Here is a 53,952-nt window from a genome sequence, read left to right as displayed (position 1 = left end):
TCGGGCGGACTGGATGCGAGCCTCCGGCACCGAACCGCCCGATCACCGCTGCGGCAGCGGCTCCGTCTCATCGGCGAGGTCCAGTTCTTCGAGCGCGAACGTCTCGTCGAGCGCCGCCGCGAGATCCCCGAGCAGGTCGCCGGCGTCCTCGATTCCGACCGACAGCCGCAGGTGCCCGTGCGTGCGGAACTCCTCGGGGTAGGTCGCGACCCGGCCGCCGTCCGTGCCGACGTGCACGATGAGCGAGTCGTCGTGCCCGAGCGAGAAGGCCGAGGTGATGAGGCGCAGGTTCCCGACGAAGCGGTTCTGCGCGTCGGGGCCGCCCTTCACGGCGAACGCGATCGTGCCGCCGAAGCCGCGGCCGCCGAACTGGCGGCGGGCGAGTTCGTGCTGCGGATGCGACGCCAGGCCCGGGTACGCGACGTACTCGACGCGAGGGTCGGCCTCCAGGAAGTCGGCGAGCTCCGCCGCCGACGCGAACGTCTGGCGGAGGCGCAGCGGCAGGGTGACCGAACCGCGCTGGATCTGCGCCGCGTTGAACGGCGAGATGACCCCGCCCACGTCGACCATCGCATCGGCCTTGATCGGCTCGATGAGGTCGTGCCGGCCGACCACGGCGCCGCCCATCGCGTCGCCGTGGCCGTTGATGTACTTGGTGAGCGAATGGACGACGAGGTCCGCTCCGTCGTCGAGCGGGCGGTAGAACGGCGGCGGGGTGAACGTCGAGTCGACCATCACGATCGCCCCGTGCTCGTGGGCGATCGCGGCCACGGCGGCGACATCGGCGACCTTCGTGGTGGGGTTGGCGATCGCCTCGACGCAGACGAGCTTCGTCTCGGGGCGCATCGCCGCGCGCACGGCGTCGAGATCGGTGACGTCCACGAACGTCGCCTCGATGCCGTAGCGGCCGGGCAGGAGTTCGCTCCAGAGCCGCCAGGTCGCCTCGTACGTGACGTCGGAGACGAGCACGTGATCGCCGGCGCGGACGTGCGTGAAGAACACCGCGTGCAGCGCCGCGACGCCGCTCGCCAGTGCGACGGCGGCCTCGGCGCCCTCGAGCGCGGCGAGCTTCGTCTCGAGCGCGGACTGGTTCACGCCGGAGTTGCGCGTGTAGAGCCCGATGCTCGTCGCCGACCAGCTGATCGCGCTCGGGTCGTCGGGCAGTTCGTAGGAGTTCGCCATGACGATGGGCACCCGGAGCGCACGGTGCCCCGGATCGGGCAGGTTGCCCGCGTGCACAGCCATGCTGAGGTCCGAGAGCGTGAGCGGGCTCCGTCGGTCGGGTCGCGGTGCAGTCATGGCGCCTCCAGTACTGTGCATCATTGGCATTTGTGATTGTTAGTATTGCACGCCAATAGCTTCGACGACGCGAGACCCAGGGAGTCGCCATGACCGCAGCACGACTCGACGACATCGACCGGGCCATCCTGTCCGAGCTCGGCGACGATGCCCGCCTCCCGCTCGCCACCCTCGCGGTCCGCGTGCACCTCTCGCGCAACGCCGTCCGCCAGCGGATCGAGCGGATGGAGCGCGACGGCGTCATCGCGGGCTACACGGTCGTACGCGGACGGACGCAGGACGGGCCGCGCCCGGTCTCCGCGGTCGTCTTCGTGTACCGCGCCGACCGCATGCGGGGCGGCCAGGTGATCGCCGAACTCGCGGCGATTCCCGAGGTGGTGCGCTGCGACGTCCTCGCCGGGCAGTTCGACCTGCTCACGACGCTCGAGGCCGAATCGATGGACCGGGTCGGCGAGATCTGGGAACGCATCGCGGCGATCCCCGGCGTGGCCGACACCGTGACCTCCGTCGCCCTCACCACGGTGATCGAACGCGTCGCGCACTGACGGCGATTCACCGCGCGAGCAGGCGCTCCGCCTCGTCGGCGCTGATGCGGGCGAACCGCGCGACCGACTCGGCGACCGGCGCGCCGGTCGCCAGCGCGTGCTTGGCCGCCGAGGTCGCCGCCTCGTACCCGATCACGGGAACCAGGGCGGTGATGGCGCCGACCGAGCCGGCGACGCGCTGCTCGAGCAGCGGCGCGTTCGCCTCGATGCCCTCCACGCAGCGCTCCCGCAGCACGCGCGCGCCCTGCGTGAGCCATCCGATCGACTGCAGCAACGACTGGGCGATGATCGGCTCGAACGCGTTGAGCTGCAACTGCCCGCCCTCGGCGGCGACCGCGATCGTCACGTCCGAGCCGATGACGGCGAACGTGATCTGGTTGACCACCTCCGGGATCACCGGATTGACCTTGCCGGGCATGATCGACGAGCCCGCCTGCCGCGCCGGCAGCCGGATCTCGGCGAGGCCCGCCTGCGGCCCGCTCGAGAGGAGTCGCAGGTCGTTGCAGATCTTCGACAGCTTCACCGCCGAGCGACGGAGCATCGCCGACGCGTGCAGGAATCCACCGGCATCCCACGTGGCCTCGAACAGGTGCGCGGCCGGCGTGACCTGTAAGCCGGTGAGCTCGCGCAGCCGGGCGATGACCGCCGCACGGAACGCGGGCGGCGCCGTCACTCCGGTGCCGATCGCCGTCGCGCCCAGGCTGCACTCCAGCAGCAGCGGGATGGTCTCCTCGAGGCGCTGCACGTCCTCCCGAACGGCGACCCCGAACGCCGCGAACTCGTCGCCGAGGGTCATCGGCACGGCATCCTGCAACTGGGTGCGGCCGACCTTCCGGATGCCGGCGAAGGCCACCGAGCGCTCGGTGAAGGCGTCGGCCAGCCGGGCGAGCTCGGGGATGAGCTCCTGCAGCATCTCGACGACCGCCAGCCGGATCGCCGTCGGGTAGACGTCGTTGGTCGACTGGCTACGGTTCACGTCGTCGATCGGGTGGATGACGTCGTAGCGACCGCGCTCATGGCCCAGCCGCTCCAGAGCCGCGTTCGCGATCACCTCGTTGGCGTTCATGTTCGTGCTCGTCCCCGCGCCGCCCTGCACGACGTCGACGCAGAACTCGTCGTGCAGCTCGCCGCCGCGGATCCGCCCGCACGCCGACTCGATCGCCTCGACGTTCTCGGGTGGGAGCAGCCCGAGGTCGCCGTTGGCCCGCGCCGCCGCCTGCTTGACGACGGCGAGCGAACGGACGAGCGCGCCGTGCCGGCCGATCGGCGTGCCGCTGACGGGGAAGTTCTCCCGGGCGCGGAACGTATGCACGCCCCAGTACGCCTCGGCCGGCACCTCGACGGTACCGAGCGAGTCCGACTCGCGGCGCACGCTCTCCGGCCCGCTCATGTGCTGATGCAGACGACCTTGGGCTGGGTCATCTCCTCGAACGCGAACCGGACGCCCTCGCGGCCCATGCTGCCGTACTTCGCCCCGCCGAACGGCATGCCGTCGACGCGGTAGTCGGACGAGTCGTTGATCATCACGCCGCCGGCCTCGAGCGACTCGGCGACCCGCAGCGCGCGATCGAGGTCGCGCGTGAACACCGCGGCGTGGAGCCCGTAGTCGACGTCGTTCGCGAGGGCGACGGCCTCCTCCTCGGTGTCGAACGGCTGCACGGTCACGATCGGCGCGAACGCCTCGTCGGCCCAGACCTCACACGAGTGGGGGACGCCCTCGAGCACGGTCGGCCAGAACACCGACCCCTCCCGTCGATCGCCCGCGAGCGCGATCGCACCGGCGGCCTTCGCGTCGGCCACGAGCCGCTCGGCGCGCTCGGCCGCCTCGGTGGAGATCATCGGCCCCACGTCGGTCGCCTCCGACGACGGGTCGCCGGCCGTGAGTGCAGCGGATGCCGCGGCGAACCGCTCGCGGAACTCCTCGTAGACGTCGCGCTGCACCAGGATCCGCTGCACCCCGACGCAGTTCTGCCCGGCCGCCCAGAACGCACCCGAGATGCAGGCCTCGACCGCCGCGGACACGTCGGCATCGCCGAAGACGACCACCGGGGCGTTGCCGCCGAGCTCCATCGCGAGCCGTTTGAGACCCGCCCCGCGCGCGATCGCCTCGCCCGTCGCGAACCCGCCGGTGAAGGACACCATCCGGATCTCGCGGATCGCGATGAGCGCCTGGGCGAGGTGGCGATCGCCGTGCACCACGGTCACGATCTCGTCGGGCACCCCCGCGTGGACAAGCACGTCGACGAGGAACCGCGCGGTCAGGGGCGTGAACTGCGACGGCTTCAGGATGACCGAGTTGCCCGCGGCGACGGCCGGCCCGAGCTTGTGCGCCACGAGGTTGAGCGCATCGTTGTACGGGGTGATCGCGAGGACGATGCCGAGCGGCTCGCGGGTGAACCAGCCGCGCCGGCGCTCCGATCCCTCGAACGCGTCGAACGGGATGACCTCGCCGCCGTTCGAGCGCGCCGCCTCAGCGGAGAGCGAGAGGGTCGTGACCGCCCGGCGCACCTCCTTGCGCGCCTGGCGGACCGTCTTCCCCGCCTCGCGGACGATGAGGTCGGCCGCGGCGTCGGCGCGTTCGGCGAGCAGGGTGGCCGCGCGCTCGAGCGCGGCATGGCGCTGGAAGCGCGACATCCGGGTCGAGAGCGACAGGCCGACGCGCGCACGCGCGAGGATCCGGTCGACGTCGGCGGGCACGTGCTGGGGGACGCGTCCGATCTCGGATCCGTCGTACGGGTTCACGACGGGGGCGAAGCGCGGCGACATGCCGTGCGCGAGCGGGGCGATGAGGATCTCGGTCATCGGACGCCTCCCGTCAGCGATGCCCCGCGCGACTCCTCGATCGCGATGAGGTCGGAGAGCAGTGCGTACGCCGTCTCGACGCGGCCGGCGCCGGGGCCCGACACCGTGACCGTGCCGAGCAGGTCGGTGTCGAACGAGACCGCGTTGGTCGGGCCCGAGATGCCCGCGAGCGGGTGGTCCAGGTCGAGGGCGACCGGCTGCACGCTCGCGGTGATCGCGCCTTCGGCGCCGCGGCTCGCCGAGCCGATGAGCTTCCATCGCCGCCCCTCGGCCGCCGCACGCGCGATGTCGTCGGGCGAGAGCGTCGAGAGGCCTCGGCGTTCGACGTCGGAGGTCGTGATGTTCGCACCCAGCACCTCGTTGGCGAGGATGACGACCTTCAGCTGCACGTCCGACCCCTCGAGGTCGGCCGTCGGGTCGGCCTCCGCGTACCCGAGCGCCTGCGCCTCGGCGACGGCCGCGTAGAGCGACAGGCCCTCCTCCATCCGCCCGAGGACGAAGTTGCTCGTGCCGTTGAGGATGCCCTGCACGGCCGTGATCTGGAGGCCCGCGAACATCCGCTCGGCAAGTCGCAGGACCGGCGTGCCGCTCATCACCGCGCCCTCGTGCTCGAACCGCACCCCGTGCGTCTCGGCGAGCGCGCGGAGTTCGGCGCCGGCGAGGGCCACGGGCCCCTTGTTCGTGGTCGTGACGTTGCGGCCCGACTCGATCGCCCACCGCACGTGCGAGATCGCCGGCTCGCCGTCCGATGGGTTGGTGAACGTCGCCTCGACGACGGTGTCGGCCGTCGTGTTGCGGATCACGTACTCGTTGCGCGGCTCGGCGTGCCCGCCGGGCAGGCCGGCGAAGTCGGCACCGGCCGGCATCGCGAGCACGGATGCGAGGTCGATGCCGTCGGTCTGCATGAGCGAGCCCAGGCGCAGGTCGGTGATCGCGACCACGCGCAGCTCGAAGCCGAGTCGGGCGGCCAGCTCGTGTCCGCGCTCGTCGATGAGCTGGGCGAGTGCTCGGTTCACTCCCCCGAAGCCGATGAGAGCCAGGTCGTGTCGCTCCATGTGGGTTCCTCCTGCGTCGTTGGCGTGGGAGCCATCCTGCGAGCCCGGGGTGTCGGTCGCGGCTGTCGGATCGGCCACGGCCCTGGTCGAATCGCCCGTCGCGCGGTCGATTCGGGCATCCCCCCGCCCGCAGGCCTGTGCGAGCGCGTCATCGCACTTGCGTCGCCTCGATCGGGGTTGTAACGTCCTCGAAACCGACAAACGTGCAGTATCGACACATTGCAGTGCTGATATTGCAAAGACTCAACGAAGAGCACCTATCCCCGAAGACCGGAGGACGTCCCCGATGAACGGTTCCGCCCGCAGCTCGACGCTGCCGAACACGCTGCCGCACACGACGGCCACGCAAGTGCCCTTCCGGCGGCTGCAACGCTCCATGGATGCGCGCCACCTCGTCATGATCGCCCTGGGCGGCGTGATCGGTTCGGGCCTGTTCCTGAGCTCCGGCTACACCATCCACCAGGCCGGGCCCCTCGGCGCGGTCATCGCCTACGGCATCGGCGCGGTCGTCGTGTACCTCGTGATGGCCTGCCTCGGCGAGCTCGCCCTCGCCTACCCGGTCTCCGGCGCGTTCCACATCTACGCGGCCCGCGCCATCAACCCGGCGACCGGCTTCACCACCGCCTGGCTCTACTGGCTCTGCTGGGTCGTCGCACTCGGCTCGGAGTTCACCGCGGCCGGCATCCTCATGCAGCGCTGGTTCCCCGCGGTCGACGTCTGGGTCTGGTGCCTCGTGTTCGCGGCACTGCTGTTCACCCTCAACGCCATCTCGGCGCGCGTGTTCGGCGAGACCGAGTTCTGGTTCTCGCTGATCAAGGTCGCCGCGATCATCGGGCTCATCGTGCTCGGCGGCGCCGCCATCTTCGGCATCACCCCCCTCTCCCCCGAGAACCCCGGCGCCGTGCTGTTCAGCAACTTCATGACCCCCGAGGGACTGTTCCCGACCGGCATCGGCGGCGTGCTGATGACCGCGCTCGTCGTGTTCTACGCGTTCAGCGGATCCGAGCTCATCGGCGTCGCCGCCGGCGAGACGAAGGACCCTTCCCGCAACATCCCGAAGGCCCTGCGCTCGACCGTGCTGCGACTCGTCATCTTCTTCATCGGCTCGATCACCGTGATCGCCGCGATCGTGCCCTATGAGCAGACCGGCGTGACCGACAGCCCGTTCGTGACCGTCTTCGAGTACGTCGGCATCCCCTATGCGCCCGACATCATGAACTTCGTCATCATCACGGCGTTGCTCTCGGCGGGCAACAGCGGTCTGTTCTCGTGCGCCCGCATGCTGTTCTCGCTCGCCGAGGAAGGGCACGCGCCGCGCGCCTTCACCCGCCTGACGCGTCGGGGCATCCCGATCGTCGCGCTCAGCGTGAGCCTCGTCATCGGCCTGGCCTCGCTCCTGTCGAGCGTGGTCGCGCCCGAGACCGTGTACCTCGTGCTCGTCTCGATCGCCGGCTTCGCGGTCGTCGCGGTGTGGATGTCGATCGTCGCGGCGCAGTTCTTCCACCGTCGCGCCTTCGTCCGCGCCGGGGGCGACGTGTCGACACTCGCGTACCGCACGCCGCTGTACCCCGTGGTGCCGATCGTCGCCTTCGTGCTGCTCGGGATCTCGATCGTCGCCATCGCCTTCGACCCGAACCAGGTTGCCGCGCTCTACTTCGGCCTCCCGTTCGTGGCCGCCTGCTACCTGTACTTCTGGTTCCGATACGGCCGTCGCGGTGCCAAGCCGGCCACCCCCGTCTCGGAGGAGGCGCCCGTCGACGCGATCGACGACGAGCCGCGCGCAACGCCGTCGACTGAACCTGACGTGATCGGATGACGCCGACGCCGGGGTGGGTCGAGATCGACCTCGACGCGATCGAGCACAACCTCGACGCCATACTGCTGCGGTTCGACGCACGGACCGAGGTGTGCGCGGTCGTGAAGGCCGACGCCTACGGCCATGGAATCGAGCACGTGCTCCCGTCGATCATGGCCCGCGGCATCCGCACCATCGGCATCACGAGCACCGAGGAGGCGGTCGCAGCCCGCTTCCTCGGGTTCACCGGGCGGATCCTCAGGATCCGCCCGGCGCTCGCCGATGAGATCGAGGACGGCCTCGCACACGGCGTCGAGGAGTGGGTCGGCGGCGCGGAACACGCCGAGGTCGTGGCGCGAGTGGCCCGCGACCGCGGCATCCGCATCGCGGCACACGTATCGATCAACGCGACCGGGCTGAGCCGCGACGGCATCGAACTCACCCGCCCCGGCGGCATGCGCGAACTCGACCGCGTCCTCTCGCACCGCGAACTGCGGATCGCGGGCATCTGCTCGCATTTCCCCGACGAGGATCGGGCGGATGTCGCGCGCGGCGCGGCCGCGTTCCAGGTGCAGTCGGCCGCGGTGCTCCGCTCGATCGGCGCAGGCGCAATGGGCGTGCAACGGCACTGTGCGACGTCCTATGCGGCGCTCACGGTTCCGGACGCCGCGTTCGATCTCGTGCGCATCGGCGCCGCGATCTACGGCGATACCGCCGCACCCGGGAACGGACTCCGGCCCGCGTTCGCGCTGAAGTCGCGGGTCGCGGCGGTGAACCGCTACCCGGCCGGCAACACCGTCGGCTACGACCGGACGCATCGGCTCGAGCGGGACGCGGTGCTCGCGACCGTCCCGATCGGGTATGCCGACGGCATCCAGCGCTCGATGGGCGGTCGCGGTTCGGCGCTCATCCGGGGCCGCCGCGTGCCGATCGTGGACCGCCACGCGATGAACACGCTCACCATCGACGTCACCGCGCTCGGTGCGGTGGAGCCCGGCGAGGAGGTCGTGTTCTACGGCCCGCAGGGCGACGAGCGGATCACGTCGGCCGACCTCGAGCGCGCCAACGGGCACATCGCGGCCGACCTGTACTCGGTCTGGGGCCGACTGCACCCGCGCGTACCGGTCCGGTCAGCAAGCCGCACCGCGTCGGCGCCGAGGTAGGCGGCCGCCTGCGCTGTAATGGAGTCCGATGCTCCCGCCCGCAAGGAGACCACACCGTGCAGATCCCCTCATCGCTCGCGCAGGGCCTGCGCCTCGTCGAACTCGCGGTCGAGCGGGAACGTTCGGGCCGGCCCGGACACACGGCATCGCGCCTGGCGGACGCCGCCGGAATCGAGCGCAGCCGCGTCTCGCGGCTGGCCGGCGAGCTGCGCGACCTGGACTACCTCGAGCGCGACGAGTCGCAGGCGTACCGGGCGGGCGGGCGATTCCTCGCGGTGGCCGCCGTACTCCAGGAACCGATGCTCCGCGCCGCCCGTCCCCACCTGCGGGCGATCGCGGCGCGGTTCCCGGTGACCGTCCGCGTCAGCGGGCGCGACGGCGTCCGCTCGGTCCTGCTCCGCTATGAGGCCGCGGTCGGAGCCGCGGAGCCGTCGCTCCGCTCGGGCATGGTGACCCCGGCATGGTCGACGGGCGCCGGCAGGGCGCTGCTCTGGGACCACACCGAACCCGAACTCGAGACACTTCTCTCCGAGGTGCAGTTCGTCGGCGTCGGCGGCCCGGGCGCCGCGCGCTCGGTGCCCGAGCTCGTCTCGCTCATGGATCGGGATCACGCGAACGGCATGGTCCGGGCCGAGGAGGAGTACGACGACGGCGTGCTCGAGCTCGCCCTGCCGGTCAGGGACGAGGGCGGCACCGTCATCGCGGCGCTCAGCGTGAGCCATTCCATCGACGACCCGGGACAGGTCGACGAGCTCGCCGGCTCGCTCGCCGAGGGAGCGGCCGCCTTGACCGAGCTCGCGTCACGGCGCTGAACCGGGCTCAGCGCCGTGCGGGCATCTCGGACGTCGCCGCGGGGGCGCCGATCCTGCGTGAGAGGGTCTCGGCCGCGTCGACGCACAGGGCACCCAGTTCGGCAGTGCGCGGACGGAGGGCTTCCCGAAGGCCGACGATCTGCACGCCCGCGACGACCTCGCCGCGGAAGTCGCGGACCGGCGCCGACACGGAGTACAGGCCCGGCTCCGCCTCCTCGTCGACGATCGCGTACCCCCGCTCGCGTGCCGCGGCGAGCCGTGCGAGGAAGTCGTCGATCGAGGTGGGGGCGTTCGGACCCGGGCTGCGGAAGTCCGTTCGGGTGAACACGGCCCGGATCTCGTCGTCGGTCGCATCCCACAGCACCGCCTGCCCGGCGTCGCTGCAGAAGGCGGGATAGGCGCGGCCGATCCACGACCCGATCATCCGGGACGCGGGCGGCACGCTCTCGACGATGGTCACGGTGCTGTCACCCTCCAGCACCCCGAGAAAGCATGCCTCGTCGCATGCCTCGCTGAGCTGCTCGAGCAGGTCGAGCCCGTCGACCCGCAGCCTCCGGTCGGTGAGGTCCTGGGCGGCCGCGTACCAGTTCCAGCTCAGTCGGTAGGTGCGGTCGGCCGCACGGACGACGAATCCGAGCACCTCGAGCGACGCGAGCGCGCGCGAGACCTGCGACCGGTCGCGGCCGAGGTGGGCCGCGACGACCGAGACGCCGGCGCGGAACGGCGGCGTGCTCGTCACCTCGGCGAGCGCCGAGATCACCTCGAACCCGCGCCCCATGCTCGACGACGCGTCGCCCTCTCCCCGCATGGGTCAACGGTAGCGAGGAAGCCGCGCCCACGCGGCATCCGCCATCACCACGACCGTCAGCTCCGGAGCCGTGCCATGCATCGGCACGGCGTCGGCATCAGCCGAGCGCCTGGGCGCCGATGACGGCGAGGAGGCTCAACCGGTCGTGGCTCTCGCTTCCGGGGATCGCGGTGTACACGAGGAGGGAATGGCCCTGATCAGGATCGATCAACCGCTGGCACGTCAGCTCGAGGGGGCCCACTTCGGGGTGGATGAAGTGCTTCACGTCATGCGGGCGCACGCCGATCTCGTGGTCGTCCCAGACGAGGCGGAACTCCTCGCTCTGCTCGAGCAGCAGCGCGGCGAGGTGCGCAGCGCGCGAGCCCGGCCCACGCAGGGTCGCGATCTCACGAAGACCCGACGCGTACATGCGGCTGAGGAACGCGTGCTCCTCCGGAGCGTGTCGATCGCGGGCGGCCGGATCGGTGAACCATCGGTACCCCACGCTGCGGGCGGGCCCTGTGTACGACGTGGCATCCCCCGTCAGCGCCACGGCCATCGGCGTCTGCCGCAGCGTCTTGCCGAGTTCGGTGACGATCTCGGCGGGCGTGTCGGTCAAGCGGTCGAGGATGCGCAGCAATCCGGGGCTGATGTGCGTGCTCACCTCTCCGCGCGCGGGCGGGTTCTGTCCCGCGAGCCGGAAGAGATGGTCGCGCTCGTCGAGCGAGAGGTGCAGGCCGAGCGCGATCGAGGCGAGCATCTGGGGGGATGGCTGCGGTCCGCGCTCCTGTTCGAGGCGCGAGTAGTAATCGGTCGACATGTGGCACAGCGACGCGACCTCCTCGCGTCGGAGCCCGGTCGTCCGCCTGCGTGGACCGCGAGGCAGGCCGACATCCTCGGGCTGCAGCGCTTCACGGCGGCTGCGGAGGAACTCCGCCAGCCCGGCGCGATCGATCATGGTGAACCTCGTCTCGCAGTGCTGCTTCGTTTCTACCTCGCTCGGCTGACCGGAACCACGGACCATCCGTCCCACCCTCACCGCCGATGGGCGGGTCTGGCGAACCGGGGATCGACGGTCTCTGGATGACGCGTCCTCGACGGGCGACGGTGGGATGACCACGAACGAGGAGGACTCGATGACCGGGCGAACGATCGACATCCACATCCCCGACCTGACCGGCAAGCGCGCGGTCGTCACCGGCGCGAGCGACGGCATGGGAGTCAGGATCGCCGAGCGCCTCGCGGCGGCGGGCGCCGAGGTGATCCTCCCGGTCCGCAACGCCGTGAAGGGTGAGCAGGCGGTCGCGGGCATCCGCGAGCGGGTTCCGGGCGCCCGCGTGTCCCTCCGAAGCCTCGACCTGTCGTCGCTCGCGTCGGTCGCCGCGCTCGCGGACACCCTGGGTTCGGAGGGCCATCCCATCCACATCCTCATCAACAACGCCGGAGTCATGACCCCGCCCGACCGGCAGCTGACCGCCGACGGCTTCGAACTGCAGTTCGGCACCAATCACCTCGGCCACTTCGCCCTCGTCGGGCGGCTCGCGCCGCTGCTGCACGCGGGGCGAGCGAGGGTGACGTCGCAGATCAGCATCGCGGCGCGGCGGGGTGCGATCGACTGGGACGACGTCAACTCGGAGCGACGCTACGACAGTCAACGCGCGTACAGCCGGTCCAAGATCGCGTTCGGGCTGTTCGGCTTGGAACTCGATCGTCGGAGCCGCGCGGGCGGGTGGGGCATCACGAGCAACCTCTCGCACCCGGGAGTCGCGCCGACGAGCCTGCTCGCCGCGCGCCCCGAGCTCGACCGCCACGAGGACACGCGGGCCATCCGGATGATCCGCGCGCTCTCGGCCCGAGGGATCGGGATCGGCACCATCGACTCCGCGGCGCTGCCGGCGCTCATAGCCGCGACCGACCCGTCGGCCGAGGGCGGCGTGATGTACGGGCCGCGCGGGCTCGGTCACCTCGGCGGGCCGCCGGCCGTGCAGCCGCTCTACCCGCCGCTGCGCAGTGCGGCTGACGCGGCCCGGGTCTGGGATGTGTCCGAGCGGCTCACGCAGGCGGCGTTCGCCACCGCGTGAGGGTCTCGCACGCACTATCCGGCGCGCGACACCTGGACCGTGATCTCATCGACGTCTCTCGTGCTGACCCGCACTCGGCACCAGGTGCCCGAGCACCGCGTCGATGGCGGCTCCATTCAACGCGAGGAGCTCGGTCGCGGCAGCGCGCAGCACGGACAGCCGTGCAGCGGAAGGGTCATCCATCCTCCCGGCGACGCTGTCGTCCTCGATCTGCAGGCGGGTCACCCGGGCGGGCGACAGCGCACGCATGGCCAAGGTGGTCCCGGCGGCCGCTCCCGTGGCCACCGTGACGAAATCCCGGGCGGAGGCGATCCAGGGATCGGTGCTCCCGAAGGTTCCCTTCGTCGTGGCGACGCCCGTGCCGATCGAGAGCATCACCACGGAATCGCCCGTCAGACCCCGTTCGGCGGTGAGCGGAACGGATTCGGCCAGGGCGACGCCCGCGGGGTTGTTCGCCCATACGCCCCCATCGACGAATCGGCAGCTGCGCCCGGCCCACTCCCGCACGAACGGCGGGAAGTACGTCGGCGCCGCAGAGGTGGCGCGCCCCGCCTCCCACAGCATCATGTCCCAGCTGGGATCGTTGCGCGCATCGCGCCGACTGATCACGACCGGGCTGCTCGCCTCGGCATCGAAGCTCGTCACCGCGAGTTCGAGCCGCGCCTCGGAGACCCTGCGCTCGCCGAACACGTCCCGCAGCACCGCCTCCAGCCCGGAAGGGTCGTGCCGGGCATTCCCGCCGAGCGCCGGGTTGCCGCCGAACGGTGCGCCGACGGTTCGGGCGGCCCGGTCCATCCGCCCTGTGAAGGTCGCGCCACGGCCTGCCCGATGGGTGGGCTCCGGCCCGAAGATCCGGGGCCCGTACCGTGGGTAGAACTCGGCGAGTTCGGCGGCGGTCAGGCCGGCTGCGAGGCCGATGGAGATGATCGCCCCCGTGGAGGTGCCGACGGCGAGATCGAACAGCTCCGAAGCCGGCATCCCCGCGCGGTGTTCCACTTCGGCGAGCACCAGCGCGGCGATGTATCCCCTGATGCCGCCGCCGTCGATGGAGAGCACGCGTACCTGCCGGCTCATGCGCTCACGATGGCCCGGCGAGCGCGCGCCGTCAACGGTCGAAGGACCTTGCACTCATCACGTGCAACCTGACGCGATGCACGTCTGCTGTTGCCGTAACGATCCAGGATGGCGTCCACCCAGGTTCGATCGACCGAGGAGCCCTGTCGTCGCCCACGTAGCGTTACGCGAGCGGCCGGATGCGGGCGCGAACCCAGGCGGCGACCCCGTCGAGTTCGACCGCGCCCGCCGCGACCTCCCGAAGGAACCGGTCTGCCTCGGCCACGTCATCGGCCACGAGGTCGAGGCCGTTGAGCTCGAGGAACGCGACGGTCATGAACCAGGCCAGTCGCTTGTTCCCGTCGGCGAGCGGGTGGTTGCGCATCACCGCGAGCATGAGCGCCGCGGCCTTCTCGTCGAGCGTCGGGTGCACCTCCTCGCCGAACACCGGCATCGGGGCCGCGAGTGCCGAGAGCAGCAGGTTGCGCCCGCGGGCGCCGTCCTTGAAGTGGAACCCTTCGTCGTCGAGCAGCGCCTCGACGTCGTCGGGGTCGAGGTACTCGACCTCTCGACCCGCCGTCACTGGGCGAGACGATCGAGCAACTCGGCGTCGCGGGATCGGATGCGATCGAACGCCTCGCGCGTACGGGCTGACTTGTCGGCACGCGCCGCGAAATCGTCGAGCGCGATCTGCACGACCTCGGTCTTCGACCGCCCGAGCTTCACGGCGAGGGCCTCGAGCAGTTGGTCGTGAGCCTGGTCGAGGCGCAGGGTCATCGCCATGGCACGGTCCTTCCGTCGGCCACCATTCTACTCCGTGGTATCACCATGATACCAACGCAGCGCTGCACCCGCCCGCACCGCGTCGAGCACCGCCTGCAGCGCCGGCGAGTCCGTCTGGCTGCGCCGGTGCACGGCCGATACCCCGCGCGGCGCATTCGAGACATCATCGAAGAGGCGGCGTAGCCACTGGCGGCAGATCGTCGAGTCGAACGTCGCGACCACTGCCCCTCGGCGGTGAGGATGCCACGAGACGAGTCGGGTCGTTTGTCACATGGGCGCGTCGTGGTTCGAGCCGCCGACCAGCCGGAACAGCGGCCACGTGCCCGGGACACCCTTGAGCGTATGATCGCCCGCCCACTGGAATCGCACGTGGGAACCGTCGACCAACCCGCGCACGGTTTCGGTGACGAGAATCTCACCCGGACCGGCTGCCGCGGCCACGCGGGCGACCACATGAGCGGCGATGCCGATGACGTCGGAATCGCGGATGACGACCTCGCTGGCGTGTATACCGACATGGAGCTTGAGACCGAGCCTCGACGCATCCGCGACGACTTCCTCGGCGAACCGGAGCGCTGATGAGGGAAGCGAGAATGAGGTGAAGAACCCGTCCCCCGTCGTGACGACCTCTCGGCCGGAGAACCTCGCGAGCGAATGCCGCACCGACTCCCGATGCGCGCTCAGGAGGTCGCGCCAGCCCGCGTCGCCTGAGCGCGCCACTGCATCGGTCGAGCCGACTAGATCCGTCACGACGAGCGTCGCGACCTCTCGCAGCCCACCGCTCCGTGTACCGACGATGAACTCCTCGACCTCGTCGATGAGGTCGTCGGACGGCAGCAGACCCCAGTCGGATCCGTCGCGCTGGACGAGTCTGAATCGACCCTCGGGCAGTTGGTCGGCAAGCCACTGAAACGCCTCGGTGGGCAACATCCGGAAATTCGCGTCGTGGAGGACGAGCACCGGGACACGCACGCGCGGAAGGTGCTCGCGTATGTCGATGCGATACGAAGCATCGAGCAGCCGCGCCGCGCCGTGCGGCGAAACGGATTGGGACTCATAGCGCATCCACCAGCTGAGCACCCGGCCGTCGGTGGCCGACTGGGGCGCGGCCGCCCGAACGATGACGCCTTTGCCCCATCCGGCGCTCAGGAACGCCCGCAGCGCAACCCCTGAGACCTTGAAGCGGATCCCCCAAGGGAAACCCTTGGTGCGGTGCCCTACCGCGAGTGCTTCGTTTACGACCACTGACTGCACTCGATCGGGGTACCGTGCGGCCGTGACCAAGCAGGCTGCACCGCCGTCGAACCAACCCATGAGGACTGCCTGCGCGCTCCCCGCCGCGTCGAGCACCGCGATGAGGTCGTCACTGTGCTGCTCAATCGTCACGGATTCAGTACCGCGCTCCGACAGACCTGTTCCGCGCTTGTCGAAGAGGATCACACGACCGAGCTTCATCAACCGCTCGACGAACTCGACGTTCTCGGACAGCTCGAAGAACACGTCGACGTTCGAAATGAACGCGAACGACACTACGAGGTCTCGGGGGCCTTCGCCGAAGACCTTGAACGCGATGTCCGCATCACCGCTGCGCACGTAGCTGGTGCTCGGAATCACGACGACGCTCCAGGACGCTGCCGCGCGTTCGGCACCGAACAATTGCGACCCCATGGAGCCACATCGGTCACGCGCAATACCTTAGTCCTCACTGGGCCACGGCGGTGGACGAATGCCCACCGGCCGCGCTCAAGGTGGGTTCGGTGCACGGCCGTGCCGGCGCCAGCCCGCCGTTCCGGCAGGCCGGCCGCTCTCGAGCTTGGCTGGCTCTCACCTGGTGCAGCCAAGCCGAGCCGACCTGCGTCAGGCAGCGTGCAGCCCCGCCGCCGCCACCCGCACCGCATCGAGCACCGCCTGCAGCGCGGGCGAGTCCGCCTGGCTGCGGCGGTGCACGGCCGAGACGCCGCGGGTCGATGCCGGCCGGGCGGTCGGGATCGCCACGAGGTCGTCGGGCAGCGGCGGTCGCCCCATCCGCGGCACCAACGCCACCCCGAGCCCGGCGTAGACGAGCTCGAGGTGATTCTCGAACTCCATCGACTCGTGCACGATGCGCGGCGCGTTCGAGACGCCGTCGAAGAGGCGCCGCAACCACTGCCGGCAAATCGTCGAGTCGAACGTCGCGATCCACTGCTCCTCGGCGAGGTCGGCCGGGGTCAGCTCGGCGCGGTCGGCGAGTGGGTGCTCGCGGCGCAGGATCACGTCCGCGACATCCGTGAACAGGGGCGTCTCGACCAGGTGATCGGGCATCGCCAGCGCGACCCCGCCCCACCGGTGCACGATGCCGAGGTCGCGCTGACCCGACGCCACGAGCGCGATCGTCTCCCACGGCTCGCTCTCACGCGTCGGCACCCGCAGCTCCGGATGCTCCTCGCGCAGGCGCGGCAGCACGTCGACCAGCAGGCCGCGCACCGCGGTCGAGAACGCGCCGACGCGCACCTCCCCCGTGATGCGGCGGGCGGCCGCGCCATCCGCCCCCGTCGCCTGGCCGGTGAGATGCAGGTCGGCCTCGATGCGCTCGAGGTCGGCGAGCACCGTCGCCGATGACGTGACCAGGTGACGACCGGCATCCGTCAACACCACACCGCGACCCGCCCGCTCGAGCAACGCGACCCGCGTGCCGCGCTCGAGCCGCTTGATCTGCTGCGACACCGCTGACGGCGTGAACCCGAGCGCATCCGCCGCCGCCGCGACGCTGCCGTTCGTGGCCACCGCCCGCAGCGCGACCACGGCTTCGAGATCGATCATGCAGCAATGCTACCGATTCAGCCGCAGAAATGGTCGCTGTTGATTCCGGATGCCGCGGGCCACCCTTGACCCATGACGAGACGCGACATGCTGCTGGCCGCGCTGGTGGCGACGATGTGGGGCTTCAACTTCGTCGTCATCGACTGGGGCATGGATGGCATCCCGCCGCTGTTCTTCGTCGCCATCCGTTTCGCGGTCGTCGCGCTTGCGGTCGTCGTCGTGCCGCGGCCGCTCGCGAGCTGGAAGACCGTCGTCGGCGTCGGCCTCTTCATGAGCCTCGGCCAGTTCGCGCTGCTCTACACCTCGATCGCGCTCGGGCTGCAGCCCGGCATCGCCGCGCTGCTGCTGCAGGCCCAAGTCGTGCTCACGATCCTCGTCGCCGCGCTCGCCCTGCGCGAGCGGCCCACGCGCCTGCAGGTCGCGGGGGTGCTGCTCGGGACGGTGGGGCTCGGCGTCGTGGCGTTCGGTCGCGGCGGGGACGCGCCGGCGATCGCGGTCGTGCTGTGCCTGCTGGCCGCGCTGTCGTGGGCGATCGGGAATGTCGTGGCGCGGCGGGCCGGGCCAGTCGCGCCGGCGCGGCGGTTCGGGGCGCTGTCGCTGACGGTGTGGTCGTCGCTCGTCGTGCCGCTGCCTGCGCTCGGACTGTCGGCGCTCATCGAGGGGCCCGACGCCATCGCCGCCGGCATCGCCGCGTTCGGGTGGAGGCCGCTGCTCTCGACGTTGTACACCGCGGGGCTCTGCACGCTCGTCGGGTACGCGATCTTCAACGGGCTGCTCGCCCGGAATCGGTCGGCGTCGGTCGTGCCGTGGGTGCTGCTCGCGCCGGTCGTGGCGATGGCGTCGGCGGCGCTGCTGCTCGGTCAGGTGCCGAACGTGTGGGAGACGGTCGGCGGGGCGGTGCTCGTCGCGGGAGTGTTGGTGGCGAACGCGCCGGTGCGGCGGACGGCGGCGGCGTCGGTGCCACCGCGGCTGGGGGCGGTTGGGTCGCGGTCGGGATGACGCGCCGGTTGAGACGCCGACCGAAGGTTGACGGCGAGACCCATGTGACGGGCTGACTGCGAGTTCGAGCGACATGGATGTCACGGGGCCGACCCCTGCAGAGCGGGTGCGACGCCGAGCGCCGAAACCGCACCGAGCACGGGGACGTCGCGGCCTCGTCAACGGGGCCGAGCCCGAGCCACGGGCCAATCACGACACGCTGCTCGGCCATCAGCGAGCCAGCCGCTGAAGGTTGGCTATACGGAATCCTCAGGCCGCTTCTCGCGACTCCTCCTCCACAGGCTGCCCTCGGGCGGAGTTCTCCAGAGGGAAACAGCCAGGTGAGGGTTGATTTCGGGCTCGAACGAATGTCGGAGGGTGGGTGCAGGATCGAAGCATGGAACGGCCCGCGATCCCGCAGCATCCGCTCGGTGCGCTGTCTGCGCTCCAGCGCGATGTCGCTGCGCTGCGCGAGGTGTGGGCGGGCGGGTCGCCGGCGTGGTGTGCCGTTCGCGGGGGCGCCCAGGTCGAGGTCGAGCAGTTGAGCGATGACGGGCTCATGCAGGTCACCTATGCGCTGGCGAGGGTCCGGCGTGATGTCGACGCGATGCTGGCCAGGGTCGCGGCCGAGGCGTCGAAACGGTCTGGGCCCGAGTTCGGCGACACGGGGTTCGCCAAGGCGCAGGGGTTCCACAACCCGACCCGCCTCGTCGCCGCAGCCACCGGAGGGTCGCGGGCCGACGCGGCGCGGCTGATCGCGGTCGGCACCGCCACCGCCGAACGGCAGACCTTCAGCGGCGAGCGAGTGCCGTCACGGCATCGGCATATCGCCGAGGCCCTCGAGTCGGCCGCAATCAGCATCGAGGCGGCATCGGCGATCACCACGATGCTCGATCGGGCATCGATGCACTCCGACCCCGGTCGCGCCCAGGTCGTCGAGCGCGCGCTGGTCGACCTCGCCGGGCGGGTGCCGCTCGAGACGCTGCTGCGTGGAGTGCGGGAAGCCGAGGCGCGGCTCGACCCCGACGGCGTCGAACCCCGCGAAGACGAGCTCCGCATGGAGCGCTCGCTGACCATGCGAGAGGACGACCGTGGCGTGCTGCACATGCATGCACGACTCGACCCCGAGAGCGCCGCCCCGGTGAAGGCCGCGATCGAAGCGCTCGTGAGCGACGTGCTACGCCGACGCGAACCTCGCGGAGGCCCGGAGGGCGGAGGCCCGGAAGGCGCCGGCGCGTCAAGCCCGGTCATCGACGACGACCGCACGATCCCGCAGATCCAAGCCGACGCGCTCGCCGCACTGGCCCGCCACACCCTCGGCTGCAGCGAGACGCTGACCCCGTTCGCGAAGACCACGGTGATCGTGCGCGTCGACCTCGACACCCTCGTCACCGGTCTCGGGCACGCGCGGATCGACGGTCTCGAACAGCCCGTGTCAGCAGGCACCGCGCGTCGCATGGCCGCCGACGCCGAGCTTATCCCCGCCGTGCTCGGCGGCGAGAGCGTCCCCCTCGACCTCGGCCGAGCCGCGCGCCTGTTCACGAGGGCGCAGCGGCTCGCGCTCGGCGAGCGGGACGGCGGGTGCGCCTCCTGCGGCCAGAACATCGGGTACGTCGAAGCGCACCACATCGACTGGTGGGAACGAGATACCGGCCCGACCGACCTCTCGAACGGAGTGATGCTCTGCAGCTTCTGCCATCACATGGTCCACCGCGACGGATGGCGCATCCTTGCGAGCGCGTCCGAGGTGCGCTTCATCCCGCCGCCGCACATCGACCCGGCACAGATCCCACGACTCGGCGACCGGGCCCGCTTCGAGCTGCGCGAAGACCGGGCGGCATGACCGTGCCCGGCTTCGGCGCAACCTACAATCCCTCCGCGATCTCCTTGATCCCGGCCAGCCGACGGTCCCATTGCGCGCCGATGGCGTCGAGCCGACGCGCGGTCTCGCTCAGCGACGACCCCACCACGCTATACCGCACCTCACGGCCGACGCGCACCGGTTCGACGAGTCCGACCTCGGCCAGCACGGCGAGGTGCTTCGCGATCGCCTGCCGGGTCACGGGCAAGCGCCCGGCGAGGGCCGACGCCGAAGCGTCGCCCTCGCCGAGCGCGGCCAGGATGCTCCACCGCGTCTCGTCGCCGAGCGCTGCGAACACGGGAACCAGAGCTGCCGTCACGAGCCGCCCTCGAGCAGCGCGACGAGCTTGTCGAGTTCGCCGTTCCATCCGCCGCGGTGGTCCTCGAGGTGCGCCGCCGGGTCGGCCAGGCGCTCGAAGCCCGACTCGACGACCGTGAGCCAGGTGCCGTCGGGCACCGGCTCGAGCGTCATCGTGAAGACGGTCGAATGCTCGGGCGCCAGCTCCGCGGCGCGGTCCTGCGGCGCATCGCCGCTGGCCCACCGGTACGAGACCGAGCGCGGCTCGTCGATCGCCTCGATCCGGATCGGCACGACATGATCGCCCGGGAAGGTGAGCGTCCCGCGTGCTCCGATGCCGCCTCCGTCGAACGCCGCCTGCCCGAACCAGCGCGAGATGTGCGCCGGATCGGTGACCGCGGCCCACACCTTCTCGACGGGGGCGCTGATGTGCACGCTCCGCCGCACGGTGAACTCGCGCTCGTCGATCACGGCGGCGGTGTTGTCGGTCATGCGGTCCATGATGGTTCCTTTCGTGAGATCAGTGCAATAGATCGGTTGCATGAGAGCAGGCGTCAGTCGACGAGCGCCCCCGCCGTCAGGTTCGAGATCACGCCCGTCATCGATCCGGCGCGATCCGATGCCGCGAACGCGAGGAAGTCGGCCACCTCGTCGAGCGTCGGCAGCCGACCGAGCAGCGTCATGCCGACCAGGCCGTCCATCCACTCGTCGAAGTCGATGCCGGAGTCCTCGGCGATGCGACCGAACATCTGCCGCGTGTACGACGTGTCGAGCGCATCGCGCATGGCGTGCGGCCGCACGCACACGACCCGCACGCCCGCCGGACCGAGCTCGCCGGCGAGCGCTCGCGAGAAGCCCTCGAGCCCCGCGCTCTGTGCCGCGTTGCCGAGGAGTCCACGCCCGGTCAGCCGCGCGCCAGGCGTCGAGACCGTGAGGATCACCCCGCTCCCCTGCGCGATCATCGGCCGCGCGACGGCCTTCGCCGTCACGAAGTTCGTCTGCAGGTAGCCCGTGACGGGGTGCAGGTAGTCGTCAAGGGAGGTGTCCGCGATCGCCCGTCCCTGCACGTGGTCGAAGCCGACGGCATTCAGCGCGATGTGGATGCGGCCCGCGGCATCCGTCACCTCATCGACGTGGCGGTCGACCGCGGCCTGGTCCATCGCATCCACCACGGCGATCTCGACGGCGCCGCCGACTGCACGCGCAGCGGATGCGGCCAACTCGAGCCGCGGACGACTCCGCCCCGCGAGGAACAGCCTCGCCCCTTCCCGGGCGAACGCGCGCGCAGCAGCGGCCCCGATCGATCCTCCGCCGCCGTGGATCACGGCGACCTTGTCCTCGAGCAGCATCATGATGGTTCCCTTCGTGACTGGTTCCGAATGGTGCGGAGTGGATCGGTCATCGTTCGATGACCCATGCGGTGACGGATGTCGCAGCAGCCGGCTTCAGGGCGCTCGTCGCCCAGGCCGCCGCGACCGCGGCCACGCCGATGACACAGGCGGCGATCACCGCGAGTCGGATCCCGCCGACGTCGATCGCGCGCCCGCCGGCGAACGCGCCGAACGCGATGCCGGCGTTCACCGCCGACGCGGGCAGCGACGATGCGAGCGGAGCGCCCGGTCCCGCGAGCGCGACCACTCGGTGCTGGATGGACGGCCCCGTCGCCATGCCGAACAGGCCGACGGAGAAGACGGCCACGCCGACGAGCCACGGGCTCGACCCGAAGAGCAGCAGTGCGACGAGGGAGACGGTCACGCCGATCGCGCCGACGATGAGGGCTCGCGAGGCGTTCGCGTCGGCGAACCGTCCGCCGGCGAACGAGCCGATGGCCGTCGCGGCGCCGTAGGCGAGGAGGTACGGCGTCACCGCGGGCCCCGCGACATCAGTCACCTCGCCGAGGAACGGCACCAGGTACGTGACGGCCGCCAGCATCGCGCCGAACGTGAGCGTGCTCACGGCGAGCACGGCGAGCACACGTGGTGCGAACGCGTGCCGCGCCTGCCCGATCGCCCCGCTGCCCTTCGGCGTCGGCACCGACGGCAGCACGACCGCGGCGAGGCCCAGCACGACCAGCCCGGCCACGACGACCGCGGTGAACGCGCCGCGCCAGCCCACGGCCTGGCCGAGCAGCGTGCCCACCGGCACGCCCAGCGCGCTCGACATCGCGAAGCCCGTGATGATCACGGCCATCGCCCGACCGCGGCGTTCGAATGGAACGATCGCCGTCGCCGACATCATCGCCGCCCCGATGAACAGTCCCTGCACGGCTCCGATCGCGACGCGAGCGACGAGGAACATCGAGTAGTCGGCGCCCAGCATCGCCGGCAGTGCGTTGGCGACGACGAACGTCGCCAACGCGGCGAGGAGCACCCGGCGCCGGTCGAACCGGGTCGTCAGGAACGTCAGGACCGGCCCCCCGATCGCAAGCCCGAGCGCGTTCGCGGTGAGCAGCGCGCCTGCGGCCGACACGGAGACGGCGAGGTCGGCGGCGATCAGGTCGATCAGGCCGACGACGAGCATCTCGGCGCAGCCCATCACGAATGAGCCGGCGAACAGGACGGCGAGTACGGGACGCGGATTGCGCATCGGTGTCGGCTTCATAGGGAGTCTCCTCAGTTATCGCAACCCAACGGTTGCATGTCTTCAGGGATAATGCAACCCTGAAGTTGCATTTCAGTTCGGCCTCGTCGGAAGCAGCGGCGGCGGGAGGCGGGGAGTGGCGGCGGGCGGCAGGCAGTTAGCGGCGGGCGACGGGCAGGCGGCGGGCAGTTGGCGGCGGGCGGCGAGCGGCGGGCGGCGAGCGGCGGGCGGCGAGCGGCGCGCGGCGAGCGGCGAGCGGCGAGCGGCGCGCGGCGAGCGGCGAGCGGCGAGCGGCGAGCGGCGCGCGGCGAGCGGCGAGCGGCGAGGCGATGGGACCTTCACAGCGAACTCACGAGCACCCACCCGCCTGAGCGATATATCGTTGACATATCGTCGAGACCCGAACAGGGCCCGTCACAGGGAGGTCATCATGAGCGATTCATTCGGCAGCGGCGGCTTCGGCAGCTCCTCGAGCGGGTGGGGCAAGGGCAACCCCGGGCAGGGACTGTGGGACGCCATGGAGCAGCTCCGCGGCATGTTCGAGCAGAAGGTCGCACCGCGAATGGGCAAGGGCGACGTTCGTGCGGCGGTGCTCGCACTGCTCGCCGAGAAGCCGATGCACGGCTACCAGATCATCAGCGAGATCTCCGAGCGCAGCGGCGGCGCGTGGAAGCCGAGCGCGGGCTCGGTGTATCCAACACTGCAGCTGCTCGCCGACGAGGGGCTGATCACCGCCGAAGAGGAGGGCGGACGCAAGACGTACACGCTCACCGAAATGGGCAGGGCCGAGGCCGCCTCATCGGCTGATCGCGCGCCCTGGCCGACGGGGGCCAGCGGCGGCGGCAGCGGTGGCAGCCGCCGCGACTTCGGCAACGCCGGGCCGCTCGCCAAGGCCGGCATGGAGCTCGCCCAGGCGGCGGCGCAGGTCGGACGCACGGGCACGCCCGAGCAGGTGAAGCAGGCGGTCGACATCCTCGACGAGGCGCGTCGCCGTCTCTACTCGATCCTCGCCCAGGACTGACCTAGGTGCCCTCGACACGTCGGCATCCGCCAGGCAGGATGCCCGATGTGGGGAACACGCGCGCCCGCTACCGACGGATCCTCCGGTTCGCCGCGCGCTACATCGTCCAGACGTGGTGGTTCGAGATCGTCCTACCGCGGTTCGGCCTGGCCAGGGTCGCGGCGCGGGGGCGCACGGCGCGGATGACACGCATCGCGCAGCGCTTCCACGTGCTCGCGGTCGACCTCGGCGGGCTGATGATCAAGGTCGGCCAGTACCTGTCGTCGCGGCTCGACGTGCTGCCGCCCGAGATCACGCGCGAACTCGCCGGACTGCAGGACGAGGTCCCGCCCGTGCCGTTCGACGCCATCCGGCGTCTCGCCGAGGCCGAGCTGGGGGTGCCGCTCGAGCGGGCGTACGCCGAATTCGACCCGACGCCGCTCGCCGCGGCATCCCTCGGCCAGGCGCACCGCGCCCGACTCGCGTCCATCGACGCCGCCGACATGGGCTACGACGAGGCCGTCGTCAAGGTGCAGCGGCCGGGCATCGAGGTGATCGTCGACGTCGACCTCGCGGCCCTGCGGCGGGTCGCCGGATGGCTCAGCCGCGTGCGGTTCGTCGCGAGCCGCGTCGACCTGCCCACGCTCGTCGAGGAGTTCGCCACCACGAGCCTCGAGGAGATCGACTACCTGCACGAGGCGCAGAACGCCGAGCGGTTCGCCGCGAGCTTCGCCGGCGACGCGCGCGTCGCCGCTCCCGAGGTCGTGTGGGAGCGCACGACGCGCCGCGTGCTCACCCTCGCCGACGTGACGGCGATCAAGATCAGCGACCGCGCGGCGCTGGTGGCGGCGGGTATCGATCCGAAGGACGTCGCGAAGCAGTTCGCGGCGGTCATGTTCGACCAGTTGTTCCGCGACGGCTTCTTCCACGCCGACCCGCACCCGGGCAACATCTTCGTGACGCCGGTGGCGCCGGTGGCGCCGGCGCCATCCGATTCGGGCGCAACGGATGCCGCGGGGCCGGCCTGGCAGCTCACCTTCATCGACTTCGGCATGATGGGCGAGGTGCCCGACGGGCTTCGCCAGGCCCTGCAGCAGCTGATGATCGCGGCCGCGGCGCGCGACGGGAAGCGCCTGGTCGACAGCTTCCGCAGCGTCGGCTTCCTCCTGCCATCCGCCGAGACCGCCGAACTCGAACGGGCGATGACCGAGCTGTTCGCACGGTTCGGCGGCATGGGCTTCGCCGAGCTGGCGCAGGTCGACGAGCGCGAACTGCGACGTTTCGCGATCGAGTTCGGCGAGGTGATGCGCACGCTGCCGTTCCAGCTGCCCGAGAACTTCCTGCTCATCATCCGCGCGATGTCGCTGACCTCTGGCATGTGCAGCTCGCTCGACCCGGCGTTCAACGTATGGGACGCCGTCGAGCCCTACGCCGCCGGGCTCCTGCGCGACGAGCGCGGCAACATCCTGCAGACGCTCGGGCGACAGGCGATGTCGTACGCCGGCACCGTGGGGCGGCTGCCTCAGCGCATGGACGCCATCGCCGACCGCATCGAGCAGGGCCGCCTCGTCGCGAACTCGCCGCGAATCGAACATCGGATGGCGCGCCTCGAGCGCGCGGCCCAGCGCATCGTCTCAGCGGTGCTGTTCGTCGGGTTGTTCGTCGGTGGCATCCTGCTGCGCGTCGACGAGCCGGTCTGGGGCGTGGGACTGATGATCGCGTCGGTGATCCCGCTCCTGCACGCCGTGTTCGCCGGGCTGTTCGGGCGGCGCGGTCGGGTCTGATCAGCGCGCGCGATGGCCGTTCCGCACGGCTGTGATTCTCACGGTGATGGACCAGGAGGCGTCAGCGCCCGTTCCGTCGCGTGCAACGCGAGTCGCGCGAGATCGATTCTGTTCCTCGCACCCGTCTTCCTCAGCAAGCTCGACACGTGGGTGCTGACCGTCTTCTCGCTGATGAACAGCTCGCGAGCGATTTCCCCATATGTCCTTCCAGCGACGATGTACTGGAGGACCGTCCGCTCGCGGGGAGTCAGGGTGGCGGCCAGGCCGTGGAGTTCCGCGATCGGATTGACCTCCTCGAGCGGTATTCGCGCTGTCGCGGCCAACGCTCGCATTGCGTCCAGCTCTGCATTCGCGCGGAGCTGGGCGGCTCGTCGGATGCCGGCGCGAAGCGCATCTGCGGCCTCGGCACGATTGCCGGAGCCACCGACGAGGAGCGCCTCGGCATACCGCCAGTATGCGTATGCCTCCTCCCACGCGAGCTCGCAGCCTGCACATGAGGGTGCGGCGCCACAGCCCTATTGCATTCGGGGCTTGCGCGGCGCGCGCAAGTTCAGCTGCATACCACTCGGCGAGAGCGGCGATCTGCCGGTTCCACAGTTCGGTCGGCTCGCCGAGATCCCTCACGATGTCGGGGAATCGGCGCACGAGCGAATGAGCGGCCTTGAGGAATTCACTTGGGTCGAGTCCCCGGTCGCGAGCAGCCTCCGCTTGGTCTGCCAGTGATCGGGCCGCCAGTGGCAGCAGCCACTCGCACATCGTCGGCGGAACGCCCTCAGCGAGAAGGCCGGACATCGCGGATTCGAATGCTTCAGCCGGCCGGTTCTCCGCCAGGCAGACGATGGCCCGAACAGCGTCGAACTCGCTGGCGCGAAATGCGGAGGCGTCCTGAACGATCTCGTCAGCACGATCAAGATGTCCTCGGGCCTCTTTCACCCGACCTTGAGCAGCCGCGAGGCGCGCCGCCGCCAGTCGAGCTTGAATGTCTGCGAGTTCGCCGGGGTTCGCGCCCAGAGCGATGCGGAGGGCCCGCACGCCTTCCTCCCATTCCCCGATCGCCACCCATGCCGTGGCCTCATTGGCTGCGAAGAACGCGAGGTACGCGTGTGGAGCCCCGAATTCGGAAGCCTCATTCCGCCGCTGCCGCATCAGCTCGGCGAAGCGACGGGATGTCCACATCTCCAGCGCATTCGCTTCCAGCAAGCTGGCACGGCTGAACGCCCACGGGTCTCTTGCCTGGCGCGCCTCTTCCGCACTTCGCGCAGCGAGCCTGGCGCTCGGCTGCCCGTTCTCGTGTACGAACTCGCCGAGTGCCTGGGATGCCAGCGCGTACGACATCGCGCGCGGGTCCCCGGCGCGGTCCGCCGCCTCGACGGCCAGCTCCGCATGATTGGAAACTTGGGGATCGTCGTGCCAATACTCCGCCCAGGCTAGGCACGCCAGCGCGTAGGCGTACTGCCAACTATCGGGCGATCGAGCAGCGAGCTCCACCGCCTTGCGGTTCTCGGCGAGGTCATAGAACGTGGCACCAGTCGAGTACCGAAGGTGGGCACGTCGCACCATGAGTTCGGCGACCCGAAGCGGTTCCCGTTCCGCGTCCAGCTCTTCGAGGAGGAGATCAATCGCTCCCAGCTCCTCCGAGTTCTTTCCCGCCATGTCAGCCGCAGAGACGAATTTCTCGAGGAGTTCGCGCCGCGTGAATCGTGAACGTCGCCCCAGCTTCTCGAGATCCAGCGCTCGAGTCAGCAATCGGAGCATCTCCGCATATCCACCCGCCGTCCGAGCCGCATCAGCCGCGCGCACGGCCCACGTCAGTGCGGCGTCGAACTGAGCTGCCTCGAACCGATGGTCCGCTATTGCGACGGCGATCTCGACATCGGCATTGGAGTCGCTGACGAGCCCTGCCTCCAACTGGTCTGCGAATGCCGCATGCAGTTCGCGGCGTTCGTCTGCAGGGGTGGCCTGATGAAGCGCTTCGGCGATGAGCGGGTGGTGAAACCAGTACCGGCCGTCGGCGGTCGAGTCGAGGGCGCCCGCCTCGGCCGCCTCATGAAGGAGGCCTCGAACCCGATCCTCGGAATCGTCGCTGATCGCACTCAACAGCGCCGTAGCTGCCGGAGCGCCTCCGATCGCGAGGACCCGGGCCAGACGCCGTGCCGGTGGGGAAAGGCCCGTCCACGGGCGCAAGACGGCATCCGACAGATCCGGATTGAGATTGGGATCGACATGGCGCGCGTCAGCCGGCAATCCATTGACGAGAAGGCGCGTCAGGTAGGGGTTGCCGACGGTGCGAGCGAACACGTCATCCACGAGTGATTCATGTGCGGGTCGCCCGAGCAGGTTCGAGATCTGTTGACCGGTCGCGACGCGGTCGAGATTTCCGAGATGGAGTTGATCGGTCCCGGGCATCCGATGGATGTCGGCAAGCCAGTTCCGAAGTGGATGATCCTCCCCGATCGCACTGCTCCGCACCGTCGCGAGCACTGCGAGGCGACGGGTTCTCGGGCCGGCGATGAGATACATCAGGGCGTCGAGCGTGCTCTGGTCAGCCCACTGAAGATCGTCGACGATGAGAACGACGGGAGTGGACGCGCAGACCTCGTCGAGCCAGTCGTCGATGAGCAACGGGACATCTTCCGTCGGTTGCCCGGGTTCAAGGAAGCTCGGTTGGTTCCCGAGGTCGCGGCCTCGCGCGTCGCGTAACGCGCTCCGCAGAGCAAGAAACGGCACAGCCATGCTCGTCAACGGAAGGCACCCGCCCATGAGCACCACGGTCCCTTCGGGCGGATGATCGTACGTTCGCTGCACGAGAGCCGTCTTCCCCGTCCCCGGGTCACCGAAGACGAGGAGCGTGACGGCCTCGCCAGCCGTTGCTCGATCAAGGGAATCTCGAACAACGGTCAATTCCGAGTCCCGTCCGAAAAGGGCGGGCTCGGTAGCGCCTACCCGGGCGGCCACAAGTCCATCCTCCCACGCGGCTCACGTTGACAGCCTCAACGGCCGATGCCAATGTGAGCCCTACCCAGTACTGCACCGGTTGGGGGGACGGAAATGGCCGGACTGGCGATCAGGTCGACGCGCATCGAGCTCAACCCTGCGCTCGAACACGTCGGCGTGCTCAAGAACGTGATCGAGCACTCGGTGTTCAGGGCGAAGGGGTTCACCGATGTCATCGAGACGGAGGGCGAGGTCGCCGGCAACAAGCCGGGCGGCATCCGCGTCTCCGTCATCCACCTCCATATCGGCGGGCGAAGCTTCTGGCGGGTCGTGGCGGGCGTCGCCGATGGCGGCTTCCCCCCGGCGAAGCAGGCGGTCGACGAGGTCAACGACGCGATCAACCGGCTGAAGTTCCTCTGACGTCGTCGTTCGGAGTCGGTCCCGCCGACGGCCGGCGGGTGCAGAATGGCCACGATGGCCGACGTACTGCTCTTCCACCACGCCCTGGGGCTCACCGAGGGCGTCCGCACGTTCGCGGATGGGCTGCGCCGGGCCGACCATACCGTGCACGCGCCCGACCTCTTCGAGGGCCGCACCTTCGACTCGATCGAGGAGGGCGTCGGCTACGCCGGCGAGGTCGGCTTCGGCGAGATCATGGCCCGCGGCGGGCGCGCGGCCGAGTCGCTGCCGGAGGAACTCGTGTACGTCGGTCTCTCCCTCGGAGTCGTGCCCGCGCAGTACCTCGCCCAGACGCGTGCCGGCGCGAAGGGCGTCGTGCTCCTCTACTCGTGCGTGCCCGTCTCGGAGTTCGGCTCATGGCCGACGGGCGTCGCAGCACAGATCCACGGAATGGACGCCGACCCGATCTTCATGGACGAGGGCGATGTCGGTGCCGCCCGCGACCTCGTCGCCGCGGCCGATGACGCCGAACTCTTCCTCTACCCAGGCGACCAGCATTACTTCGCGGACCCGACCCTGCCGAGCTACGACCCGGGCGCGGCCGAGCTGCTCACGCAGCGTGTGCTCGATTTCCTCGCCCGCGTCGACTGACGGTCGATCCCGCATCGGTCACCGCCGCGGCATCCGCGCATTGACGCCGCCGCTGCCTCGGGCGTAGACCTGAGGCATCCGAAAGGGAGGTGCCCCATGGCGAAGGATCTCCTGGTCAACCTCGATGACATGCCGGGCGAGGGAGCCCGACTCGGCGAGGCCCTCGGCAACGCGGGCGTCAACATCGAGGGACTCTGCGCCGTGACCGGCGAAGGGCGGAGCGCCGTCCACATCCTGGTCGACGACGCGGCCGGCGCGAGGGCCGCACTCGAGGGTGCGGGCATGACGGTCGACGCCGAGACCGATGTGCTCGTCTCCCCCGCACTGTCCGAACCCGACCTGGACACACCGGGCCGGTTCGGCGCGATGGCACGCGCGCTGGCTGAGGCCGGCATCAACATCTCGCTGGTCTACGTGGCCTCGCGGAACCGCGTCGTCCTCGCGACGAGCGACAACCAGCGGGCCACGCAGCTGCTGCAGTCGATGATGTGAGCGCTGGTCGACGCGAAGGCAACCGTCAGGGGCTCGGGCGCTCCGTCTCGATCAGATCGGTGTACTGCGGGTTCCCCTGCATGAACGCGGCGACGACGGGGCATTCAACGGTGAGCGTCACGCCGCGCTCGCGGATGTCGTCGAGCGCATACGCGATGAGCTCGGTGGCGAGGCCGCGCCCGCGGAACTCGGGGTCGACGGTCGTGGTGTACACGGTGATGTGGCCGTCGTCCTCCTCGTATGGGATGGTCGCCACCCGGAGGTCGGCGACCGTCGCCGCGTAGACATGCTCGCCGTCGAGGCGATGCACCTCGACCTCGGACCTCGAGTCCGCCGACGGCGTGTCGACGTCTCGTATCGCACCGGCCCTCACCTCCGCGACGAGCGCCGTCGTGCCCTCGTCGAGGCCGGCCGTGGTGTCTTCGTCGTCGTGGGCGGCGGTCCCCTCGTCGAGGAAGCCGGCACCGTCCGGATACCCGGCGCTGTCGGGATATTCGAACCGCCCGTCGCGATCTCCCGTGCTCATGTCAGGAGGGTACTGCGGCGAGAGCGGCCCCACCAGCGCGGCTCACGCGATGCCCTCCGCCCGGGACGAACTGTCGATTGCGGCACCGCTCGATCGTTCATCCAGTGACGGGCCGCGTTCCGCGGCCGCGGAAGGAGCGAACGATGGCCACCATCGCCGTGTTCGAGAGCATCACGCTCGACGGCGTCATGCAGGCGCCCGGACGACCCGACGAGGACACCCGCGGCGGTTTCGTCCACGGCGGCTGGGCGGTGCCCTACCAGGACGAGGTCGCCGCGCGGTTCGCGGGCGAGCGCATGGGCGCCGGCGGTGCCATCCTGTTCGGCCGCCGCACCTACGACGACGTGCTCGGGTTCTGGACGTCGACGCCCGAGCCGAACCCGTTCACCGACGCGCTCGTCGGGGCCCAGAAGTACGTGGTCTCGCGGCAGCGCGACATCCGTCTCACCCACCCGAACTCGACGCCGCTCATCGGCGAGGCCGCCGAGACCGTCGCCACTCTGCGCCGCGACCTCGACGGCGGCATCACCGTGCTCGGCAGCGGCGAACTCGTTCGGGCGCTGCTCGCAGCCGGGCTGGTCGACGAGATGGTGCTGCTGCAGCATCCGCTCGTGCTCGGAACCGGCACGAAGCTGTTCGGCACCGACCGGGTCGAGCTCGACCTGGAGCGCGCCATCCCCACCACGACCGGGGTCATCATCGGCCGGTACGCTGTGCGGTGAGCGGGGGGTCACGATGCGCTACACGCTGCTGCTGCACTACGCCGAGCAGTCGCCCGAGACGCTCGGCGCCGAGGCCGTCGCCGAGGGCATGCGGCGGATGGCGGCCTACGCGGCAACGCTGCACGACGCCGGGGTGCTGCTCGGCGCGGAGGTCCTGCAGCCGAGCGAGTCGACCACGACGCTGCGCCGGGGCGCCGACCGGCTCCAGGTGCAGGACGGACCGCTCATCGATGCCAAGGAGCAGCTCGGCGGCACGATCGTGATCGACGTGCCCGACCTCGACGCCGCGCTCGAGTGGGCCTCCCAGGCGCCCGCGCTCGACTGGGGTGGGGCGGTCGAGATCCGGCCCGGTGCCGTGCACACCGTCGACGGAACGTGGACGCCGAACCGGTGAGCGACAGGGCGCGCGACGCGGCCTTCGCCGCTGCGGCGCACGCCGCCCGCGAATCGTACGGGCGACTCGTCGCCGTGCTCGCGGCACGCACCGGCGACCTCGCTCTCGCGGAGGACGCCCTCGCCGATGCGTTCGCGACGGCCCTCGAACGCTGGCCGACGAACGGCATCCCCGACAACCCGGAGGGCTGGCTGATCACCGTGGCGCGCAACCGGCAACGCGACGTGTGGAAGTCGGCCGCGGCGCGCACGAGCACGCCGCTCGACTCGGTCGCGGATGGCGCGAGCCCAGCCGGCGCCGACCCCTTCGACGCCGTCGACCCGCACCGCATCCCCGACCGTCGTCTCGAGCTCTGCTTCACCTGCGCGCACCCGGCGATCGACCCGGCGGCGCGCACGCCGCTGATCCTCCACGTCGTGCTCGGATTCGACGCCGCGCAGGTCGCCGCCGCGTACGCCGTCCCGACCGCGACCATGGCGCAGCGTCTCGCGCGCGCGAAGCGGCGCATCGCCCGGGCTCGCATCCCGTTCGTCGTGCCCGACCGGCGCGACATGCCCGAGCGCCTTCCCGCCGTGCTGGAGGCGGTGTACGGCTGCGCGGCGATCACCTGGCGCGACGACGCCGACTCGCTCGCCGGCGAGGCGCGCCACCTCGCGGTGACACTCGCGCGCCTCCTCGATCGCGAGTCCGAGGCGTGGGCGCTCGCCGCGCTCGTGACGCTCTCGCTCGCCCGGCCACGGTCGGGGTCCTACGTACCGCTCGAGGAGCAGCCGCCGACATCCTGGGACGCCCGACTCATCGACGAGGGCGAAGGGTGCCTGCGGCGTGCAGTCGCCCTTCGCGGCTCGGCCGCGCCCGGCCGCTTCGAGCTCGAGGCGGCCATCCAGGCCGTGCACCTCGACCGTCGACGCACCGGCACGGTCGACTGGTCCGCGCTGCGCACGCTGTACTCGGCGCTGCTCGCGGTCGCGCCGAGCCTGGGCGCGCGAGTGGCCGCCGCCGCCGTCATCGGGCGAACGGATGGCGCGGCCGCCGGGCTCGCCGCCCTGCCGCCCGACGGTGCGTCGTTCCAGCCGTGGTGGGCGACGGGCGCCGACCTGCTGCGCCGCGCCGGCCGAGAGGTCGAGGCGGATGTCGCCTACCGGCGCGCGATCGAGCTGACCCGCGAACCCGAAGTGAAGGTGTTCCTGGAGCAGCGCGGAGCCGGCGTCGTGCCGCCGGTGTCGCCGGGCGGCCCTAGTCTCGCCCCATGACCATCCAGCGCATGGACAACGTCGCCATCGTCGTCGACGACCTCGACGCGGCGATCGCCTTCTTCACCGATCTCGGCATGGAGCTCGAGGGCCGCGCGCCGATCGAGGGCCTCTTCGCCGACCAGACGGTCGGGCTCGACGGCATCCGCAGCGAGATCGCGATGATGCGCACGCCCGACGGCCACGGCAGGCTCGAGCTGACGAAGTACCACCACCCCGAGGCATCGCCCACGTCACCGGCGGCCCTGCCGCCCAACACCCTGGGACTGCATCGGGTGATGTTCGCGGTCGACGACCTCGACGACACGCTCGCGCGGCTGCGGCCGCACGGGGCCGAGCCGCTTCGCGAGGTCGCGACCTACGAGGATGCCTACCGGCTCTGCTACGTTCGCGGGCCGGCCGGCATCATCGTGGCGCTGGCGCAGCAGATCGGGTGAGCTCAGGCGGCCGGTGCCGGCGGCCGGCCGTGCGCGGCCAGGTCGGCGGCGCGCTTCGCCGCCTCGCGGCTGAGCTCGGTGGTCCACCCGCAGTTCGAGCAGATCATGACGTAGCGCCGCCCGAAGGTGAACAGCGGGAGGAAGAACAGCCAGAGCCGACTGCCGCTCTCGACGATGTGCTGCGCGGCCTGCTCGTGGCAGTGGTCGCAGCGCAGGTGCGCCACGGCGATCTCGCGTTCGCGCGGGAAGACGCCGATGAAGAGGAACATCCTCCGATCGTACGGAGGTCGCCTGAGAGCCCGGCTACGCCCACCCGAGCTGGCGGAGCCGCGCGTCGTCGAGGCCGAAGTAGTGGCCGATCTCGTGCACGAGCGTGACGTGCACGCGGGCCCGAAGCGCGTCGAGGTCGGCGCTGTGCTCCTGCAGGTTGTTCTTGAAGAGCGTGATCCGGTCGGGAAGCTCGCCGAAGCCGTACACGCCGCGCGTGGTCAGCGGGTGCCCGCGGTACTGCCCGAACAGCCGCGGGCGCTCACCCAGCGGCTGGTTCTCGACGACGATCGCGATGTTCTCGAGCCCGCGGACCATGTCGTCGGGCAGCGCGTCGAACTCCTCGGCGACCATCCGCTCGAAGTCGTCATCGGAGATCTCGACCATGCGTCGATTCTCCCGCTGCCCGCGGGTGCCACAGCAGGCCGAACAGCGCGCCGGCGCCGTCGGCTCAGCTCGGAAGCTCGATCGTGTACGACACGATCTCGGTGATGCGCCCGTCGTCGGCGAAGTCGTAGACGTCGCAGGATGCCACGATCGAGACGTCGCCCTGGGCGTCGGTGTACCTCGCCAGGCTGTCGACCACCACGCTCTCCTCGCCGACGACCGTGCGAAAGCGCTGGAACTCGGTCGTCACGGCGGCCAGGTCGGCGGCGGTGCGCTCGATCGCCTTCTTCACGGCCTTCCGCCCGATGAGCGGATCGGAGCCGACCACCGTCCAGATGATGTCGTCGGCGAGATGCGGCATCGCGAGCTCGAAGCGGTGGCTCGAGAACGCTCGGGCGATCTTCTCGGTCGTGAGGTCGGTCATGACGTCCATGTGGTTGCCCCCTCGCGCGGCATCCCGCGCCTTCGCGGATGACGGATGCGATCAGCCTCATCCGGTCGACCGCCGCCGTCAAGTGCCGGGGGGCGGATGGATCGTCCCGAGGTCGACGTCCACCTGGCACGCGAGCTCGTCAGTACCGGATGTCGACCAGTCGCCCGATGCCCGGATAGTCGACCACCAGCCCCTCCGCGTCGACGACGAGGTCGGCCGCGAAGTCGTCGTCGAGGCTGCGGAACCGCACGCGACGTCGGCCGTCGATCGTCATCGACGCGTACCCCTGATCGCTGCGGATGACGCGGAGCGACGGCACCTCGACCCAGGCCATCACCAGCGCCGTCTCGGGGACATCGGCCTCGAGCAGTCCGAGTCGGCGGATCGGCATCGTGTTCGTGAGCGGACACAGGCCGAGGTCGCAGTCGAGCGCCCCCGCGACGCTCGCCGGGTCGGCCAGCCCCGCGGCCGGCAGGTCGACGTCGCCCGACTGCCGCACGTGCGCGTGCCACTCGCCCTCCGGCGAGCGCTCGAGGTCGAGGGAACGCCGCCAGCCGAAGCCGCGGGCGGTCACGCGCAGCGCGCGGGTGCGCCATCCGTCGCCGACCTCGAGCTCCCAATCGGTGACGTACGAGGCGGCACGGGCGCCGCCGATCGCGTGCAGGCCCCCGACGCCGAAGCGCACGCTCGCGGCCTCGATCCGCTCCGAGTCGTCGCCGACCCACGTCCGGAGCCGCGCCCTGGCGTGCTCGAGTTCGCCCATCGGTTCCCCCCACCGGTGATGCCTCCATCATGGACGCTGCGCCGAGGAGGTCGAGCGCCGTCAGTCGAAGGGAGGACTTGACGGATCCTCACCTTCAGGGCCATCGTGACGCTCAGAGGCGCCTGGCAGGTCGCGCAGCGCACGTCGCGGCGGTGTGGACGGGGGGTTCACCATGGGGGCAGATCTCTCGAGCTCGGTTCAGCAAGCGCTCGACTGGGCGAACGCCGTCGCACGGGTTCGGCAGGACGTGCCGCCGGGCGAGGACCCGGCGTTCGTCGACGAGCGGGACCTCTTCGTCGGCATCCTCCTCGCCCACCCCGACCGCGACGGCGAACTCCCGGCCCTGCTCGACCACTTCGGCATCACGGTTCGCGATGTCGTCGGCGAGGCGTACGGCCGCGTGAACTCGGCGACGCTCGCGGCCGTGCTGCCGTACGTCTCCCCCGGAGTCCAGTCATTCGACGACCCGTCGCTCGGCAGCGTGTTCGAGGTGGCGGCGAGCTACTCGGGAGGCCGGGTCCAGCTCCTGCACCTCCTGGGTGCCATGCTCTCGTCGCGAAGCGAGCTCACGCCGCAACTCGACGACGCCTTCACCCAAGTCGGCGAGAACCTGCAGTCGATCGCCGACTCGTACCTGAACTGGCTCCGGACGGAGCCCCAGAATCGCGGCGTCGCCGGGGCTTCCCTTCGTGACTGGCTGCGGCAGAACAACGCACGGACGCCGGTGGGGGTGGCGGGCTTCGCCACCGACGACGTACCGGGGCAGCCGCTCGTGCAGCCGCGCGACCTCGTCGGCATCTCGCCGGAAGCGAATGCGCTGGCGTACCTCGTGGCGTCGCAGAACCTGGTGCCGCCGCTCGCCATCGGACTGTTCGGCGACTGGGGCGCGGGCAAGAGCTTCCTCATGCGCGACGTGCGCACTCGCATCGATCGGCTGTCGCAGCTCGCCCAGGACCAGTCGCCATCCGTCGCCGCCTCGCAGCCCACCATCCGGCACATCGAGTTCAACGCCTGGGAGTACATCCAGGGCGATCTCTGGGCCGCGCTGCTCGAGAAGGTCTTCACGGCGCTGGACACCGAGCGCATCGAGGCCAGCCTGCTGACGGAACGGCGGAAGCCGATCCGCGACGAGCTCGAGCAGCAGGAGAAGGCGCTCAGCGAGGCTCGAGACCTCGCTCGAGGACTGGAGGAACGTCGTGCGCGGGCCGAGGCCGACGTGGCGAAGGCGCGAGCCGAACTGCAACAGCGTGAGGCGGAGGCGGCCGACGAGTCCCGCCGGGCCGCGGCCGCGAAGAAGGTCGTCACCGAGTCACTCACCGACCAGTGGGATGCGGTTCGCCTCGAGGGGCTCGGCTCGAACCTCGATGACCTGGCGCGCGCCCTCCAAGACGCGTGGAAGGAACTCCGTCTCGGGAACGCGGTGCTCGGTCCGTACTGGCGTCGGCCACGCCACCTGATCTTGTTCGTGCTGCTCGTGCTCGTTCCGCCGGCGATCACGTGGGCGCTGCAGTGGTTCACCGACATCCCCGCCGTCAGCGCCGCGGTCACCGCCCTCGCCCTGGCAGCCTCGGTGCTCACGGTGTGGCTGCGCTCGGTGACCGGCTGGATCCGAACCCAACGCCTCAAGATCGAGTCCGCCCAGGCGAAGGTGCGGGCACTCCTGCAAGCACCGGTCGACGAGGCACGAGGAAACCTGGCCGAGGCGGAGGCACGACTGCGGGAGGCCGAGAGCGAGACGGCGCAGCAGCTGACGGTCGTCGCCGCCGAGGAGGCACGCGCTGAACGCCTCGGCAACGAGCTCGACGCGCTCACGCCCGGCAGGGTGCTCGTGGAGTTCGCCGCCGAGCGCAGCACCGACTACCGGTCCAAGCTCGGCCTGCTCGGACGCGTGCGCGAGGACCTCACCCGGCTTCGGGACGAGATCGCGGAGAACAACGGGCGCCGAGCCGGCGGCGCATCCGCCGAGTACGACGCGACGGTGCCCGACCGGATCGTGCTCTACATCGACGACCTCGATCGTTGCCCGCCCCACAAGGTCGTCCAGGTCCTCGAGGCGGTGCACCTGCTCCTGGCATTCCCCATGTTCGTCGTCTTCGTCGCCGTCGACTCGCGCTGGCTCAGTTCGGCGCTGATCGAGGAGCTGCATGCGCTGAAGACCACGACCTATCCCCGGTCGACCCTGCGCACCGACACGCCGACGGCGCGCGACTACCTCGAGAAGATCTTCCAGCTGGCGTTCTGGGTGCAGCCGCTCTCCCTCACCGAACGCAGCAACATCGTCTCCGGGCTCCTGGCGCCCGTGGTGCGGTCGGAGCGCGCAGGCACGGGCACGGCTGAGGAAGGACCCGACCTCGGTCGCGAGCAGGCCGACGCGCTGCAGCGCATGCTCGACCAGAGCGGCCGGGGGCTCCGCCTCGAGACCAGCACACTCTCGCTTTCGCGCGACGAGTACGAGTTCGTGACGAGCCTCGGGCCGCTGCTCGGCGACACGCCCCGCCGCGTGAAGCGGTTCGTCAACACCGTGCAGTTCCTCCTCTCCATCCAACCCTCGCTGGGGTCAGCCGGCGAGCGTCCACCCCGGCAGTCCGTCGCGCTGTTCGCCGCCATCCACCAGGGCCTGCCGACTGTCGCCCAGGAGGCGTTCGACCCCGAGAACGGGTCGTTGACGTTGACGCAGGTGCTGGCATCCGCCTCGATCGCGGAGGTCGAGAGGATGTCGCTCGACGCCTGGCTCGCGGTCCCCGGTCATCAGCCGTGGAAGCAGGTCCGCGTCGGCGAGATCGAGAGCCACGGCGAGATGGTGCAACGCCTCGGCTTCGACCGACCCCGCCTGTGACCGAGACCCCGTTCGAGGCGGCCGGAAGAACTCCGGCCCGACCGGCGTTGCCTCCCACATGAGAGCGATCGCGTACTCCGAGACCGGCCCGTCGTCCGTCCTGCGGCTCGTCGAGCGCGACATCCCGCAACCCGGCCCGAACGAGGTGCGCGTGCGCATCGTCGTCTCGGGCGTGAACCCCACCGACTGGAAGGCGCGCGCCGGCGCCCGGGCGGGCCGCCCGACGCCCTTCGACGAGGTCGTGCCGAACCAGGATGGCGCCGGCGTGGTCGACGCCGTCGGCGACGACGTGAACGGCATCGCGATCGGCGACCGGGTGTGGGCGTTCCTCGCCGCGCACGAACGGCCCACCGGCACCGCGCAGGAGTTCGCGGTACTGCCCGCCGCCCGGGTCGTGCCGCTCCCGGACTCCGCGGGGTTCGAGCTGGGCGCATCGCTCGGCGTCCCCGCCATGACCGCCCACCGTGCGCTCACCATCCACGAGGACGGCCCGTCCCGCCTCCACCCCGGGGCGCTCACCGGACGCACCGTGCTCGTCGCCGGCGGCGCCGGCGCGGTCGGGCACGCCGCGATCCAGCTCGCCCGCTGGGCCGGCGCCCGCGTGATCACCACCGTCAGCTCGCCCGAGAAGGCCGCCCTCGCCACCGCGGCCGGCGCCCACCACGTCGTGAACTACCGAGCGGATGACGCGGCCGCCGCCATCCGCGCCATCGCGCCCGACGGGGTCGACCACGTCGTCGAGGTCTCGCCCGCCCGCAACGCCGCCCTGAACGCGAAGGTCATCGCCAACCACGGCTCGATCTCGGTGTACGCGACGGATGGCGGCGCCGAGGTGACCCTCGACGTGCGCCACCACTTCGCGCTCAACGCCCGCTACCAGTTCCTGCTGCTCTACACGGTCGGCGGGGCCGCGCTCACCGCCGCGGCGGAGGACGTCACGCGTGCCGTCGAGGACGGCGCGCTGCCCGTGGGCGAGGCGGCGGGCCTGCCGCTCACGCGGTTCCCGCTCGAGCGCGCCGCCGAGGCGCACGACGCGGTCGAGGCGGGCACGGTAGGGAAGGTGCTGATCGACGTGGCGCCGGATGGCGACGCAGCATCCTGAGCGTCGAGGTCACCGGGGACCTCGAACCCACTCCTCACGGAGTCGATGTGCGCGTCGCTGCGCCCGACCTCAGCCCGTCGACCTGGTCAGCCTCGCCGGGCGAAGCTCACCGACTCGACGCCGATCGACTTTGTGTCGAGCTCTTACTGCGACCGACAGCCCCGACGCCGTGAGGGCGGGCATGTCGGTGGCTTGCGAGAGCATGCGGGAATGAACGACGACGTCATCGACTGGCTGCTCCACGCCGACCCCGCCATCACGTGGCAGGTGCGACGCGACGTGCTCGACGAACCGGCCGAGACCGTCGCCGCCGAACGCGCCCGGGTCGCGACCGAGGGATGGGGCCGCGACATCCTCGCCCTGCAGGATGCGAACGGGTACTGGGGCAACGCGGTCTACGGCGACCGCCGCGAACGCGACACGGTGATGTGGACGCTGCACGTGCTGCTCCGGTTCGGCATCGATCCCAGCGCGCCCGAGGTACGAGAGGCGATCGAGAAGGTTCGAGACCACGTCACGTGGCCCGCCGATGTCGGCGGACGCCCGTTCTTCGAGGGCGAGGTCGAGGAGTGCGTGAACGGCGGCGTGCTGAGCTACGCCGCCTATTTCGGCGCGATCGATGCCGGCACCGAGCGCATCGTGGCGCGCCTGCTCGACCAACGCCGCGACGACGGCGGATGGAACTGCGCACCGCCCAGGCCGACGCACCGCTCGTCGTTCGACAGCACGCTGTGCGTGCTCGAGGGGCTCCGCGCCTACCAGCGGGCCACCGGGTCGACCGATGGCGCGCTCGCCGACGCCATCCATGCGGGCGAGGAGTACCTCCTCGAACGTCACCTCTTCCTGCGCAAGTCGACCGGCGAGGTGGCGAACGACCGGTACACCGACTTCGCCTTCCCGATGTACTGGTTCTACGACGTGCTGCGCTCGCTCGAGCACTTCCGGCTCGACGGTGGCGAGCCCGACCCGCGCCTGGCGCCCGCGGTCGACCTGCTGCGCTCGCGACGCGGGTCAGACGGGCGCTGGCCCGCCGGCCCGCAGCGCCCCGCGTTGCGCAGCTGGGTGCTCGAGAAGCCCAAGGGCGAAGCCAGCCGCTGGAACACGCTCCGCGCACTCCGGGTGCTGAGGTGGGCCGCACCGGAGGCCGCCTGACGGCGCCGCGCCGCACCTGAGGTCACGGCCTCGTCGGCGCGTACCTCGCGAGGATGATGCCCGACTCGGTGGTCTCCACGCCGAGCAGGCGAAGGCCGACGAAATGCGGCGTCCGCAGCCGCTCCTCGCCGTCGCCCACCATGAACGGGTGGATGCCCGCGTGGACCTCGTCGACCAGCTCGGCATCCACGAGCTCGGCGGCCAGCTCGCCGTAGCCGTGCGAGACGATCGAGTCGTACCGGTCGCGCAGCCCACGCACCGCCTCGGCGACGTCGCCCTCGATGAGCGTCGCGTTCCAGTCGAGCGGACCGGTCAGCGTCCGCGACGCCACGTACTTCGGGAGGGCGTTGTAGTGCGCGGCGAAGCCCCGGTCGTCGGTCTGCGCGGGCCAGTATTCGCGGAAGAACTCGTAGGCCTTGCGGCCCACCAGCACCGCATCGGCCCCGAACACGAGCTCGTCGGACGCGCGCTGGAGGCCCGGATCCTCAGGATCGAACCACTGCTCCATCTGGTCGAACACGCCGTCGAGAGTCATCTCGAACGAGATCGTCACCTTGCCCATGCGCCCAGCATCCTCCTGTCGACGCCGGATGTCACCGTCACGCGTGGCAGAGACGTTGACGCACCCAGTCCGCGGCATCCGCTTGGGAGAGCTCGCCCGATCGGATGAGCCGGGTGAACTCGATCGCCTCGTCGCTCAGTCTCCCGTCGGCGCTGTCGGGCGCATCCCGCAGCACGTGGATCGCGAGCCAGCGCGTGACGCCGCCGCCGAGCCGGGCCGCGACCGCGACCGTGCCCGCGAAGTGCCGCGCCTGGCCGTCGCTGTCGTCGTCGACCGCCCGGTGGAAGCCGCTCCCGCGAGCCGGTTGCGGCCGCCGAACGCCGCGTCGAACAGCCAGATAGGGCCGCGACGCACCCCGACCGCCCGCCCGAGCTCCTTCAGGAATCGCCGGCTCGGGTAGCCGCGCTCGGCGAGGCGGTCGATCGAATCGGCGAGCGCGGCACAGGCATCCTCGGCATCAGGGTATGCGCCCGCATGCCCGCGCCCGCTGTCAGCACGCGCCGCCGATATCCTCGTGCCGTGACCCCCGCCGCCGTCGCCGCCCTCGCCCTCACCGTCATCCTCGCCGTGCTGGCGCTGTTCCAGTTCGCGCTCGTGCTCGGCGCACCGATCGGCCGGTTCGCGTGGGGTGGCCAGCACCGCGTGCTGCCGGCGCGGCTGCGCGTCGGCAGCGCCGTCTCGATCGTGATCTACGCCCTCATCGCGGTCCTCGCGCTCGACCGTGCCGGTCTGATCGACGTGGTGCCCGACGCCGTCGCGACCGTCGGCATGTGGGTCATGTTCGCCTACTTCGTGATCGGCATCCCGCTCAACGCGCTCTCGCGCAGCCGACCCGAGCGGTTCACCATGACGCCGATCGTGACAGTGCTCGCGGTGCTCAGCCTGATCGTCGCGCTCGGCTGAGCCGCGCCTCACGACCGACGGTGCCCCGCCTCCTCACGCGGCGACGAGATGCGACACCTGCTCGACCACCAGGACCCCGGCGAGCGCGATCATCGCCGCGCCCGAGACGCGCGAGACGACGCGCGTCGCTGACGGCCGCGCCCGCAGCACCGCCCGCGCGCTCACGCCGACGACGGAGTACACGAGCGCGCAGCTGCCCACGAAGATGAGGCCGAGCACCGCGAGCTGCACCGGGATCGGCCAGGCGCCCGCGCCATCCGTGAACTGGGGCAGCAGCACGACGAGCACCAGCAGCCCCTTCGGGTTCAGTCCGCTGACGCCCGCGCCCTGCGCGAGCCGGAGCCAGGCGCGCGAACCGGGCGTCGACGTCGCACCCGACGCGGCGGTGCCATCCGCCCCCGCCGTCACGGCCGCCATCGCCGGCGGCCGACGCAGCACGCGCACGCCGAGGTACGTGAGGTAGCCCGCCGCCGTGAACGTCAGCGCGATGAGCACCCCCGGCAGCGCCGCGACCGCCGCCCCGACGCCGACCGCGACCGCCGTGACGGCCGCGAGGTAGCCGAGCAGGATGCCGCCCAGCGACGGCACGATGCTGCGCTCCTGCGTCCCCGCGGCGAGGATGTACGCCCAGTCCGGGCCGGGCAGGAGCACCATCAGGGTCATCATGCCCCAGCAGGCGAGCAGCAGCTGTACGTCCACGTCCCGATCCCTCTCCTGGTGATGGGTCGAACCTAGAACGGATGTCGCAGAAGACGCTTGCGACTTCATCCTGTCCGCGGCCTTCGCGTGGAAGAATCAACCTCATGGACGCCATCGATCGGAGAATCCTTGCCGAGCTGCAGCACGACGGCCGGCTGAGCCTCACCGAGCTCGCCGAGCGCGTGCAGCTCAGCATGTCGCCGACCCACCGCCGGCTGCGTGCGCTCGAGGCCTCCGGCGCGATCACCGGGTACCGCGCCGTGATCGACCCCGAGGTCGTCGGCCTCGGCTTCGGCGCGCTCGTGTTCGTCACCATGGAGCAGGCGAATCGCGCCACCGTGCCCGCGTTCGATGCGGCCGTCGCCGAGATCCCCGAGGTGATCCAGGCGCTCCGCCTCTTCGGCGACCCCGACTACCTGCTCCGCGTCGCGGTGCGCGACCTGCCCGCGTACCAGCGGCTGTGGGACGAGCAGCTCTCGGCACTGCCGGGCGTGCGGCGCGTCGAGTCGACGCTGGTCATGAAGACGATCGTCGACGACCGGGCACTGCCGATCTGAGCGCGAAGCGGCGTAGATTGGCCACGAACGAGGAGGTTCGCGTGAGCGCCATCCGTGAGTCCACCGTCTCCCAGGCCGATGCCGCCGCGACGACGCCGCCGCACGTCGACGAGCAGCAGTCCCGTGCGGTGGCCGAGGCCGCGCGCGAACAGGAGTGGCGGAAGCCGAGCTTCGCCCGGGGCCTGTACCTCGGGCAGTTCGACCTCTCGCTGATCCACCCGCACCCGCGACCGGCACCTGAACGCGTCGAGCGCGGTGAACGATTCCTCGCCGAGCTCGAGCAGTACCTGCGCACGGTCGACGGGGCGGCCATCGAGCGCGAGGCGCGCATCCCCGACGAGGTCTACCGCGGCCTCGCCGACCTCGGATGCTTCGGCATGAAGATCCCCGTCGAGTACGGCGGCCTCGGACTCGGGCAGTACTACTACAACCACGCGCTGAAGCTGATCGGCTCCGTCAACGCGGGCATCGTCGCCCTGCTGTCGGCGCACCAGTCGGTGGGCGTGCCCGAACCGCTCGTGCTGGCGGGCACCGAGGAGCAGAAGCGCCGGTTCCTGCCGCGCTGCGCGGCCGGCGCGATCAGCGCCTTCCTGCTCACCGAGCCCGAGGTGGGTTCCGACCCGGCGCGGCTGCGGGCCACCGCCGTGCCGACCGACGACGGCGAGGCGTACGTGCTGGACGGCACGAAGCTCTGGACCACGAACGGCGTCGTCGCCGAACTGCTCGTCGTCATGGCGCGCGTCCCGGCGTCCGAGGGGCACCGCGGCGGCATCTCGGCGTTCGTGGTCGAGGCCGACTCCCCCGGCATCACGGTGCACCGCCGCAACGCGTTCATGGGCCTGCGCGGGCTCGAGAACGGGCTGACGACGATGCGCGACGTGCGCGTGCCGGCCGAGAACCTGATCGGCCGCGAGGGCGAGGGCCTGAAGATCGCGCTGACGACGCTCAACGCCGGACGGCTGGCGATCCCGGCGATCTGCGCCGGGGCCGGGAAGTGGAGCCTGAAGATCGCGCGCGAGTGGTCGAAGGCGCGCGTGCAGTGGGGCCGGCCCGTGGGCGAGCACGCGGCGATGGCGCACAAGATCGCCTTCATCGCCGCGACGACCTTCGCGCTCGAGGCGGTCGTCGACCTCTCGGGCGTCCTCGCCGACGAGGACCGCAAGGACATCCGCATCGAGGCGGCGCTCGCGAAGATGTGGGCCTCCGAGATGGGATGGCGCATCGGCGACGAGCTCGTGCAGATCCGGGGCGGCCGCGGATTCGAGACCGCGGCCTCGCTCGCGGCGCGCGGCGAGCGCGCCGTGCCCGCCGAGCAGATGCTCCGCGACCTGCGCATCAACCGCATCTTCGAGGGCTCGACCGAGATCATGCGCCTCCTGATCGCTCGCGAGGCCGTCGACGCGCACCTGAAGGCCGCCGGCGATCTCATCGACCCCGCGCAGGACCTGGCCGGCAAGCTCAGGGCCGCCGTCTCGGCGAGCGGATTCTACGCCAAGTGGTTGCCGCAGCTGGTCGCCGGCAAGGGCGACCTGCCGATGTCGTACGACGAGTTCGGCGCGCTCGCACCGCACCTGCGCTACGTCGAGCGCACGAGCCGCAAGCTCGCGCGCGAGACCTTCTACGGGATGGCGCGCTGGCAGGGCGGCCTCGAGAAGAAGCAGGGATTCCTCGCGCGCGTCGTCGACATCGGCGCCGAGCTGTTCGCCGTGTCGGCGTCGTGCGTGCGCGCCGCCATGATCGCCGCCGACACGCCGGAGCAGGGAAAGGCCGCCCACCAGCTCGCCGACACGTTCGCCGAGCAGTCCCGCCATCGCACCGAGCGGCTGCTCGACGAGCTCTGGCGCAACACGGATGCCGCCGACGAACGCCTCGCCTCGCGGGTGCTCGACGGCGCGTACGCCTGGCTCGAGGAGGGGATCATCGACACGAGCGAGGGCACCGGGCCGTGGATCACCGAGGAGGTGCCGGCCGACGCGTCCGAGAACGTCGCGCGCCGCGTCATCCGCTCGACCGAGGAGTCGTAGCATCGCCCGCCCGGCATCCGATCACGAGGCGGGCGCCGCCCTGCTCGCGGTGGCGCGGCACGCCCGGGTGCCGTCGGAGGCCCTCCGCGAGGACGGCCTGATCGACGCCATCCCCGAGCTCACGGCCCTCGGCGAGACGCCGCAGGATCCGTACTGGCACCCCGAGGGCGACGTGCTCGTGCACTCGCTGTGGGCCGCCGATCTCGCGGCGTCCCACGCCGACGAGCACGACGTCGAGGCCGATCGGCGCGAACGACTCGTGCTGGCCGCCCTCGTCCACGACATCGGCAAGCCGAAGACCACCCGCCACCTGAACGGACGCATCTCCTCGCACGGCCACGCCGAACAGGGCGCCGAGGTGTTCCGTGAACTGGGCCGCAGGCTCGCCCTGCCGCGTCCCCTCGTCGAGGCGGTCTCGACGATCGTCGAGACGCACATGGCGCATCTCTCGGTGCGTGGCGAGCCGAGCCCCCGGGCGGTGCGGCGGCTCATCCACCGGCTGCAGGCGGCCGGCACGTCGCTCGACGACTGGGGCGTGGTCGTGCGATGCGACGGGGCGGCGCGCGGGCCTGCGGCTCGCCCGGATGCCTCGGAGCCGTGGCGTCGCGTCGCGGCCCGGCTTCACTGAGCGGTGAGTTGCACGCGTGGTTCGAGGCGGAGGAACTCGCCGTACCGGGCGGCGGCCTCGTCGATCGCCGCGAGTTCGTCCGCTCGCAGCGTGCGGAACGGCCGGAGCTCGAAGGTGACCGCGGTCGCCGTGACGGTGCGGCGCATGCCGGCGACCAGTTGGGCGTCGACCAGGGCCATCCCCATGGCGGATTCGCGACCGCGGTCGGTGAGGCGATCGGCGTCGATCACGAGCCGCGAGTCCTGGTAGCCGCGGTACATCTCGTCGAGCAGCTGCAGCAGGTGGCCCTCGGGCGTGGCCGGCCCCGGGACCTCGCCGGGGGCGTGCCAGAACGTGCGCCCGTCATGCTCGAACGAGTCGAGCCGGTCGACGGCGACGGCGAGCCCCCGGCGCACGTCGGCCAGGGTGAGCGTCGCCCAGTACGCGAGATCGCGCTCGGTGGCCGGGCCGTGCGAGGTGAAGTACCGGAGGGCGAGCTCGGCGAGCGCCTCGTCGCGCTCGAGGCGCCTCGACGCGGGCGCGCGGTCGTCGAGGAGCGCGTAGGTGTGCTCGCCGTCGCGGGGGACCCCGCTGCACACCACCGCGTGGAGTTCGAGGTGCGCGAACAGGAGCATCGGCTGCTGGCCCGACAGCTCGGCGCCTCGCTCGGCCAGGGCGGCGACGAGTTCGCCCCGGGTCCGGTCGGGGGTCGCCGCGAGGATCGACGTGACGGCGTCGGTGAGCCGCGACATCCGCTCGGCAAACGGCTGCAACTGCTGGTCGACCACCGGCAGCACGCGCGGCGCGGTGAGCTCGAGCAGCCAGCGGGCGTCGTCGGCGCGCACGTAGTGCCACGTCGGCCGCAGCACATGGGTGCGCAGCACGCGACCGCTCGCGATCGCGCCGGCGAGGTCGTCGCGCTTCGGTGCCGCGGTCCGGGTCGCGACCGCCCACGCCGACTGCGCCGGGTTCTCGGCCTGCATCGCCAGGAGCGAGGCGACCGCCTGCTCGGCATCCGCGACCGGTGCCGCGAGCCGCTGCGAGTGCAGCCGCCAGCGGGCGATGTCGCGGTCGGAGGTCACGCCCGCGCGTCCTCCAGGTGCGGCGCGCCGTGGCTGAGCACCTTGACCACGAGGTTGTGCCTGCGGAGGGTGCGGATGGTGCGCGCGACCTCGTCGGGCGTCCGGCCGAGTGCGCGCTCGTTCACCACCACGAGCACGTCGCCGGCCCGGAGCGTGTCGAACAGGCGGCCGAGCCGCTGCTCCCACGACTCGGGCGCCTCGGGCGTGGGGTAGCGGAAGTCGAGGATCTGCACCCCGAACCGGGCGAGGTCGGTGCGCTGCTCGAGGATCGGCGGCATGTCGTCGCGCGGCACGACGAGGCCGACCAGCCGCGAGCCCTCGGGACGCGCCTTCCACCAGTCGTGGTTGCGCTGCAGCTCCACGAAGCACTCGGGGCAGCCGAGGGCGTGATGGCCCGGCTCGTGCGCGACGCCCCCGGCATCCGTGATCGAACCGGTCGTCTGCTCAGCCATGTCGGAACCCCTTCGTGTCGGTTCCATTCTCGCCGAGCTCCGGGCGCAGTTCACCTCACGCGCAGCACCACGCTGCCGCGCTTGCGGCCCTTGTCGACGTACCGGTGCGCCTCGACGACGTCGTCGAGGTCGAAGGTGCGGTCGATGACGGGGCGCAGCTCGCGCGACTGGGCGAGCTCGGCGATTCGCGCCATCCCGTCGGCGCCGAGATCGCCGCCGCGGTGGTCGACGCGGATGCCGCTGCGCCGCGATTGCCGGCCGGCGGCGAGCATGCCGCGCAGGTCGGCGATGACGAGCAGCAGTGCCCCGCCGGGGCGGATGAGGTGCGCGACGCGCTCGAACGGCGCGTTGCCGACGCACTCGACGACCACGTCGTAGCGGGCGCCGGTGCCGGGCGCGGCGAAGTCCTCCTTCGTGTAGTCCACGACGTGGGCGGCGCCGAGCGAGCGGACGAGGTCGGCGTTGCCGCCGCTCGTCACGGCGGTCACCGTCGCGCCACGACGGGCCGCGAGCTGCACCACGGCTGTGCCGACGGCACCCGACGCGCCGTTCACGAGCACCTCGCTGCCGGGGCCGATCTCGACCTGGTCGAGGTAGCGCACGGCGGTGTGCCCGCCGAAGATCACCGCGGCCGCCTCCTCGAACGAGAGGCCGGAGGGCTTGTGCGCCACCTCGCCCGACTCGGCGACGGTGACGTACTCGGCGTGGCAGCCGAAGCGCGCACCGCGCATGAGGATCACCTCGTCACCGGGCGCGAATCGGGTGACCTCGGCGCCGACGGCCTCGACGACGCCGGCGGCCTCCATGCCCAGCACCCGCACGCGTGGCCGGAAGAACCCGATGGTCGGGCCCACGACGAGACCCAGCCCACGTGGCACTTCGCGCGTGCGCAGCCGATGGTCGGCGATGCTCACGGTCGATGCGTGGACCCGCACGAGCAGTTCGCCGGCTGCGGGGGTGGGCGCGGGGAGCTCGGTGACGCGCACCGCCTCGGGGCCGCCGAAGCGGTCGGCGGTGGCGGCCCGCATCGTCGTGGCGAGGCCAGTGGCGGTCGCGAGTTCGTGGCGTTCGGTGGTCATCATCGGCTCCCTTACTTTGTAAGTCTTACGTCGTAAGATACACCCGTGGCCCGTCGATGTACAGAGCAGTGGCGAAATTCCCTGACGGCGTAAGGTGGAGGCATGCCGACATCGAGGAACCCCACGCGGACGCGACTCAGCCGCGACGGCGTGCTGCGCACGGCACTCGCACTCGCCGACCGCAGCGGCCTCGACGCGCTGACCATGCGAGCGCTGGCCGACGAGCTCGGCGTCGAGGCGATGTCGATCTACTACCACCTGCCGAACAAGAACGCGATCCTCGACGGCGTGGTCGAGGAGGTCTTCGCCGAGATCGAGGCCGAGGTCGGCGGCTTCGCGGTGCCCGAGGCGACGGATGGCGCGAGCTGGGCTCCCGCGCTGCGACACCGGATCCTCGGCGCGCGGCGCGTGCTGCTGCGCCATCCGTGGGCCCCCTGGGTCATGAACGCCCGCGGCGCTCCCGGCCCGAACGCCGCACGCCACGTCGACGGCATCGTCGGCATCATGCGCGCCGGCGGGATGTCGTATGACCTCATCCACCACGCGCTGCACGCGATTGGCAGCCGCGTCTACGGGTACGTGCAGGAGCTCAGCGACGACAGGGCCGCGCCCGCGCCGGTCGAGATCGAGCAGCTGGCGACCTTCGCGCCGAACCTCGCCGCGATGCTCGCCGAGGTGGCGCACGACGACCCCGACTCCACGCTGGGCTGGTGCGACGACCAGACCGAGTTCGAGTTCGGGCTCGACCTGCTGCTCGAGGGACTCGAACGCCGACGCGCCGCTGAGTCCGGCCTCAGCGGGTGAGCGCGGCCTCGACGTCGAGCCGTGCGAGCTTGTCGGGGTTCGCGACCGAGTAGATCCGCGTGATGCGCCCGCCCTCGACGGTCAGGCTGACCACGCCGAACAGCACCCCGTCGACCTCGATCTTCAGCGCCGGCGCGCCGTTGACCAGCACGCGCGACGCCACCGGCTCGACCCCGTACTTCGCGAGGCCGCCTCGCAGGTACGAGACGATCTTGCCCGCACCGACGATCGGGCGACGGGCTGCGCCGCGCACCTTGCCACCGCCGTCGGCGATCGCGACGACGTCGGGAGCGAGCACGTCCATCAGCGCCTGCAGCTCGCCCGTGTTGAACGCGGCGATGAACCGCTCGAGCACCTCCTCCTGCTCGCTCGGCTCGACCCGCATGCGCGGCCGACGTGCTGCAACGTGCTCCTTCGCCCGGTGCGCGATCTGCCTCACCGCGGCCGGCGACTTGCCGACCGCGTCGGCGATCTCGTCGTACGGCACGTCGAACACCTCGCGCAGTACGAACACCGCGCGCTCGGCCGGGCCGAGCGTCTCGAGCACGGTGAGGGTCGCCATCGACAGGCTCTCGGCGAGCTCGACGTCGGCCGCGACGTCGGGGCCCGTCAGCACCGGCTCGGGCAGCCACTCCCCCACGTACTCCTCGCGGCGCCGCGACAGCGTGCGCAGGTGGTTCAGCGCCTGCCGGGTGACGATGCGAACGAGGTAGGCGCGCGCGTCGCGCACCTCGGCGCGGTCGACGCCGGACCAGCGAAGCCAGGACTCCTGCAGCACGTCTTCGGCGTCGGCGGCCGAGCCGAGCAGCTCGTACGCGACCGTGAACAGCAGGTTGCGGTGGGTGACGAACGGATCGTCGCTCATGGGGCTCACCCTACGTGACACCGCCGATGCTGGAGCGAATGGGCGGCGGTCGGTCCTGGTCACGATGGCCTCCTGTCGTCGGGAACGTGTCGTCGACATGGAGACACCGCAGCGACCGCGAACGTGACACCTGCGCGGCGTCGGCGGTGGCGCGTAACCTGACCCACGAGCCGGCCGACGAGCAGACGAGGAGGTGGCGGATGGCGCGAGGCCCCGACATCCCCGACGCGTTCGACGTCTACACCGTGGTCGTGCTCAGGCGCCCGGCCGATGCGCCCGAGCTGGCCGACGAGGAACTGGATGCGCTCCAGGCACGGCACCTCGCGTACCGCGCCGAGCTGCGTCGTCGAGGCCTCCTGGTGGCGAACGGACCGTTCGACCGCCAGAGCGATGCGTCGTATCGCGGGATGTCGATCTTCGCGTGCGATCCCGCCGAGGCCGCCCGGCTCTCCGACGCCGATCCGTCGGTCATCGCCGGCCGGCTCGCGTACGACGTCATGGAGTGGTGGGTCGCCGCCGAGTCCCTCGCCTTCCCGCAGGCCGGGCACCCGGTCGGCGACCGCCGACCGATGCCCGACGACTGATCACGACCGAACGCACCCACCGAGGAGAGGTCATATGAACGCCGCCGAGATCACCCTCGCGCCGACGATGGAGGCGCCCGCCGACGTCGCGATCGTGCCCGCCGAATCGCTGCGGATCGGTTCCGGGCGCACCCGCCGCTTCGTCGGTCGCGAGCACGGCGCGGGCATCTCCTACTTCTTCGTCGACAACGACCCGGGTCAAGGGCCCGGGCTGCACTGGCATCCGTACCCCGAGACCTGGATCGTGCTCGAGGGCACGGCCGAGATCACGATGGGCGAGCGTCGCCTGGTCGCGAACGTCGGCGACACGGCGACCGTGCCCACCGGAGTGTGGCACCGCTTCGAGAACGTCGGCGACGGGCCGCTGCGCATGCTGTGCATCCACGCGTCCGACGTGATCATCCAGACGTGGGCCGACGAGGAGGAGTGAATCGTGTCGTTCCAGGCGTATCTCGACAACATCGAGGCGAAGACCGGGCTCACGCCCAGGCAGTTCATCGAGCTCGCCGCTGAACGCGGCTTCGGCCCGGGAACCAAGGCGACGCCGATCGTGCAGTGGCTCGCCGACGACTACGGCCTCGGCCGCGGTCACGCGATGGCGCTCGTGCACGTCATCACGAAGGGCCCCGAGATCGGCACCAAGCATGTCGGCACCGACGGCTCCCACCGCGACGCGACCGAGACGCTGTGGCTCGACGGGGCGGCGACCAACCCCGACCGGTGAACGTCCCAGACAGCTGAGCGCACTGCTTCGGATGCAGGTCGTCAGCCGCCGACGAACTCGCGCAGCCTGAGCGCATTGCGGACCGCGTTGCCGAAGCCGTCGTTGTTGAAGTACGCGTACACGTCGCGCCCCGCGCGATCCCATTCGCGGATCCGATCGGCCCACCAGCCGAGGTCGGCGTCAGAGTAGGACCCGCCGTAGAGGTGGTCGTGGTCGGGCCCGTGCAGGCGAACGTACACGAACCCGGCCGTCGCACGCAGGATGCACGGCAGCCCCGCGCCGCTCATCACGCAATACGCGGCACCATGACGCGCGAGCAGCTCGAAGACGCCGTCATCGTTCCAGCTGTCGTGCCGGAACTCCACCGCGACGCGGATCCACGGCGGGATGCGCGCCAGGACGTACTCGAGCCGCGCGTCGTCGCGCTCGAGCGACGGCGGAAGCTGCACGAGGAGCACCGCGCGCCGGTCGCCGAGCTCGTGCCATCCGCTGGCGATGCGGCCGAGCCACGCCTCGGGCGCGTACAGCCGCTTCGCGTGCGTGAGCCCCCGCGGCGCCTTGACCGACATCGCGAAGCCGTCGGGCAGTCGCCGTCGCCAGCTCGCGAAGCCGCGGTCGGATGGCCAGCGGTAGAACGACGCGTTCAACTCGACCGTGCCGAACACGTCGGTGTAGCGACCGAGCCGATGCGCCGGGCGCGTGCCGGGGTCGTAGAGCACGCCGTCCCAGTGGTCGTAGCTCCAGCCCGAGGTCCCGATCCGCACCGTCATCGTTCGACCATCGCGCATCGGATGCCGCGGCGCGCGCCTGTGGTGCCCGGCGTGTCGGATCCGCCCGTTCGGGGGTTCCGCTGCGCGCGCCTTGCACTAGCATGCGGCCCATGGAGCAACGCCGCGGCTGGCTCGCCGGGGTGCCGATGTGGGCGCGCATCGCGGTGCCCGTGTTGCTCGTGATCGTGATCGTCGCAGCGGTGATGGCCGCGATCAGCGCGTCGTCGCGCGACGGTGCCGGCGACGACCCCATGGCGGCCGCCCAGGCGCTCTGCCGTGACGCCGCGCTCGAGGAACTCGAGTCGTTCGACCGCGAGGAGGGCGACGTGTCGAAGTCGCTCGAGGTGACCGAGACGCGCGACGGCGAGTACCGCGTGCAGGGCTCCGCGAGCTACCAGGACGAGGACGGCGAGATGCAGTTCGGGCTCGTGCGATGCGTGGTGCGGGAGGACGACGGCGAGCTGCGGGTGCGGAGCGTGCGCTTCGGGTTCTGAGCGGATGCCGCGTGCACCTCGCTCCCGGCTTGACGCCGTAGTCTCGTTGGACCCCCTTCCCGAGAGGAGACCGCCTGCCATGAGCAGCGCCACCGCGACGAGCGCCACCGCCCTCGACGTCTTCGACCGCCGCGAGTCCGAGGTGCGCGGGTACGTCCGCGCGTTCCCGACCGTGTTCGACCGCGCGACCGGCTCGACCCTCGTCGACGCCGACGGCCGCGAGTACCTCGACTTCTTCGCCGGCGCCGGCGTGCTGAACTACGGGCACAACAACCCGGCGTTCACGCGCGCGCTCATCGAGTACCTCGAGCGCGACGGCATCATCCACGGGCTCGACATGGCGACCTCGGCGAAGCGGGCATTCATCGAGGCGTTCGAGCGCCTCGTGCTCGAGCCGCGAGGGCTCGACCACAAGCTGCAGTTCACCGGTCCGACCGGCGCGAACGCGGTCGAGGCGGCGCTCAAGGTCGCCCGTCAGGCGACCGGCCGCTCGACGGTCGTCGCGTTCACGAACGCGTTCCACGGCCTGAGCCTCGGCTCGCTCGCCGCGACGGGCAACAGCCACTACCGCTCGGCAGCGGGCGTCGGCCTCGACGACATCGCCCGCCTGCCCTACGACGGCTACCTGGGGCCCGATGTCGACACGCTCGACCTGTTCGAGAAGATGCTCGACGACCCGGGCTCGGGCCTCGACCTGCCCGCCGCCGTCATCGTCGAGGCCGTGCAGGGCGAGGGCGGCATCAACGTCGCGAGCGCCTCGTGGCTGCAGCGCCTGCGCGCGATCACCGAGGCCCGCGGCATCCTGCTCATCCTCGATGAGATCCAGGCGGGGGTCGGCCGCACCGGCGCCTTCTTCGCGTTCGAGCACGCCGGTATCGTGCCCGACATCGTGACCGTGTCGAAGTCGATCTCGGGCTCGGGCCTGCCGATGTCGCTCGTGCTCCTCCGACCCGGCGTCGACGTCTGGAAGCCGGGCCAGCACACGGGCACGTTCCGCGGCAACAACCTCGCGTTCGTGTCGGCGCGCGTCGCACTCGAGACCTACTGGGTCGACTCCGAGCTCACCGACGGCGTCGCCGCGAAGGGCGAGCTGCTGCGCACCGAGCTCGAGCGGATCGCCGCCGAGCACCCCGGGCTGGGCTTCGTGGTGCGCGGCCGCGGCCTCATGATGGGCATCGCGTGCGACGCCGATCGCACGCTCGCCGGGCGCGTCTCGAAGGCGGCGTTCGAGCGCGGCCTGGTCATCGAGACATCCGGCGCGTTCGACGAGGTGCTGAAGTTCCTGCCGGCGCTCACGATCACCGAGGACGAGCTGCGGCGCGGCCTCGCGATCGTGCGCGAGAGCCTCGCGGCGGTCCTCGCCGGGTAGTCGCGCGCGTCTGCGAGCGGGGGGGGGGGGGGGAGAGGCGACCCCCCCCCCCCCCCCCCCCCCCCCCCCCAACCACAAACCCCCAGTTTTTTTGGGGGGCCACCAACAAAAAAGAGAAACCACACAAAAAAAAAGAATGACACTCACCCCGCAGC

The 53,952-nt window shown here is 71.0% G+C and carries 58 protein-coding genes and 1 pseudogene; 29 read left to right on the top strand and 30 right to left on the bottom strand.

Translation table 11 applies throughout. The features are described 5' to 3' along the window. Window positions 1-42: 42 nt before the first annotated feature. Window positions 43-1,245, bottom strand: coding sequence for a trans-sulfuration enzyme family protein (locus ACZ4TW_RS08410; protein WP_465541976.1), 1,203 nt, complete (start codon window positions 1,243-1,245; stop codon window positions 43-45). Window positions 1,246-1,388: 143 nt separating this feature from the next. Here ACZ4TW_RS08410 and ACZ4TW_RS08405 point away from each other — a divergent pair, with 143 nt between their 5' ends. Beyond that, entirely contained in the window at window positions 1,389-1,844 is a 456-nt protein-coding gene (locus tag ACZ4TW_RS08405; protein WP_465541974.1) for an Lrp/AsnC family transcriptional regulator, read from the top strand. A gap of 7 nt (window positions 1,845-1,851) precedes the next feature. Here the strand turns inward: ACZ4TW_RS08405 and ACZ4TW_RS08400 are convergent, their stop codons facing one another. Genes ACZ4TW_RS08400 through ACZ4TW_RS08390 form a run of 3 tightly spaced genes read right to left on the bottom strand, consistent with a single transcriptional unit; the run spans window position 1,852 to window position 5,701 of the window. Further along, window positions 1,852-3,234: an aspartate ammonia-lyase gene (locus tag ACZ4TW_RS08400; protein ID WP_465541972.1), complete on the bottom strand. Its 1,383-nt coding sequence runs from the start codon at window positions 3,232-3,234 to the stop codon at window positions 1,852-1,854. Further along, window positions 3,231-4,646: an aldehyde dehydrogenase family protein gene (locus ACZ4TW_RS08395; protein WP_465541970.1), complete on the bottom strand. Its 1,416-nt coding sequence runs from the start codon at window positions 4,644-4,646 to the stop codon at window positions 3,231-3,233. Before ACZ4TW_RS08395 ends, ACZ4TW_RS08400 begins: the two co-directional genes overlap by 4 nt. After that, entirely contained in the window at window positions 4,643-5,701 is a 1,059-nt protein-coding gene (locus tag ACZ4TW_RS08390; RefSeq protein WP_465541968.1) for a homoserine dehydrogenase, read from the bottom strand. Before ACZ4TW_RS08390 ends, ACZ4TW_RS08395 begins: the two co-directional genes overlap by 4 nt. A 286-nt stretch (window positions 5,702-5,987) precedes the next feature. Between ACZ4TW_RS08390 and ACZ4TW_RS08385 the strand changes: the two genes are divergently transcribed. The 3 genes from ACZ4TW_RS08385 to ACZ4TW_RS08375 are packed head-to-tail and all read left to right on the top strand — an operon-like array spanning window position 5,988 to window position 9,471. Next, a complete protein-coding gene (locus ACZ4TW_RS08385; RefSeq protein ID WP_465541966.1) occupies window positions 5,988-7,517 on the top strand; it encodes an amino acid permease in 1,530 nt (509 codons plus the stop codon). Further along, window positions 7,514-8,659: an alanine racemase gene (alr, locus tag ACZ4TW_RS08380; RefSeq protein ID WP_465541964.1), complete on the top strand. Its 1,146-nt coding sequence runs from the start codon at window positions 7,514-7,516 to the stop codon at window positions 8,657-8,659. The genes ACZ4TW_RS08385 and alr overlap by 4 nt, the downstream gene beginning before the upstream one ends. Window positions 8,660-8,715: 56 nt before the next feature. Continuing rightward, entirely contained in the window at window positions 8,716-9,471 is a 756-nt protein-coding gene (locus ACZ4TW_RS08375) for an IclR family transcriptional regulator (protein WP_465541962.1), read from the top strand. 7 nt (window positions 9,472-9,478) lie between these two features. Here ACZ4TW_RS08375 and ACZ4TW_RS08370 read toward each other — a convergent pair whose 3' ends face one another. Next, window positions 9,479-10,279, bottom strand: a complete 801-nt coding sequence (locus tag ACZ4TW_RS08370; RefSeq protein ID WP_465541960.1) for an IclR family transcriptional regulator — start codon at window positions 10,277-10,279, stop codon at window positions 9,479-9,481. Between the two features lie 97 nt (window positions 10,280-10,376). After that, window positions 10,377-11,216, bottom strand: a complete 840-nt coding sequence (locus tag ACZ4TW_RS08365; RefSeq protein WP_465541959.1) for a helix-turn-helix transcriptional regulator — start codon at window positions 11,214-11,216, stop codon at window positions 10,377-10,379. A gap of 178 nt (window positions 11,217-11,394) precedes the next feature. Here ACZ4TW_RS08365 and ACZ4TW_RS08360 point away from each other — a divergent pair, with 178 nt between their 5' ends. Further along, the gene (locus ACZ4TW_RS08360; RefSeq protein ID WP_465541957.1) at window positions 11,395-12,339 is read left to right on the top strand and encodes an SDR family oxidoreductase; all 945 of its coding nucleotides are present in this window, start codon (window positions 11,395-11,397) and stop codon (window positions 12,337-12,339) included. A 45-nt stretch (window positions 12,340-12,384) separates the two neighbouring features. Here the strand turns inward: ACZ4TW_RS08360 and ACZ4TW_RS08355 are convergent, their stop codons facing one another. The 6 genes from ACZ4TW_RS08355 to ACZ4TW_RS08330 form a co-directional block, all read right to left on the bottom strand. Next, a complete protein-coding gene (locus ACZ4TW_RS08355; RefSeq protein ID WP_465541956.1) occupies window positions 12,385-13,395 on the bottom strand; it encodes a patatin-like phospholipase family protein in 1,011 nt (336 codons plus the stop codon). Between the two features lie 181 nt (window positions 13,396-13,576). Next, entirely contained in the window at window positions 13,577-13,975 is a 399-nt protein-coding gene (locus ACZ4TW_RS08350; RefSeq protein ID WP_465541954.1) for a type II toxin-antitoxin system death-on-curing family toxin, read from the bottom strand. Continuing rightward, a complete protein-coding gene (locus tag ACZ4TW_RS08345) occupies window positions 13,972-14,175 on the bottom strand; it encodes a hypothetical protein (RefSeq protein WP_465541953.1) in 204 nt (67 codons plus the stop codon). The genes ACZ4TW_RS08350 and ACZ4TW_RS08345 overlap by 4 nt, the downstream gene beginning before the upstream one ends. A 27-nt stretch (window positions 14,176-14,202) precedes the next feature. Further along, entirely contained in the window at window positions 14,203-14,397 is a 195-nt protein-coding gene (locus ACZ4TW_RS08340; protein WP_465541952.1) for a hypothetical protein, read from the bottom strand. Window positions 14,398-14,442: 45 nt separating this feature from the next. After that, window positions 14,443-15,675: an adenylate/guanylate cyclase domain-containing protein gene (locus ACZ4TW_RS08335; RefSeq protein ID WP_465541950.1), complete on the bottom strand. Its 1,233-nt coding sequence runs from the start codon at window positions 15,673-15,675 to the stop codon at window positions 14,443-14,445. Window positions 15,676-16,032: 357 nt separating this feature from the next. Next, window positions 16,033-16,974: a LysR family transcriptional regulator gene (locus tag ACZ4TW_RS08330; protein WP_465541949.1), complete on the bottom strand. Its 942-nt coding sequence runs from the start codon at window positions 16,972-16,974 to the stop codon at window positions 16,033-16,035. Window positions 16,975-17,046: 72 nt separating this feature from the next. On the opposite strand from ACZ4TW_RS08330, the gene ACZ4TW_RS08325 reads away from it, so the two are divergent. Then, on the top strand, window positions 17,047-17,973 hold the full coding sequence (locus tag ACZ4TW_RS08325; protein ID WP_465541947.1) for an EamA family transporter: 927 nt from the start codon (window positions 17,047-17,049) through the stop codon (window positions 17,971-17,973). A gap of 376 nt (window positions 17,974-18,349) precedes the next feature. Further along, window positions 18,350-19,795 (top strand): HNH endonuclease signature motif containing protein, encoded by a 1,446-nt coding sequence (locus ACZ4TW_RS08320; RefSeq protein ID WP_465541946.1) that lies wholly within the window; start codon window positions 18,350-18,352, stop codon window positions 19,793-19,795. Between the two features lie 22 nt (window positions 19,796-19,817). On the opposite strand, the gene ACZ4TW_RS08315 is transcribed toward ACZ4TW_RS08320, so the two are convergent. The 4 genes from ACZ4TW_RS08315 to ACZ4TW_RS08300 all read right to left on the bottom strand — a co-directional run bounded on the left by ACZ4TW_RS08315 (window position 19,818) and on the right by ACZ4TW_RS08300 (window position 22,711). Further along, window positions 19,818-20,132, bottom strand: coding sequence for an ArsR/SmtB family transcription factor (locus ACZ4TW_RS08315; protein WP_465541944.1), 315 nt, complete (start codon window positions 20,130-20,132; stop codon window positions 19,818-19,820). Further along, window positions 20,129-20,602, bottom strand: a complete 474-nt coding sequence (locus ACZ4TW_RS08310) for an SRPBCC family protein (RefSeq protein WP_465541942.1) — start codon at window positions 20,600-20,602, stop codon at window positions 20,129-20,131. The genes ACZ4TW_RS08315 and ACZ4TW_RS08310 overlap by 4 nt, the downstream gene beginning before the upstream one ends. 62 nt (window positions 20,603-20,664) lie before the next feature. Further along, window positions 20,665-21,462: an SDR family NAD(P)-dependent oxidoreductase gene (locus ACZ4TW_RS08305; RefSeq protein ID WP_465541940.1), complete on the bottom strand. Its 798-nt coding sequence runs from the start codon at window positions 21,460-21,462 to the stop codon at window positions 20,665-20,667. Between the two features lie 46 nt (window positions 21,463-21,508). Further along, entirely contained in the window at window positions 21,509-22,711 is a 1,203-nt protein-coding gene (locus ACZ4TW_RS08300; protein ID WP_465541938.1) for an MFS transporter, read from the bottom strand. Between the two features lie 409 nt (window positions 22,712-23,120). Between ACZ4TW_RS08300 and ACZ4TW_RS08295 the strand changes: the two genes are divergently transcribed. Next, window positions 23,121-23,711 (top strand): PadR family transcriptional regulator, encoded by a 591-nt coding sequence (locus ACZ4TW_RS08295; RefSeq protein ID WP_465541936.1) that lies wholly within the window; start codon window positions 23,121-23,123, stop codon window positions 23,709-23,711. A gap of 38 nt (window positions 23,712-23,749) precedes the next feature. Next, complete coding sequence (locus ACZ4TW_RS08290) at window positions 23,750-25,474, top strand: ABC1 kinase family protein (protein ID WP_465541934.1); 1,725 nt, start codon at window positions 23,750-23,752, stop codon at window positions 25,472-25,474. Window positions 25,475-25,512: 38 nt separating this feature from the next. Here the strand turns inward: ACZ4TW_RS08290 and ACZ4TW_RS08285 are convergent, their stop codons facing one another. Continuing rightward, entirely contained in the window at window positions 25,513-25,806 is a 294-nt protein-coding gene (locus ACZ4TW_RS08285) for a response regulator transcription factor (protein WP_465542317.1), read from the bottom strand. Between the two features lie 2,158 nt (window positions 25,807-27,964). Further along, window positions 27,965-28,429, bottom strand: a pseudogene (locus ACZ4TW_RS08280) (AAA family ATPase); the annotation flags it as partial. Window positions 28,430-28,522: 93 nt separating this feature from the next. Here ACZ4TW_RS08280 and ACZ4TW_RS08275 point away from each other — a divergent pair. The 3 genes from ACZ4TW_RS08275 (at window position 28,523) to ACZ4TW_RS08265 (ending at window position 29,950) form a co-directional block, all read left to right on the top strand. Further along, complete coding sequence (locus ACZ4TW_RS08275) at window positions 28,523-28,828, top strand: hypothetical protein (RefSeq protein WP_465541933.1); 306 nt, start codon at window positions 28,523-28,525, stop codon at window positions 28,826-28,828. A gap of 54 nt (window positions 28,829-28,882) precedes the next feature. After that, window positions 28,883-29,458: a dienelactone hydrolase family protein gene (locus tag ACZ4TW_RS08270; protein ID WP_465541931.1), complete on the top strand. Its 576-nt coding sequence runs from the start codon at window positions 28,883-28,885 to the stop codon at window positions 29,456-29,458. Between the two features lie 96 nt (window positions 29,459-29,554). Beyond that, on the top strand, window positions 29,555-29,950 hold the full coding sequence (locus ACZ4TW_RS08265) for a hypothetical protein (protein WP_465541930.1): 396 nt from the start codon (window positions 29,555-29,557) through the stop codon (window positions 29,948-29,950). A gap of 25 nt (window positions 29,951-29,975) precedes the next feature. On the opposite strand, the gene ACZ4TW_RS08260 is transcribed toward ACZ4TW_RS08265, so the two are convergent. Next, entirely contained in the window at window positions 29,976-30,476 is a 501-nt protein-coding gene (locus tag ACZ4TW_RS08260) for a GNAT family N-acetyltransferase (protein WP_465541929.1), read from the bottom strand. Between the two features lie 143 nt (window positions 30,477-30,619). On the opposite strand from ACZ4TW_RS08260, the gene ACZ4TW_RS08255 reads away from it, so the two are divergent. Genes ACZ4TW_RS08255 through ACZ4TW_RS08240 form a run of 4 tightly spaced genes read left to right on the top strand, consistent with a single transcriptional unit; the run spans window position 30,620 to window position 33,282 of the window. Continuing rightward, window positions 30,620-31,198, top strand: coding sequence for a dihydrofolate reductase family protein (locus ACZ4TW_RS08255; protein WP_465541927.1), 579 nt, complete (start codon window positions 30,620-30,622; stop codon window positions 31,196-31,198). 13 nt (window positions 31,199-31,211) lie between these two features. Continuing rightward, window positions 31,212-31,592, top strand: coding sequence for a YciI family protein (locus ACZ4TW_RS08250; protein WP_465541925.1), 381 nt, complete (start codon window positions 31,212-31,214; stop codon window positions 31,590-31,592). Beyond that, window positions 31,589-32,845, top strand: coding sequence for an RNA polymerase sigma factor (locus ACZ4TW_RS08245; RefSeq protein ID WP_465541923.1), 1,257 nt, complete (start codon window positions 31,589-31,591; stop codon window positions 32,843-32,845). Before ACZ4TW_RS08250 ends, ACZ4TW_RS08245 begins: the two co-directional genes overlap by 4 nt. Then, window positions 32,842-33,282: a VOC family protein gene (locus tag ACZ4TW_RS08240; RefSeq protein WP_465541921.1), complete on the top strand. Its 441-nt coding sequence runs from the start codon at window positions 32,842-32,844 to the stop codon at window positions 33,280-33,282. Before ACZ4TW_RS08245 ends, ACZ4TW_RS08240 begins: the two co-directional genes overlap by 4 nt. Before the next feature lie 2 nt (window positions 33,283-33,284). Here the strand turns inward: ACZ4TW_RS08240 and ACZ4TW_RS08235 are convergent, their stop codons facing one another. The 4 genes from ACZ4TW_RS08235 to ACZ4TW_RS08220 all read right to left on the bottom strand — a co-directional run bounded on the left by ACZ4TW_RS08235 (window position 33,285) and on the right by ACZ4TW_RS08220 (window position 35,132). After that, window positions 33,285-33,551 (bottom strand): zinc-ribbon domain-containing protein, encoded by a 267-nt coding sequence (locus ACZ4TW_RS08235; protein ID WP_465541919.1) that lies wholly within the window; start codon window positions 33,549-33,551, stop codon window positions 33,285-33,287. A 34-nt stretch (window positions 33,552-33,585) separates the two neighbouring features. Further along, window positions 33,586-33,936, bottom strand: coding sequence for a metallopeptidase family protein (locus ACZ4TW_RS08230; protein ID WP_465541918.1), 351 nt, complete (start codon window positions 33,934-33,936; stop codon window positions 33,586-33,588). A 64-nt stretch (window positions 33,937-34,000) separates the two neighbouring features. After that, window positions 34,001-34,369, bottom strand: coding sequence for a nuclear transport factor 2 family protein (locus tag ACZ4TW_RS08225; RefSeq protein WP_465541916.1), 369 nt, complete (start codon window positions 34,367-34,369; stop codon window positions 34,001-34,003). Window positions 34,370-34,508: 139 nt separating this feature from the next. Further along, window positions 34,509-35,132: a putative glycolipid-binding domain-containing protein gene (locus ACZ4TW_RS08220; protein WP_465541914.1), complete on the bottom strand. Its 624-nt coding sequence runs from the start codon at window positions 35,130-35,132 to the stop codon at window positions 34,509-34,511. 172 nt (window positions 35,133-35,304) lie between these two features. On the opposite strand from ACZ4TW_RS08220, the gene ACZ4TW_RS08215 reads away from it, so the two are divergent. From ACZ4TW_RS08215 to ACZ4TW_RS08205, 3 genes are all read left to right on the top strand, one after another. Beyond that, on the top strand, window positions 35,305-37,968 hold the full coding sequence (locus ACZ4TW_RS08215; protein WP_465541912.1) for a P-loop NTPase fold protein: 2,664 nt from the start codon (window positions 35,305-35,307) through the stop codon (window positions 37,966-37,968). Window positions 37,969-38,026: 58 nt separating this feature from the next. Continuing rightward, entirely contained in the window at window positions 38,027-39,070 is a 1,044-nt protein-coding gene (locus tag ACZ4TW_RS08210) for an NADPH:quinone reductase (RefSeq protein WP_465541911.1), read from the top strand. Window positions 39,071-39,280: 210 nt separating this feature from the next. Then, a complete protein-coding gene (locus tag ACZ4TW_RS08205) occupies window positions 39,281-40,222 on the top strand; it encodes a hypothetical protein (RefSeq protein ID WP_465541910.1) in 942 nt (313 codons plus the stop codon). Between the two features lie 22 nt (window positions 40,223-40,244). Here ACZ4TW_RS08205 and ACZ4TW_RS08200 read toward each other — a convergent pair whose 3' ends face one another. Further along, a complete protein-coding gene (locus ACZ4TW_RS08200; protein ID WP_465541909.1) occupies window positions 40,245-40,784 on the bottom strand; it encodes a dihydrofolate reductase family protein in 540 nt (179 codons plus the stop codon). 519 nt (window positions 40,785-41,303) lie between these two features. On the opposite strand from ACZ4TW_RS08200, the gene ACZ4TW_RS08195 reads away from it, so the two are divergent. Further along, a complete protein-coding gene (locus tag ACZ4TW_RS08195) occupies window positions 41,304-41,687 on the top strand; it encodes a hypothetical protein (RefSeq protein ID WP_465541907.1) in 384 nt (127 codons plus the stop codon). Between the two features lie 33 nt (window positions 41,688-41,720). On the opposite strand, the gene ACZ4TW_RS08190 is transcribed toward ACZ4TW_RS08195, so the two are convergent. Continuing rightward, complete coding sequence (locus ACZ4TW_RS08190) at window positions 41,721-42,386, bottom strand: LysE family translocator (RefSeq protein WP_465541905.1); 666 nt, start codon at window positions 42,384-42,386, stop codon at window positions 41,721-41,723. A gap of 104 nt (window positions 42,387-42,490) precedes the next feature. Between ACZ4TW_RS08190 and ACZ4TW_RS08185 the strand changes: the two genes are divergently transcribed. The 3 genes from ACZ4TW_RS08185 to ACZ4TW_RS08175 are packed head-to-tail and all read left to right on the top strand — an operon-like array spanning window position 42,491 to window position 45,595. Then, window positions 42,491-42,943, top strand: coding sequence for an Lrp/AsnC family transcriptional regulator (locus ACZ4TW_RS08185; protein WP_465541904.1), 453 nt, complete (start codon window positions 42,491-42,493; stop codon window positions 42,941-42,943). 41 nt (window positions 42,944-42,984) lie between these two features. After that, the gene (locus ACZ4TW_RS08180; protein ID WP_465541902.1) at window positions 42,985-44,967 is read left to right on the top strand and encodes an acyl-CoA dehydrogenase family protein; all 1,983 of its coding nucleotides are present in this window, start codon (window positions 42,985-42,987) and stop codon (window positions 44,965-44,967) included. A gap of 49 nt (window positions 44,968-45,016) precedes the next feature. Next, a complete protein-coding gene (locus ACZ4TW_RS08175) occupies window positions 45,017-45,595 on the top strand; it encodes an HD domain-containing protein (RefSeq protein WP_465541900.1) in 579 nt (192 codons plus the stop codon). Here the strand turns inward: ACZ4TW_RS08175 and ACZ4TW_RS08170 are convergent. The 3 genes from ACZ4TW_RS08170 to ACZ4TW_RS08160 are packed head-to-tail and all read right to left on the bottom strand — an operon-like array spanning window position 45,589 to window position 48,187. Then, window positions 45,589-46,656: a winged helix DNA-binding domain-containing protein gene (locus tag ACZ4TW_RS08170; RefSeq protein ID WP_465541898.1), complete on the bottom strand. Its 1,068-nt coding sequence runs from the start codon at window positions 46,654-46,656 to the stop codon at window positions 45,589-45,591. The two genes, ACZ4TW_RS08175 and ACZ4TW_RS08170, sit on opposite strands and share 7 nt — an antisense overlap. Continuing rightward, the gene (locus ACZ4TW_RS08165) at window positions 46,653-47,108 is read right to left on the bottom strand and encodes a recombinase family protein (protein WP_465541896.1); all 456 of its coding nucleotides are present in this window, start codon (window positions 47,106-47,108) and stop codon (window positions 46,653-46,655) included. The genes ACZ4TW_RS08170 and ACZ4TW_RS08165 overlap by 4 nt, the downstream gene beginning before the upstream one ends. 50 nt (window positions 47,109-47,158) lie before the next feature. Continuing rightward, window positions 47,159-48,187 carry an NAD(P)-dependent alcohol dehydrogenase gene (locus tag ACZ4TW_RS08160; RefSeq protein WP_465541895.1) on the bottom strand — a complete coding sequence of 343 codons (1,029 nt, stop codon included), beginning with the start codon at window positions 48,185-48,187 and terminating at the stop codon, window positions 47,159-47,161. Between the two features lie 102 nt (window positions 48,188-48,289). Here ACZ4TW_RS08160 and ACZ4TW_RS08155 point away from each other — a divergent pair, with 102 nt between their 5' ends. After that, on the top strand, window positions 48,290-48,991 hold the full coding sequence (locus ACZ4TW_RS08155; RefSeq protein WP_465541893.1) for a TetR/AcrR family transcriptional regulator C-terminal domain-containing protein: 702 nt from the start codon (window positions 48,290-48,292) through the stop codon (window positions 48,989-48,991). Here ACZ4TW_RS08155 and ACZ4TW_RS08150 read toward each other — a convergent pair. Next, window positions 48,981-49,856, bottom strand: coding sequence for an RNA polymerase sigma-70 factor (locus ACZ4TW_RS08150; protein WP_465541891.1), 876 nt, complete (start codon window positions 49,854-49,856; stop codon window positions 48,981-48,983). The two genes, ACZ4TW_RS08155 and ACZ4TW_RS08150, sit on opposite strands and share 11 nt — an antisense overlap. A gap of 200 nt (window positions 49,857-50,056) precedes the next feature. Between ACZ4TW_RS08150 and ACZ4TW_RS08145 the strand changes: the two genes are divergently transcribed. The 3 genes from ACZ4TW_RS08145 to ACZ4TW_RS08135 are packed head-to-tail and all read left to right on the top strand — an operon-like array spanning window position 50,057 to window position 51,164. Beyond that, window positions 50,057-50,440, top strand: a complete 384-nt coding sequence (locus ACZ4TW_RS08145) for a YciI family protein (protein WP_465541889.1) — start codon at window positions 50,057-50,059, stop codon at window positions 50,438-50,440. Between the two features lie 34 nt (window positions 50,441-50,474). Further along, window positions 50,475-50,870 (top strand): cupin domain-containing protein, encoded by a 396-nt coding sequence (locus ACZ4TW_RS08140; RefSeq protein WP_465541888.1) that lies wholly within the window; start codon window positions 50,475-50,477, stop codon window positions 50,868-50,870. 3 nt (window positions 50,871-50,873) lie between these two features. Beyond that, entirely contained in the window at window positions 50,874-51,164 is a 291-nt protein-coding gene (locus tag ACZ4TW_RS08135) for a DUF4287 domain-containing protein (RefSeq protein ID WP_465541886.1), read from the top strand. 41 nt (window positions 51,165-51,205) lie between these two features. On the opposite strand, the gene ACZ4TW_RS08130 is transcribed toward ACZ4TW_RS08135, so the two are convergent. Beyond that, on the bottom strand, window positions 51,206-51,934 hold the full coding sequence (locus ACZ4TW_RS08130; RefSeq protein WP_465541884.1) for a DUF72 domain-containing protein: 729 nt from the start codon (window positions 51,932-51,934) through the stop codon (window positions 51,206-51,208). A gap of 110 nt (window positions 51,935-52,044) precedes the next feature. On the opposite strand from ACZ4TW_RS08130, the gene ACZ4TW_RS08125 reads away from it, so the two are divergent. Next, entirely contained in the window at window positions 52,045-52,428 is a 384-nt protein-coding gene (locus ACZ4TW_RS08125; RefSeq protein WP_465541882.1) for a hypothetical protein, read from the top strand. A gap of 79 nt (window positions 52,429-52,507) precedes the next feature. Beyond that, window positions 52,508-53,797, top strand: a complete 1,290-nt coding sequence (ectB, locus tag ACZ4TW_RS08120) for a diaminobutyrate--2-oxoglutarate transaminase (protein ID WP_465541881.1) — start codon at window positions 52,508-52,510, stop codon at window positions 53,795-53,797. Window positions 53,798-53,952: the final 155 nt, after the last annotated feature.

The organism is Agromyces sp. NPDC029043 (genome assembly GCF_055564615.1).
Note: the sequence above shows the minus strand (reverse complement) of the source record. Positions and strands in the feature narration are given on the sequence as shown.

What these genes read in the sequence shown, in the direction of transcription:
- ectB (WP_465541881.1), top strand. Translation starts at nt 52,508, where the DNA reads ATGAGCAGCGCCACCGCGACGAGCGCCACCGCCCTCGACGTCTTCGAC.
- ACZ4TW_RS08300 (WP_465541938.1), bottom strand. Translation starts at nt 22,711, where the DNA reads ATGAAGCCGACACCGATGCGCAATCCGCGTCCCGTACTCGCCGTCCTG.
- ACZ4TW_RS08145 (WP_465541889.1), top strand. Translation starts at nt 50,057, where the DNA reads ATGGCGCGAGGCCCCGACATCCCCGACGCGTTCGACGTCTACACCGTG.
- ACZ4TW_RS08255 (WP_465541927.1), top strand. Translation starts at nt 30,620, where the DNA reads ATGGCCACCATCGCCGTGTTCGAGAGCATCACGCTCGACGGCGTCATG.
- ACZ4TW_RS08345 (WP_465541953.1), bottom strand. Translation starts at nt 14,175, where the DNA reads ATGGCGATGACCCTGCGCCTCGACCAGGCTCACGACCAACTGCTCGAG.
- ACZ4TW_RS08160 (WP_465541895.1), bottom strand. Translation starts at nt 48,187, where the DNA reads ATGACCACCGAACGCCACGAACTCGCGACCGCCACTGGCCTCGCCACG.
- ACZ4TW_RS08150 (WP_465541891.1), bottom strand. Translation starts at nt 49,856, where the DNA reads ATGAGCGACGATCCGTTCGTCACCCACCGCAACCTGCTGTTCACGGTC.
- ACZ4TW_RS08220 (WP_465541914.1), bottom strand. Translation starts at nt 35,132, where the DNA reads ATGGGCGAACTCGAGCACGCCAGGGCGCGGCTCCGGACGTGGGTCGGC.
- ACZ4TW_RS08230 (WP_465541918.1), bottom strand. Translation starts at nt 33,936, where the DNA reads ATGGTCGAGATCTCCGATGACGACTTCGAGCGGATGGTCGCCGAGGAG.
- ACZ4TW_RS08165 (WP_465541896.1), bottom strand. Translation starts at nt 47,108, where the DNA reads ATGGCTGAGCAGACGACCGGTTCGATCACGGATGCCGGGGGCGTCGCG.
- ACZ4TW_RS08410 (WP_465541976.1), bottom strand. Translation starts at nt 1,245, where the DNA reads ATGGCTGTGCACGCGGGCAACCTGCCCGATCCGGGGCACCGTGCGCTC.
- ACZ4TW_RS08225 (WP_465541916.1), bottom strand. Translation starts at nt 34,369, where the DNA reads ATGGACGTCATGACCGACCTCACGACCGAGAAGATCGCCCGAGCGTTC.
- ACZ4TW_RS08185 (WP_465541904.1), top strand. Translation starts at nt 42,491, where the DNA reads ATGGACGCCATCGATCGGAGAATCCTTGCCGAGCTGCAGCACGACGGC.
- ACZ4TW_RS08365 (WP_465541959.1), bottom strand. Translation starts at nt 11,216, where the DNA reads ATGATCGATCGCGCCGGGCTGGCGGAGTTCCTCCGCAGCCGCCGTGAA.
- ACZ4TW_RS08140 (WP_465541888.1), top strand. Translation starts at nt 50,475, where the DNA reads ATGAACGCCGCCGAGATCACCCTCGCGCCGACGATGGAGGCGCCCGCC.
- ACZ4TW_RS08330 (WP_465541949.1), bottom strand. Translation starts at nt 16,974, where the DNA reads ATGATCGATCTCGAAGCCGTGGTCGCGCTGCGGGCGGTGGCCACGAAC.
- ACZ4TW_RS08395 (WP_465541970.1), bottom strand. Translation starts at nt 4,646, where the DNA reads ATGACCGAGATCCTCATCGCCCCGCTCGCGCACGGCATGTCGCCGCGC.
- ACZ4TW_RS08295 (WP_465541936.1), top strand. Translation starts at nt 23,121, where the DNA reads ATGAGCGATTCATTCGGCAGCGGCGGCTTCGGCAGCTCCTCGAGCGGG.
- ACZ4TW_RS08305 (WP_465541940.1), bottom strand. Translation starts at nt 21,462, where the DNA reads ATGATGCTGCTCGAGGACAAGGTCGCCGTGATCCACGGCGGCGGAGGA.
- alr (WP_465541964.1), top strand. Translation starts at nt 7,514, where the DNA reads ATGACGCCGACGCCGGGGTGGGTCGAGATCGACCTCGACGCGATCGAG.
- ACZ4TW_RS08360 (WP_465541957.1), top strand. Translation starts at nt 11,395, where the DNA reads ATGACCGGGCGAACGATCGACATCCACATCCCCGACCTGACCGGCAAG.
- ACZ4TW_RS08310 (WP_465541942.1), bottom strand. Translation starts at nt 20,602, where the DNA reads ATGACCGACAACACCGCCGCCGTGATCGACGAGCGCGAGTTCACCGTG.
- ACZ4TW_RS08370 (WP_465541960.1), bottom strand. Translation starts at nt 10,279, where the DNA reads ATGCGGGGAGAGGGCGACGCGTCGTCGAGCATGGGGCGCGGGTTCGAG.
- ACZ4TW_RS08125 (WP_465541882.1), top strand. Translation starts at nt 52,045, where the DNA reads ATGGAGCAACGCCGCGGCTGGCTCGCCGGGGTGCCGATGTGGGCGCGC.
- ACZ4TW_RS08290 (WP_465541934.1), top strand. Translation starts at nt 23,750, where the DNA reads ATGCCCGATGTGGGGAACACGCGCGCCCGCTACCGACGGATCCTCCGG.
- ACZ4TW_RS08250 (WP_465541925.1), top strand. Translation starts at nt 31,212, where the DNA reads ATGCGCTACACGCTGCTGCTGCACTACGCCGAGCAGTCGCCCGAGACG.
- ACZ4TW_RS08210 (WP_465541911.1), top strand. Translation starts at nt 38,027, where the DNA reads ATGAGAGCGATCGCGTACTCCGAGACCGGCCCGTCGTCCGTCCTGCGG.
- ACZ4TW_RS08325 (WP_465541947.1), top strand. Translation starts at nt 17,047, where the DNA reads ATGACGAGACGCGACATGCTGCTGGCCGCGCTGGTGGCGACGATGTGG.
- ACZ4TW_RS08270 (WP_465541931.1), top strand. Translation starts at nt 28,883, where the DNA reads ATGGCCGACGTACTGCTCTTCCACCACGCCCTGGGGCTCACCGAGGGC.
- ACZ4TW_RS08390 (WP_465541968.1), bottom strand. Translation starts at nt 5,701, where the DNA reads ATGGAGCGACACGACCTGGCTCTCATCGGCTTCGGGGGAGTGAACCGA.
- ACZ4TW_RS08400 (WP_465541972.1), bottom strand. Translation starts at nt 3,234, where the DNA reads ATGAGCGGGCCGGAGAGCGTGCGCCGCGAGTCGGACTCGCTCGGTACC.
- ACZ4TW_RS08260 (WP_465541929.1), bottom strand. Translation starts at nt 30,476, where the DNA reads ATGAGCACGGGAGATCGCGACGGGCGGTTCGAATATCCCGACAGCGCC.
- ACZ4TW_RS08405 (WP_465541974.1), top strand. Translation starts at nt 1,389, where the DNA reads ATGACCGCAGCACGACTCGACGACATCGACCGGGCCATCCTGTCCGAG.
- ACZ4TW_RS08155 (WP_465541893.1), top strand. Translation starts at nt 48,290, where the DNA reads ATGCCGACATCGAGGAACCCCACGCGGACGCGACTCAGCCGCGACGGC.
- ACZ4TW_RS08320 (WP_465541946.1), top strand. Translation starts at nt 18,350, where the DNA reads ATGGAACGGCCCGCGATCCCGCAGCATCCGCTCGGTGCGCTGTCTGCG.
- ACZ4TW_RS08265 (WP_465541930.1), top strand. Translation starts at nt 29,555, where the DNA reads ATGGCGAAGGATCTCCTGGTCAACCTCGATGACATGCCGGGCGAGGGA.
- ACZ4TW_RS08275 (WP_465541933.1), top strand. Translation starts at nt 28,523, where the DNA reads ATGGCCGGACTGGCGATCAGGTCGACGCGCATCGAGCTCAACCCTGCG.
- ACZ4TW_RS08285 (WP_465542317.1), bottom strand. Translation starts at nt 25,806, where the DNA reads ATGCGAGCGTTGGCCGCGACAGCGCGAATACCGCTCGAGGAGGTCAAT.
- ACZ4TW_RS08240 (WP_465541921.1), top strand. Translation starts at nt 32,842, where the DNA reads ATGACCATCCAGCGCATGGACAACGTCGCCATCGTCGTCGACGACCTC.
- ACZ4TW_RS08200 (WP_465541909.1), bottom strand. Translation starts at nt 40,784, where the DNA reads ATGGGCAAGGTGACGATCTCGTTCGAGATGACTCTCGACGGCGTGTTC.
- ACZ4TW_RS08385 (WP_465541966.1), top strand. Translation starts at nt 5,988, where the DNA reads ATGAACGGTTCCGCCCGCAGCTCGACGCTGCCGAACACGCTGCCGCAC.
- ACZ4TW_RS08235 (WP_465541919.1), bottom strand. Translation starts at nt 33,551, where the DNA reads ATGTTCCTCTTCATCGGCGTCTTCCCGCGCGAACGCGAGATCGCCGTG.
- ACZ4TW_RS08215 (WP_465541912.1), top strand. Translation starts at nt 35,305, where the DNA reads ATGGGGGCAGATCTCTCGAGCTCGGTTCAGCAAGCGCTCGACTGGGCG.
- ACZ4TW_RS08205 (WP_465541910.1), top strand. Translation starts at nt 39,281, where the DNA reads ATGAACGACGACGTCATCGACTGGCTGCTCCACGCCGACCCCGCCATC.
- ACZ4TW_RS08130 (WP_465541884.1), bottom strand. Translation starts at nt 51,934, where the DNA reads ATGACGGTGCGGATCGGGACCTCGGGCTGGAGCTACGACCACTGGGAC.